Below are 56169 nucleotides of genomic sequence, written 5' to 3' on the forward strand. Positions count from 1 at the left end.
CCATCACCGGCACCGGAATACTTTGCAGCAGGGCGCCGAACTTGCCGATGAACGCCAGGCTGATGGCGAAGATCGCCGCCCAGGTCATGATTTTCGGGTTGTAGTTCTTGGTCAACATCACTGCGCCGGTCACTTCCGCGTAGGTCGTGTTGGGCGGGCCGCCGAACAGGCCGGCTGCGGTGGTGGCGATACCGTCACCGAGCAGGGTGCGATGCAGGCCTGGCTTCTTCAGGTAGTCGCGACCCGTCACGCTGCCGACAGCAATCACGCCGCCGATGTGTTCGATGGCCGGGGCCAAAGCTACCGGGACGATGAACAGGATTGCCTGCCAGTTGAACTCCGGTGCGGTGAAGGCCGGCAGGGCGAACCACGGTGCTGCGGCAATTTTCGCGGTGTCGACCACGCCGAAGTAGAAGGACAGGGCAAAACCCACCAGCACGCCGGAAATGATCGGCACCAGACGGAAAATGCCCTTGCCGAACACCGCCACGATCAATGTGGTCAGCAGCGCCGGCATCGAGATCATCATGGCGGTCTGGTAATGGATCAGTTCCGAACCGTCGCCGGCCTTGCCCATCGCCATGTTCGCGGCAATCGGCGCCATGGCCAGACCGATGGAGATGATCACAGGGCCGATCACCACCGGCGGCAGCAAACGGTCAATGAACCCGGTGCCTTTGATCTTCACGGCCAGGCCGAGGAAGGTGTAGACGAAACCGGCCGCCATCACGCCGCCCATGGTCGCGGCGAGGCCGAACTGGCCTTTGGCGAGAATGATCGGGGTGATGAAGGCGAAGCTCGACGCGAGGAATACCGGCACCTGACGCCCGGTGACGATCTGGAACAGGATCGTTCCCAGACCCGCGGTAAACAGTGCCACGTTCGGGTCCAGGCCCGTGATCAGTGGCATCAGCACCAGGGCGCCGAAAGCCACGAACAGCATCTGTGCGCCGGACAGCACGGTGCGCCAGAGCGGATCGTTGAACTCTTGCTGCATGCTTACGCGTCCTTCTGCTTGGTGCCGAAGATCTTGTCACCGGCATCGCCAAGCCCAGGAATGATGTAACCGTGCTCGTTGAGTTTCTGATCGATGGACGCGGTGTAGATGATCACGTCCGGGTGAGCTTTCTCGACAGCGGCGATGCCTTCCGGCGCGGCAACCAGCACCATCGCACGGATGTCCTTGCAACCGGCCTTCTTCAGCAGGTCGATGGTCGCAACCATGGAGCTGCCGGTGGCAAGCATCGGGTCGATGATCATGGCCAGGCGTTCGTCGATTTCCGGAACCAGTTTTTCCAGATAGGTGTGGGCCTGCAGGGTTTCTTCGTTACGGGCAACGCCGACGGCGCTGACCTTGGCGCCCGGGATCAGGCTGAGCACGCCTTCGAGCATGCCGATGCCGGCACGCAGGATCGGCACGACGGTAATCTTCTTGCCGGCGATTTTCTCGACCGACACGGTGCCGCACCAACCTTCGATATCGTAGGTTTCCAGCGGCAGGTCTTTGGTCGCTTCATAGGTCAACAGGGCACCGACTTCCTGCGCGAGTTCGCGGAAATTCTTGGTGCTGATGTCTGCACGGCGCATAAGGCCAAGTTTGTGACGGATCAGCGGATGGCGGATCTCTTGGATGGACATGGGGAAAGGCTCCGGCGGCGGGCAAAAAAACCGGCCTAGATTAATCTATCCGACGGTGATGTCCTATAGGACATACAGTACGTTAGTCCACAAATGCTTGATTCGGCCGTGCGGGATGCGTACCTTTGCTCGCTTTTCCGAAACAGACCCCCCTGGAGAGCGCCATGTCCGCTGATCTCGAGCATATCCGTCAAATCATGCGAGAGGCTGACTGCCTGTACACCGAAGCTGAAGTCGAGGCTGCCATTGCCCGTGTCGGTGCACAAATCAACGAACAACTGGCCGACAGCAACCCGGTGGTGTTCTGCGTGATGAACGGCGGCCTGATCTTCTCCGGCAAACTGCTGACCCATCTGCAGTTTCCGCTGGAAGCGTCCTACCTGCACGCCACCCGCTATCGCAACGAAACCAGCGGCGGCGACCTGTTCTGGAAAGCCAAGCCTGAAGTCTCGTTCATCGACCGCGACGTGCTGATCATCGACGACATCCTCGACGAAGGTCACACCCTGGGCGCGATCATCGACTTCTGCCGTCACGCCGGCGCGCGCAAAGTGCACACCGCGGTGCTGATCGACAAGGATCACGACCGCAAGGCCCGTCCTGACCTGAAAGCCGACTTCGTTGGTCTGCCGTGCATCGACCGTTACATCTTCGGTTACGGCATGGACTACAAAGGCTACTGGCGCAACGCTAACGGGATCTTCGCCGTCAAAGGCATGTGAGAACCCCTGAAAGATCGCAGCCCCGGGCTGCGATCTTTTGCTTTAAAGGCTGCTAAAGTGCTCGGCCCCGCCCCCGGAGCCTGTCATGAGCCTCTTGATCCGCAGCTGCGCCGCCCTGTTGCTGACCCTCAGCCTGCCCCTGGCCGCCGCCCCGATGCACAGTCAATTCCTGCCGCCGGACGACCTGACCCTGCGCGATGCCGAACCCGAGCAGCAGCAACTGTTGCAGGTCACCGATTATTCCGTGGTGGTGGGGGCCCAGCGCCAGTCCAATCAGCAGCCGATTCCGGTCACCTCTTCGTTGATGATCCGCCTAAAAGGCAAATCCCTGAACAAGGGGGCGACGATCAATCAGGTGCTGGTCAACTTCGATGGCGAAAGCAAAAGCCTGAAAAAACCGGTGTATGACGACAAGAGCAAGACCCTCACGCTCTACTACCCGCTGGCCCAGTACCGGGTGGTGATCGATCTGTTGCGCAACGATACGGTCTACGTGCAATTTCTCAGTTACGCCAACGGCCACATCTGGGCCGATTTGCACACCGGCAGTACGCGCTCGCGTTGAGCCTTGTGCCTGCGCAGGGGTAAACTGCCCGCCCCGTGAAATGTCTGCGAGCTGGAGTCGGCAATGCGTAAAGATAAGAAGCAAGTGATTGGTGACGAGATCGGCGATGAGCAGATCAAGCTGTTCCTCGATTTTGAGCCGGTCGACGCCACCTCGCCGTCGCTGCACAAACTGGTCAAGGCTTACCGTGGCCTGCGCATCGACGATTTCGAACGCTTCCTGACGTTCTTCGTCGAAGCCGGTTATGACGTCGATGGCAAGGACGAGCACGGCAAGACTTTCATCGACCAGATCCGCGATCAACGCAACGCTGCGGAATACATCGAGCTGATCGAGAAAGCGCGCGGCTGATATCCGCGGCGTTCCCAAGGCATAAAAAAACGCCCCGCACTCACTGAGTGCGGGGCGTTTTTTATGTCGCAATATCAAGCGAAGCTTGGGGTCTCGCTGCTTTCTTCCACCAGTTCAAGCGCAATGTTGTTCTGCGTGTTGATCTTGCGATACAGCGCCGCGTCGGTTTCCAGGACCTTTTCACGGGCCGGGAAGATTTCCGCCAGTTTGGCAGCCCATTCACCCTTGGCCTTGGCCGGGAAGCACTTCTCGATCAGTTCCAGCATGATCGAAACGGTCACCGAAGCACCCGGCGAAGCGCCGAGCAGGGCGGCGAGGGAGCCGTCCTTCGCGGCCACCAGTTCGGTACCGAACTGCAGGATGCCGCCTTTTTTCGGGTCTTTCTTGATGATCTGCACCCGTTGGCCGGCCACTTCCAGGCGCCAGTCTTCGGCTTTCGCCTCGGGGTAGAAACGGCGCAGGGATTCCAGGCGCTGTTCCATCGACTGCATCACTTCGCTGACCAGGTACTTGGTCAGGTCCATGTTGTTTTTCGCCACGGCCAGCATCGGCCCGATGTTGCCGGCGCGAACCGACAGCGGCAGGTCCATGAAGGAGCCATGCTTGAGGAACTTGGTGGTGAAGCCGGCGTATGGCCCGAACAGCAGGGATTTCTTGCCGTCGACCACGCGGGTGTCCAGGTGCGGCACGGACATCGGTGGCGAACCCACGGCGGCCTGGCTGTAAACCTTGGCCTGGTGATGCTTGACCACTTCCGGGTTGTCGCAGCGCAGCCACTGGCCGCTGATCGGGAAGCCGCCGAAGCCTTTGCTTTCTTCGATGCCCGAAGCCTGCAGCAGCGGCAGGGCCGCGCCACCGGCGCCGAGGAACACGAACTTGGCGTCGACTTCACGGCTGCTGCCGCTGTTGACGTCCTTGATGCTGACGGTCCAGCCATTGCCGTTACGCTTGAGGCCGGTCACGCGCTTGCAGTACTTGACCTGGGCATCGGGGGCGCTGGTCAGGTGCTTGAGCAACTGATTGGTCAGGGCGCCGAAGTTGACGTCGGTGCCGTTGATCACGCGGGTGGCGGCGAGTACCTGGTCTTTTGGACGACCCGGCATCATCAGCGGCATCCACTCGGTCATCTTCGCCTTGTCTTCGGTGTATTCCATGTCGGCGAAGGCGTGGTGCTTGCGCAGCGTATTGAAACGTTCCTTGAGGAACGACACGCCTTGCTCACCCTCGACGTAACTCAGGTGCGGCACCGGGCTGATAAAGGATTTGCACGAGCCGAACGTGCCTTTCCTGGTCAGGTACGACCAGAACTGCTTCGACACCTCGAACTGGGTGTTGATGTGCACGGCTTTCTTGATGTCGACGGTGCCGTCGGCAGCCTGCGGCGTGTAGTTCAGCTCGCACAGGCCGGCGTGGCCGGTACCGGCGTTGTTCCATGGGTTGGAACTCTCCGCGGCACCGGAATCCATCAGCTCGACGACTTCCAGCTTGATCGCCGGGTCGAGTTCCTTGAGCAGTACTGCGAGGGTGGCACTCATGATGCCGGCCCCAACCAGAACTACGTCGACTGCTTCGTTATGCGCCATTTAACGCGTCTCCAAAATCTGCAGCACCAAATTGTCGGCATGGCTGCCAGGCGTCCAGGGCAGGTCAGTTGAGCCCCGGGTATCCTTGGTCAGGTGTGCCATGTCCGAATCTTCGCAATTTTTCGCAACTTCGACGGATGCGTGCGGCCTGGCTTCAAGAGTCCCATGAACTCATTTCGGCACGGGGCTGGCAATTCGACTTATGGTCGAGACATCCGTTTGTGCAACCAAATCCGTAGCGGACAGGCTTCAGGCTCCGGTAGTCGAGGCGTTCCCGTTCCTGTGTCGTTGGGCTGTTTCAGACGCTAATGGTGCATGTTCAGACGCAAAACTATTCATTTGCTCGCCACACTCTTGTGAAGTTGTGAAAACCCGTTTTTTTCACGCTCTTTTGAAGACGTGAACCTCAAAAAGGGCTGTCCGGGGCTGGCACCGTGCCCGGAGGGGCAAACAACTCAGTGGCCGAGCGTCATGACAGCTCTGCAGATTCGCGAAAAGCGGGATTTGCCAGGGAAACAGCAAGCACGCCAGCTTCACTCGATCTGTGTGGGCGGCTCTCTGTGGGCGATTTGGATGCCAATGCAAGCGCATTGACGCTGTTGCGGGGCCCGATCAGGAGACGTCCTTATAATCGGGGGGAGATTGTATCGAAGAAATGCGCGGAGTTGGTCGAGTTTAATGACTTTTATTAGGCATCCGGTCAGATGCTCAACATCGCCTGAGCCCGTGCGCGTGGGCGCTGCTGTTCGACCCGGGCGCTGGCGGGCAGTGGCTGGTGCAGCCAGTTGAGACGGATTTCCTCGATTTCCACCCAGCCATCACCCATCGGTTGCAGGCTGCATTGCTTGAAGGCCTGGCAATGGCCGTTGCGGTCGAGCAGGGCGAAGCTGCGGTGCAGCGGGCGGGGGGCGAACAACGAGATCAGATAGCGCATGGCAGTGCTCCTTTTGGGGATCTGTGAGCAAGATTGGCAAAGGGCCGTGACGCGCACGTGTATGGGGGGTGACGAATGTGTGACAGGAACCGCTGGCAGCGGGTTTTGTCAGAGATTTCAGTGCTGGTGACCCACAGTGGCCCACCGCTATACTGCCGGCCTGTCTGTGCCTGATTCTGGAGAGAAGAGCATGTTGCAACGCCTGTTGTTCGGTTTGATCACTGTGACCAGTTTGACCCTGGTTGGCTGCGCCCACAGCCCGCAACAACTGAGCCCGGAACCGAAGCTGACCACTCAGCTGGCACCGGTCGGCCACGGCCAGCCTGTCGTGGTTCGCGTCGTCGACGGTCGTCCGTCGCCAACCCTCGGCACCCGTGGCGGCCTGTACCCGGAAACCAGCGCCATCACCGTGCAGCGCGAGCAGATCCTGCCGAAGCTGCAGGCCCAGGCTGAAGCCGCCGTGCGTCTGCTCGGGTTCACCCCGACCAACAACGCGCCCAATGCACCGCAACTGACCGTGACCCTGGCCGAACTGAAATACCAGTCGCCGAAGGAAGGCATGTACGTGACCGAAGCCACCATCGGCGCCACCTTCCGCTCCGACGTGCAGAACGCCAACCGTCGCTACAGCGGCCGTTACGGTGCCTCGCTGGACCAGCGTTTCGGTATGGCGCCGAACCAGGAAACCAACACCAAACTGGTCAGCGACGTGCTGAGCGATGCGCTGACCCGTCTGTTCAAGGATCCGACCGTGGGTCAGGTCCTCGCCGAGTAAGTGTTCGGTTGATGTGAAAAAGCCCGGGGCCAGTGATGGCTCCGGGCTTTTTCGTTCAGGCGGCTTGTGAATAGAGGTCGAGAACGCTGACGCCGGTCAGCAAATCAGTCTCGGGCAAGTCCGCGTGCTGATGGCCGCCGAGGGCGCAATACACCAGCCAGTGGCGGTCCTGAACATTGAAGGCCAGGCTGCCGACGAGGGCTTGCTGCTCGTCGGACGGAGAGATGAGGTACAGGCGATCCTGGTTTTCAGCGTGAAGCATGTCGCGTTCCGTGTCGGTTTCGAGGCGCGCAGGGTGACTGAAACAAATGACGATGCCGTGACACAGGACAGCCATCGGTCGATTGTGGGGTTATTTGTCGTAAAGATTGGGGTTGGCGGGGAGGGTTCCGGTAGAATCCGCGCCGCGGTCGTCGGTCTGGCGCTCGCCATACCGGTTTAGATTGAGGTCTGTGATGTCGCTGCACTTGATGACGCTGTTTACCGCCCATCCCGCCAAACTGATCAATCTGCTGGCCCTGCTGTTGGCCTTTCCCGGCAGTTGGCTGCTGCACGCGACCCGTCGCCGTGAACAAAGGGCGATGGCCAGTATCGCAGCCCAGCGCCAGAACCAACCCGATCGGGAGCCGGTGCTCGATTGGGCGACCCTGCGCATGAACCGCTTCTTCTACCGCTTCGGTTTTGCCTGCCTGGGCCTGGCGTTGCTGGTGTCCTGGATCAGTACCCGCTTCTGAACGAAAAACGGCGCCCGAAGGCGCCGTTCTTGTATCCAGCCGACACCGCTTACAGCGGCAGTCCAGCCTTGACCCGGTACTGATTGCGCACCGGCGTCGCATATTGCAGCACCAGATACGGACGATGCTCCTCGGGGCAGGCGTCCAGACGGCTCCGCCATTCTTCCTGGGCCTTGGCCAGTTCCTCGGCACCAAACACCTCGGCAGCCTTCGGCACGTTCAATTGCGGATCGGCATCGGCCCACTGCGCGTACGCCAGGTAATGCACCGGGAACAACCGGTAGCCACCGAGAATCTGCTTGTCCATCTCGACCGCCAATTGCTTGGTGTCTTCGAACAGCTCGGTGATCGGCGCGGCGAAGTTCACGTGCACCCGGCCCTTGTAGCCGGTGATGCCCTTGGCGATGCTCACGTCATCCTCGCCCGGCGCCTTGCTGTAGGTTCCGGTGGTGGCGCGGATGTACAGCTCGCGGGCCTTGGCCTGATCGCACGGGTCGTATTCGTAGCTGATCGACACCGGGGTCAGGTTCAGCGACTGAATGACTTCGCCGAACGGCTCGTCCTTGCGACTCATGTGGAACATCTTGAGGATCGCAGACTCGGTACGGTCGTCGCCGTCCTTCGCGCGGCCTTCAGCCTGGGCGATCCAGATCGAGGCGCAATCGTTGCGGATCGAGTGGTTGATGTACGCCGACAGCAGTTGATACGCGGCCATTTTCTCGCGGCGCCCGGTGATCGAACGGTGCACGATGAAGCTCTTGTTCAGACGCATCAGATCGCTGACAAACGGCTTTTGCAGCAGGTTGTCGCCAATCGCGATGCGCGGCGTCGGCAAGCCGGCGTGGTACACGGCGTAGTTGACGAAGGCCGGGTCCATCACGATGTCGCGGTGGTTGGCGATGAACAGATAAGCGCTGCCGGACTTGAATTGCTCGACACCGGTGTAGGTCACGCCGTCGGTGGCGCGCTCGATGGTGTGATCGACGTAGAACTCGACCTTGTCCTGCAAAGTGGCCACGGAGGTCACGTCGGCAAACTCACGACGCAGCCGATGGGCTATAAGTGGTTTGAGCATCCAGCCGAAGGCACCGGCAAAACGCGGGAAGCGGAAGTGGGTGAGGATATCTAGAAACGCCTTGTCGCCGAGCAGTCGCGCCAGTACCGCAGGTACTTCGCTGTCGTCGTAAGGTCGGATGGCATCGAATTCGCCCATCATGCTCTCTTGTTGGAAACGGCTAGGGTAAGTAAAGGTTTTGATCGAAAACCAACGGGGCACGGTCTGAAAAAGTAGCCAGACAAAAATAGCCCTGCAAATAGACCGGCGATTATACGCACAAGTCACCCGGGAGACCGCGATGCTGGAAAGCGCACTATATGAATGTCCGTATTGTGGTGAAGAGGTCGAGACGACGGTGGATCTCTCCGGTGGCGACCAGACCTATATTGAAGACTGTCAGGTGTGTTGTCGGCCGATCACCTTTGTGTTGCAGGTCCATGGAGAGGACTGGTTTCTGGAAGTCTTCAGCGAAAACGAGTGAGGCGCGGCCATGCAGCGAATCTACGAACCGGAAAACCTGATGGAAGGCGAGATGCTCAAGGGTATGCTCGCCAGCGAGGGCATCGAGGCGCATCTGGTCGGGCGCGATCTGCTGGGCGGCACGGGCGAGTTGCCGATCTTTGGCCTGTTGGGCCTGTCGGTCGATAACGACCAGGCCGAATACGCCCGTGAGCTGATCAGTGCGTACAATGCCGCGCTGCCGCTGCCCGGCGATGAACCGGACAGCTATCCCGGGACGCTGGTCTGTTAGGCTGGCGTTCGTTTTATTTGTGAGTCGTGCTGCCCCATGTGTGGACGTTATGCCCTGTTTCGCTGGAACCGCGATTTCGCGAGCCTGCCAGGTTTTCCTGCCGATCAGCAGGCGCAGTGGAACATTTCCCCCAACGATTCGGTGTTGATGCTGCGCGCCGAACCCGGCGGCCAGCGCACGCTGGCCCGTGCCCGTTGGGGGCTGACACCGCCGTGGCTGACCGACATGTCGCGCACGCCGGCTCATGCCCGGGCCGAAACCGTCGCCGAACAGCCGATGTTCCGTGAAGCCCTGCGCTTGCGTCGTTGTCTGCTGCCGGCCAACGGGTTTTACGAATGGCGCGGCAACGTGCGCAAGCGGCCGTACTGGCTGACACCGGGAGAGGGGGCTTCGTTGTTTTTTGCGGCGATCTGGGAGGCGTATCCGGTGCAGGAACAAGTCTGGCTGAGCACGGCGGTGATCACTCAGTCGGCGGCCAGTCAGCGCCGGCCGTTGATTCTCGATGAGGCGGGGCAGGCGGCATGGCTTGATCCTGAAACGCCGTTGCATGTCCTGCAAGGCCTGCTCGCCAGTGAACCTGCCGCCCTGCGCGAGCGGGTGCTGGCGAACCTGGTCAATGATCCGAAGCTCAACGGGCCGGAGTGCCTGACCCCGGCCTGATCGGTCAGACCTTCGATCGTTCCCACGCTCCGCGTGGGAATGCAGCCCGGGGCGCTCCGCGCCCCAGATCCAGAGCCGAACGCGGAGCGTCCGTTGAGGCATTCCCACGCGGACGGTTCGACGCCTCGACGTGGGAACGATCACTGTCGGCTAGACCTTGAACTGGTTGATCAACCGCCGCTGCTGCTCCGCCAGTTTGGTCAGATCGGCACTCGCCGAACTCGATTCATCCGCACCACCGGCCACCTCATTGGCCACCTGACCGATATTGATCACGTTGCGGTTGATATCGTCGGCCACCGCGCTCTGTTCCTCGGCAGCGCTGGCGATCTGGGTGTTCATGTCGTTGATCACCGATACCGCCTGAGTAATGGTCTCCAACGCTTCGGCCGCCTTGGCCGCGTGCTGCACGCTTTCGTCTGTACGGTTCTGGCTGTCTTCCATGACCCGCACCACATCGCGGGTGCCCTGTTGCAGTTGCTGGATCATGCTCTGGATTTCTTCGGTGGCTTTCTGGGTTTTCTGTGCCAGGTTGCGCACCTCGTCGGCCACCACCGCAAAACCGCGTCCTTGTTCACCAGCACGGGCCGCTTCGATCGCCGCGTTGAGGGCCAGCAGGTTGGTCTGCTCGGCGATCCCGCGAATGGCGATCAGGATCGCGTTGATGTTTTCGCTGTCCTTGGCCAGGGTCTGCACCACGTCCACGGCCTTGCCGATTTCCACGGCCAGCACGCCAATCGAATGGGAGGTGTCGCGCACGATCTGCATGCCCTGACTGGCTGCCTGATCGGCGTGGCTGGCCGCTTGCGCGGCCTGGGTCGCGTTGCGTGCCACGTCTTGCGCGGTGGCGGTCATTTCCTGCACGGCGGTGGCGACCTGATCGATCTCGGCCATCTGCTTCTGAATGCCGATATTGGTACGGATCGCGATGTCCGCCGTGTGCTCCGAGGAATCGCTGACGCTCTGCACCGACGACACCACCTGCGTGATCATCCCCTGCAATTTGGCGAGGAAGGTATTGAAACCTTTGGCGATTGAACCGAGTTCGTCTTTGCGATCACTGGTCAAACGACGGGTCAGATCACCTTCGCCCTGGGCGATGTCATCGAGCATGGTCACCATCTGTTTGAGCGGACGGGCGATGCCGTGGCCCACCAGCCAGATCACCAGCAGGCCGAGGCCGGCAATGATCAGACCGACCATGGCCATGCCGAAGGTGTCGGATTTGCGCTGGGCGTCGAGGTCGCCTTGGAGCTTTTGCAGATCGGCCATCACCGCGTCGAGCGGCAGTTGCAGCATCAGCGTCCAGCGTGCGTCGGTCTGGCCGATGCCGAATGGCAGGTACAACTCGATCCGGCCTTGCTCTTTATTGACGGTGTACGTCACTTCGCCGCGCTTGAGATTGGCCATGTTGGCAATCTGCTGGGCGTCGAGGATGTCGCTGACCTTCTCGCCGAATTTGCTCGTGTCCTTGGTGTAGGCGACGATCCGGCCGTTGCCGCCGATCAGGGCCATTTGCCCGGCGCCGCTGTACAGTTTCTGGTTGGCGCTCAGGAGCATTTCCTGGATGAAGTTCACCGACAGATCGGCGCCGACGATGCCCTGGAAGGCGCCGTTGAGCATGATCGGTTCGATAAAGGAGGCGAGCATGACGATCTTGTCGCCGACCTTGTACGGGGCCGGATCGATCACGCAGGATTTTTTGGTTTCTTTCGAGCACAGGTAGTACTCGCTGGCGCGCACGCCGGTGGACAGGACTTTCTGGTCGTCGACGTCCACCAGTTTGTCCAGGCCCAGGGTGCCGTCGTCATTGCGAAACCACCACGGCAGGAAGCGCCCGTTGCCAGGATCAATCCCGACAACCTGGGTGCCGACGTAGGCCGCGTCATTGTGATCCAGTGCGTTTTTTTCCCAGCCGATGTAAGTGCCGAGAATCTTCGGATTCTTCTCGACGTTTTCCTTGATCAGGCTGATCAGTTGCTCACGGCTGACGGACAGTCGCGGCTGGCCGTCGGCGCCCGGTGTGCCGAGCAGGGCGTTGACCCGCACCAGTCCGCCGGCAATCAGCAGCGGCGCTTCGAGTTCGCGCTGGATCTGGCTGACCTGAGTCTGCGCCAGCGAGGTCAGGCGCTGTTCGATGACTTGCTCGAACTGGGCCTGGGTCCGTTGCTGGACCATTTCCTGGGTGCGGGCACCGGAGAACAGCGCATACAGCACTAGCGCGGCGACCACGCTGAGTACGATGGCGCCGGCCAGGGCGGCCACGGAAAACTGGATCGACTTGAACTTCATGGGAGCTCCGCACGCGAGAGGACGTCTGCGCTGTTGTATCGGCAGCCACGATTGCGCCATGAGGTGCGGAGCAAGTGATTACAGCCGGATGTCGCAAATGGACCAGTGCACGACGCAGTTGCAGCGGGCTCGGCGGTGGATGTGAATTTTTCCTGCAGGGTTGGCGGGCGTGTTCTGAAAACAGGTGCATCACGTCCGTTGTATCTGGCGCCGATACAATTACCCGCCTAGGATACGCGACAGGTTTTCAGGGAGCTTTTGAATGAACAAGACATTGGTTGTAAGTGCACTGAGCGCAGCGCTGTTGCTGGCCGGTTGTCAGTCGGTCAACACCACCAGCGGCGGTGCCGTGGGCGTGGAACGCAAGCAGTACATGTTCAGCATGCTGTCCTCGCAAGAGGTCGACCAGATGTATGCCCAGTCCTATCAGAAGACCGTGGGCGAGGCGTCCAGCAAAGGCGTGCTGGACAAGACCAGCAACGATGCCAAGCGTGTTCAGGCGATTGCCAACCGCTTGATTGCCCAGGCACCGAACTTCCGTCCGGATGCGGCGCAGTGGAAATGGGAAGTGAATCTGATCAAGAGCGACGAGCTCAACGCCAACTGCGGGCCTGGCGGCAAGATCATTTTCTACACCGGGCTGATCGACAGCCTGAAACTCACTGACGATGAAATCGCCGCAGTCATGGGCCATGAAATCGCCCACGCCCTGCGCGAGCACGGTCGGGAAGCGATGTCCAAGGCCTATGGCATCGAAATGGCCAAGCAGGGCGCCGGTGCGTTGCTCGGCCTGGGTCAGGACAGCCTGGCGCTGGCCGACACCGTGGCCAACTACGGCATGACGCTGCCCAACAGCCGCGCCAACGAAAACGAAGCCGACCTGATCGGTCTGGAGCTGGCTGCACGTGCCGGTTACAACCCGAACGCCGCCATCACTTTGTGGGACAAGATGAGCAAGGCCTCTGAAGGCGCGCCGCCGGAGTTCATGAGCACTCACCCGTCTTCCAGCAGCCGCACGGCTGCGTTGCAGGCGGCGATTCCGAAGGTCATGCCGCTTTACGAGAAAGCGCCCAAGTCCTGAAACCATGATCGCTCCCGCACTCGGTGCGGGAGCGATCTGCCGGATCAAACCCAGCCGCTGCTCTGCATCGCCTTGTATACAGCGACAATCGCCAGGATCAGGAACGCTGAGGCCGCCAGTCGACGAATCAGGGTCAGCGGCAGTTTTTCCGCTGCAAAATTACCCGCCAGTACCACCGGCACGTTGGCGATCAGCATGCCCGCCGTGGTGCCGATGATCACCAGCCACAGCTCCGGGTATTGCGCCGCCAGCATCACGGTAGCGATCTGGGTCTTGTCACCGATTTCCGCGAGGAAGAACGCAATCAGCGTGGTCAGGAATGGCCCGAACTTGCGGGCGGTGCTGGCTTCATCGTCGTCCATCTTGTCCGGCACCAGCGTCCACAGGGCGGTGGCGGCGAAGCTCGCGGCGAGAATCCAGTGCAGGACCGAATCGGAGAAGAAGCTGCCGAACCAGGCGCCGACCGCACCGGCTGCCGCGTGGTTGGCCAGGGTCGCAGCTACGATACCGGCGATGATCGGCCAGGGTTTGCGGAAGCGAGCGGCGAGAATCAGCGCGAGCAGTTGCGTCTTGTCGCCGATTTCGGCCAAGGCAACGATTGCGGTGGGAACGAGTAACGAGTCCAGCATCAGGATTTCCTAAGGGGCGGGTCGACACGGCTATGACACGTACAGCCTTCCCGCCCCGGGTAAGGTGTGCGTGTCATAGGTCTTGTCAAACCCTGCGATCCGTCTGCTGCGGACGCTTGGGTCGCATACGCCATGATCTGAGGATCAAGTATGTTGACGTATGCCGGACGAGCATGGCGCTCGTGGGAGACTACTCCCCTAGGACGGAGCGGATTCTGCCTAGGCGGAATCCATTCGGCAAGTGCTAATTTTCAGCCGCGCTTGGCCCGGTAAATCCGGAATCCATTGCCTTCGGCCTTGATCGCACAGACCCCGAGATGCTCTTCGATCAGCGGTTGATATTTCAGGAAACTGTTGGCAACCAAGCGAAGTTCGCCGCCGTTTTTCAGATGTTTGGCCGCTTTTCGTAGCAAGTTTTCGGTAGCGAAATAATCGGTATGCACACCGACATGGAACGGCGGGTTGCTCAGAATCGCGTTCAAACCCATCGGCGCGGCGTCGATGCCGTCACCGGTCAGCACCTCGGCTTCCAGACCATTGGCCGCCAGGGTCAAACGGCTGCTGGCGGCAGCGAAGGCATCAACGTCGAGCAAGGTGACCTGATTGTGCGGGTAACGACGCTTGACCGCCGCACCCAGCACGCCGGCGCCGCAACCAAAGTCCAGCAGATGGCCGCTCGGCAGTTTGTCCAGATGTTCCAGCAGCAGGGCGCTGCCGCGATCCAGTCGGCCGTGGCTGAATACACCCGGCAGGCTGATGACTTTCAACGGGCCTTCGGCAAGCGGCAGTTCGTAGGTCTGCGCCAGGCTTTCCAGCGGTTTGGCTTCGGGAGCGTTGGCCACCGTCACTTGCCACAATTGGCAATGGCGCGCGCTGTCGAGCTTGCGCGGCTTGCCGAACGGGTTGAGCTGTTTGGAGGCGCCTTCGATACCGCTGCGTTTTTCCCCGACCAGATACACCTCGCGCCCGGCCAGACGCGAAGCCACGGCATTGAGGATGTAATCGGTCAGGTCCTTGGCCTTGGGCAGGAACACCACCGCCGTGTCGAACGAGCGCTCCGGCACGTTCACGCCAAAATGGCTGCGCCCTTCGAAGCGCGCATCGAGTGCAGCCTGGTCGCCGGCGTGCCAGCACCAGCCAAACGCCTCGGGCAGGCGCCCCAGCAGATCATCGGCAGGCAAACCGGCCAGCAACACCGAACCCTGGAATAACTCGGCCTGACGAAGCAGTACTTCACTGCGCGGATCCATAACTGCTCCTGTGAAAAAAAGTGCCGCAGTTTATCAACTGACGACCCGCAGCGCCTTACCGCTGTAGAACGCCTGGGTGTTTTCCACCAGTTGGCCGACGATTCGCTGCCGCGCCTCGCGGCTGCCCCAGGCGTTGTGCGGGGTGACGATCAGGCGCGGGATATCGGCAGCCAGCAGCGGATTGCCGTTGGTCGGCGGCTCGACGCTCAACACATCGGTGGCCGCGCCGCCCAGATGACCGCTGCGCAAGGCGTCGGCCAGGGCCTGTTCGTCGATCAGCCCGCCACGGGCGGTGTTGACCACGAACGCGCCAGGTTTCATCGAGGCGAGTTCGCGGGCACCGATGAAGTGCCGAGTGTGTTCGTTGAGCGGGCAGTGCAGGGTGAGAGCGTCGATCTGCGGCAGCAATTCTTCCAGCGGCAAGCGATCCGGACGAGCCGGGCGCCCCGGAATCTGTCCCAGCAGCACGCGCATGCCGAAGGCTTCGGCCAGACGCGCGACCGCGCCGCCGAGTTCGCCGTGTCCAAGCAGGCCGAGGGTTTTGCCTTCCAGCTCGACGATCGGGTAGTCCAGCAGGCAGAACTGTTTCGCCTGCTGCCAGCGACCTTCACCGACGGCTTTCTGATAATCGGCCAGGCGCGTGGCGAGGTTGAGCAGCAGCATGATCGTGTGCTGCGCCACCGACGGGGTGCCGTAACCCTGGCAGTTGCACACGGTAATGCCGTGGGCGCGGGCGGCGGCCAGATCGACGTTGTTGGTGCCGGTGGCGGTGATCAGGATCAGCTTCAGCTGTGGGTTGGCGGCCATGGCGGCGGCGTCGATCAGGATCTTGTTGCTGATCGCCACGGTTGCACCTTGCAGGCGCTCGCTCACTTGCGCAGGCAGCGTCTGGGCGAACAGTTGCAGGTCGCTGAAGCAGTCACGCAAAGGGCTCAGATCGAGATCGCCAAGATCCAGCGAAGGGTGATCGAGGAATACGGCGCGGTGGGCGTTCGTCATCAACTGTACCTGTCGTGCTTTGAAGGGAAGGCGTAATCTGCCGAGCCTACCAGATGAAACAACTCGTTACGCTTGGCCGAAAGGAGCCCCCATGTACTGGACCGAATTCTTGACCGTTGCCCTGATTCACCTGCTGGCCGTCGCCAGCCCCGGTCCTGATTTTGCCGTGGTGGTGCGTGAAAGCGTGACCCATGGTCGACGCGCCGGGACCTGGACCGCGTTGGGCGTGGGCACGGCGATTTTCCTGCACGTCGGTTATTCCTTGCTGGGGATCGGCCTGATCGTTTCCCAATCAATCGTGTTGTTCAACGCCCTGAAATGGGCGGCGGCCGCGTACCTGCTGTACATCGGCTTCAAGGCCCTGCGTGCGCAACCGGCGAAAACCGTGACCGATGATCTGCACAAAGAGGCCGGCGAGCGCACCGCACGTGGCGCGTTCACTTCGGGTTTCGTGACCAACGGCCTGAACCCGAAAGCCACGCTGTTCTTCCTGTCGTTGTTCACCGTGGTGATCAACCCGCACACACCGCTGACAGTACAGGCCGGTTACGGCATTTATCTGGCCGCCGCGACCGCCACCTGGTTCTGCCTGGTAGCGATGTTGTTCAGCCAGCAGCGCGTGCGCGCCGGTTTCGCCCGCATGGGCCACTGGTTCGACCGCACCATGGGCGCGGTGCTGATCGCCATCGGCGTGAAACTCGCGTTCACCGAGATGCATTGATCCTTCTGCGCTGTCATCTGTTTCGGCAAATGCTGGCGCAAAGCTAGCATTTGTACGGCTCTGCAAATCATTCCTTTGGCTGATTTGGCTGACGTATAACGGTTCTAGAGTACGAAACTCCAAAGCCAACACCGTGCAGTCAGAAAAGGGATTCTTATGTTGCAGACTCGCGTCATTCCGCCCGCCGAAGGGGCGTACCAGTATCCACTGCTGATCAAACGGCTGCTGATGTCCGGTGCCCGTTACGAGAAAACCCGCGAGATCATCTACCGTGACCAGCTGCGCTACAGCTACCCGACCCTGATCGAGCGGGTCGCGCGGCTGGCCAACGTACTGACGGCGGCCGGGGTCAAGGCCGGTGACACCGTGGCGGTGATGGACTGGGACAGCCATCGATACCTGGAGTGCATGTTTGCGATTCCGATGATCGGCGCGGTGATCCACACCATCAACGTGCGCCTGTCGCCGGAACAGATCCTCTACACCATGAACCACGCCGAGGACCGCTTCGTGCTGGTCAACAGCGAGTTCGTCGGGCTGTACCAGGCTATTGCGCCACACCTGACCACGGTGGAGAAAACCCTGCTGCTGACCGATCTGCCGGAAAAAACCGCCGATCTGCCGAATCTGGTCGGCGAGTACGAGCAACTGCTGGCGGCCGCGAGTCCGCAGTACGACTTTCAGGATTTCGACGAGAACTCGGTCGCCACCACGTTCTACACCACGGGCACCACCGGCAATCCGAAAGGCGTGTACTTCACCCATCGGCAACTGGTGCTGCACACCATGGGCGTGTCGACCATCATGGGCGCCATCGACAGCGTGCGGCTGCTGGGCACCAACGACGTGTACATGCCGATCACCCCGATGTTCCACGTGCATGCGTGGGGTCTGCCGTATGTGGCGACCATGCTCGGGCTCAAGCAGGTTTATCCGGGGCGTTACGACCCGGAATTCCTGGTCGAGTTGTGGCGCAAGGAAAAGGTCACGTTCTCCCATTGCGTGCCGACCATCCTGCAGATGGTGCTCAATGCCAAGGGCGCGCAGGGCACCGATTTCGGCGGCTGGAAAATCGTCATCGGCGGCAGTGCGCTGAACCGCACGCTGTATGAAACGGCCAAGAGCAAAGGCATTCAGCTGACGGCTGCTTACGGCATGTCGGAAACCGGGCCACTGGTTTCGTGCGCGCATCTGAATGATGAGTTGATGGCGGGCACCGAAGACGAGCGCACCACCTATCGGATCAAGGCCGGCGTGCCGGGGCCATTGGTCGAAGCGGCGATCGTCGATACCGAAGGCAATTTTCTCCCGGCCGACGGCGAGACCCAGGGCGAACTGGTACTGCGCGCACCGTGGCTGACAGAAGGCTATTTCAACGAACCGCAGAAGGGCGCCGAGCTGTGGGCCGGCGGCTGGCTGCACACAGGCGACGTGGCGACGCTCGACGCCATGGGTGTGATCGACATCCGCGACCGGATCAAGGACGTGATCAAGACCGGCGGCGAATGGATCTCCTCGCTGGACCTCGAAGACCTGATCAGTCGTCACGTCGCGGTACGTGAAGTAGCAGTGGTGGGGATCGCCGATCCGCAGTGGGGCGAGCGTCCGTTTGCCTTGCTGGTGGTTCGTGAAGGTCACGCCATCGGGGCGCGCGAGCTGAAGGAACACCTCAAGCCGTTCGTTGAACTGGGGCACTTGAGCAAGTGGGCGATACCAAGCCAGATCGCGCTTGTTACTGAAATTCCCAAGACCAGTGTCGGCAAGCTCGACAAGAAGCGCATCCGCCTCGACATCACCGAATGGCAGGCCAACAACAGCACCTTCCTCTCGACGCTCTGAGCGTCCGCTGGCGCGCCGAAAACGGCGCGCCAGACCCACCAAGCAAGCGCTTGGCTTGTGAAATTCGAATTTTCAGCCATCCTTGCCGTGCCGACATGTGTCGGACTGGCGAAAGGACTGTTCCAGAGTGGCCGGCAGCTGCAAATCACACTTTAGAGGGATCAAGCAGTACCACCTGCTGGCTATAGTCCGCTCAAGGATTTTTAAGAACGGGGCACACGCACAAACGGGGCGATGCAACATTGAAGCGATTTCGGGAAGCCTCTGGCACCCGGTCCTTCAGGCGTTTTTAAAAGTACTCACTGCCATAACAATAATGCACATGGAGTAGCGTCGATGACCTCAGTAAACCAGTTCTGGCGCCGGGCAAAGCTGCCTCTGGCCGTCAGTCTTGCTTCTTCGCTCGCCGGGCCCGCATTCGGCGTCAGTTTCAACGTCGGTGAAATCGAAGGCCAGTTCGACTCCTCCCTGTCGATCGGTGCCAGCTGGTCCACCCAGAGCCCGAACAAGAACCTCATCGGCGTCAACAACGGCGGTCACGGTCTGTCCCAGACTTCCGACGACGGCCATGCCAACTTCAAGAGCGGCGAAACCTTCTCGAAGATCTTCAAGGGCATCCATGACCTCGAACTGAAATACGGCGACACCGGCGTGTTCGTCCGAGGCAAATACTGGTACGACTTCGAACTGAAGGACGAGAGCCGCGAGTTCAAGGACATCAGCGACAGCAACCGCAAGGAAGGCGCCAAGTCCGCCGGCGGTCAGATCCTCGACGCCTTCGTCTACCACAACTACGCGATTGCCGATCAGCCGGGCTCCGTGCGTCTGGGCAAACAGGTGGTGAGCTGGGGTGAAAGTACCTTCATCGGCGGCGGCATCAACTCGATCAACCCGATCGACGTTTCCGCTTTCCGTCGTCCGGGCGCAGAGATCAAGGAAGGCCTGATCCCGGTCAACATGTTCTACGTGTCCCAGAGCCTGACCGACAACCTGTCGGCAGAAGCCTTCTATCAGCTGGAGTGGGACCAGACCGTCGTCGACAACTGCGGTACGTTCTTCTCCCAGCCGGACATCATTGCCGACGGTTGCACCGACAACCTGCGGGTGCTGAACAAGCGCTCGCAGATCCCGGCCATTGCCCTGGGGCCATTGGCGGCCAACGGCGTCAACGTCAATGAAGAAGGCGTGCTGGTGCCGCGCGGCGGCGATCGCGATGCGCGCGACAGCGGCCAGTGGGGCGCGTCCCTCAAGTACATGTTCGAACCGCTGGACACCGAATTCGGTGCCTATTTCATGAACTACCACAGCCGGGCGCCGATCTTCAGTGCCACCGGTGCGCCGCAGTCGGTGTACAACACCGTAGCCGCATTGCCAGGCCCGTTTCAGGCGCTCGGGCCACTGTTGGTCGCGGGCAACTCGAAGTACTTCGTCGAATACCCTGAAGACATCCGCCTCTACGGTCTGAGCTTCTCCACCACCTTGCCTACCGGTACGGCGTGGAGCGGTGAGATCAGCTATCGCCCGAATGCACCGGTGCAACTGAACTCCACCGACATCCTGTTCGCCGGCGTGCGTCCGCTGGGTGGCCCTTACGCCAACGCATCGCTGCTCAATGGCGTGCCGGGTCAGGATCTGCATGGCTACGAGCGCAAGGAAATCACTCAACTGCAAACCACCTTCACGCACTTCTTCGATCAGGTCATGGGCGCCAGCCGTCTGACCCTCGTGGGTGAAGTGGGCATGACTTACGTGGGCGGCCTCGAAAGCCGATCCGACAAGCGCTATGGCCGCGATCCGGTCTATGGCCCGGGCGAGCTGCCAGCCACCGGTACCACCAATACCTGCGTCAACATCCTCAACAACGGCACCATCAACGGCGCCGGACCAGGTTCGCCGCAGAACAACCGCAGCCGCAATTGCGACAACGACGGTTTCACCACGTCGATGTCCTGGGGCTACCGCGGCCGTGCGATCTGGGAATACAACGATGTCTTCGCCGGTGTGAACCTCAAGCCGAACGTGGCCTGGTCCCACGACGTCAGCGGCTACTCGCCAGGCCCTGGCGGCAACTTCGAGGAAGGTCGCAAGGCCGTCAGTCTGGGCGTCGATGCCGAGTATCAGAACACCTACACCGCGAGCCTGGCGTACACCAACTTCTTCGACGGCAAGTACACCACCGTGGATGACCGCGATTTCGTGGCGCTCAGCCTCGGCGTGAACTTCTAAGCACTGCATTTCAGGACGAACGAATTTATGAAAATAACAAAGAGTCTGTTCCACGCCGGTGTTCTGAGCCTGTCGCTGCTGGCGACCGGCGTCATGGCGGCGGTGCCTGCCGCCGAAGCGGACAAGCTGGGCAAGAGCCTGACCCCGATGGGCGCCGAAATGGCCGGTAACGCCGACGGTTCGATCCCGGCCTGGAAACCGATGCCGAAGAATGCCGGCACCGTCGACAGTAAAGGCTTCCTGTCCGATCCGTACGCCAGTGAGAAACCGCTGTTCACCATCACCAAGCAGAACGTCGATCAGTACAAGGCCAAGCTCGCGCCGGGCCAGTACGCGATGTTCCAGCGCTATCCCGACACCTTCAAGATGCCGGTCTATCCGTCCCATCGCGGTGCCACCGTGCCGGATGCCGTGTTCGCAGCCATCAAGAAGAACGCCACCACCACGACCCTGGTGTCGGGCGGCAACGGCCTGGAAAACTTCGATACCGCCGTGCCATTCCCGATTCCGAAAACCGGTGTGGAAGTCATCTGGAACCACATCACCCGCTATCGCGGCGGCAGCGTGACGCGTCTGGTGACCCAGGCCACGCCGCAACCGAACGGCTCGTTCAGTCTGGTGTACTTCCAGGATCAGTTCGTGTTCCGCGACAAGATGAAGGATTACGATCCGGCGAACCCGGGCAACATCCTGTTCTACTTCAAGCAGAAAGTGACCGCGCCGGCACGTCTGGCCGGTGGCGTGCTGCTGGTGCACGAAACCCTCGACCAGGTGAAGGAACCGCGTTCGGCGTGGGTCTACAACGCCGGTCAGCGTCGTGTGCGTCGCGCACCGCAAGTGTCGTATGACGGCCCGGGTACTGCGGCGGATGGCCTGCGTACTTCCGACAACCTGGACATGTTCAACGGCGCACCGGATCGCTACGACTGGAAACTGGTGGGCAAGCAGGAGATGTACATCGCCTCCGACAGCTACAAGCTCGACGATCCGAAACTCAAGTACACCGACATCATCAAGGCCGGGCACATCAACCAGGATCTGGCGCGTTATGAACTGCGTCGCGTCTGGCACGTGACCGCAACCCTGAAGGAAGGTCAGCGTCACATCTACGCCAAGCGTGACTTCTTCATCGACGAAGACACCTGGCAAGCCGCTGTCATCGACCACTACGACGGTCGTGGCCAACTGTGGCGCGTCGCCGAAGCGCACGCCGAGAACTACTACGACAAGCAAGTGCCGTGGTATGCCCTGGAAACCCTCTACGATCTGCAATCCGGCCGTTATCTGGCGCTGGGCATGAAGAACGAAGAGAAGTCGGCGTATGACTTCGGCTTCACCGCCACCACCAGCGACTTCACCCCGGCCGCCCTGCGTCAGGATGGTGTTCGCTAAGCTCCTGTAAATCGAGGCCGCATCCTCGTGAAAACGCCCCGACTGGTTCGGGGCGTTTTTTTTGCTATCAGTTTTTCCGTAGGCTTTTTGTAGCCATTTGTAGCAACGACCTTCATAACCGCTCCGTTTAAGGCTAGTCTGCGGACATCTGCTACGCCGCCAACAGCCATACGAACAAGAGCCGGCCATGACTGATCTGTCCCCACTTCCGGGTCCCGCAAGCGTTGCCGTCGCGGCACTGGACGGGCGTTTTTTTCGCCCGCCGCTACCCGATGGCTACGTGCTGCGACCCCGTTTGTGCGAGCGCCTGAGTGCGGGGCTCGGAGGGCGCCTGTTGCTGGTCAGCGCTCCGGCCGGTTTTGGCAAGAGTTCGCTGGCGGTGGAGTTCTGCCAGAGTTTGCCGGCGCACTGGCAAAGTCTGTGGCTGGGCCTGAGCGCCCGCGACAGTGACCCGGGACGCTTCCTCGAACGCTTGCTCGAGGGACTGCAGGACTACTTTCCCGAACTCGGCAGCCGTGCACTCGGTTTGTTGAAAATGCGCCAGCGTCATCAGCCGTTCGCCTTCGAAGAATGGCTCGACGGCTTGCTCGATGAGCTGGCACTGCACCTGCTACCGACCTCACCGCTGCTGCTGGTACTCGACGATTACCACCTCGCCCAAGGGCCGGTCCTCGATCGTTGCTTGCAATTTTTCCTCAACCATTTGCCCGATGGTCTGCTGGTCATGGTCACCAGCCGTCAGCGCCCGGACTGGCATCTGGCCCGTCTGCGCCTGTCCCGGCAGTTGCTGGAACTGCACGAGCAGGATCTGCGCCTGACCCACGACGAAGCCCTCACGTTACTCGATCGCCACAGCAGCTCCTTGCGCGGCGAAGCCCTGGAAAACCTGATCCAGCGCAGTGAGGGCTGGGTGGCGGGGTTGCGATTCTGGTTGCTGGCGATTTCTGAAGCAGGTACCGAATCGGCGTTGCCGCAGGCTTTGAACGGCGGGGAAGGGCTGATCCGTGAATACCTGCTGGAGGAAGTCATCGACTGCCTGCCCGCCGAGGTGCAGGCGTTTCTTTATGACACCGCACCGCAGGAGCGCTTTTGCAGCGAGCTTTGCGATGCTGTGCGCGAAGCCCACGACAGTGCCGAAATCCTGCGTTTCCTGCTGGCGCATCAGGTGTTTCTGGTGCCGCTGGACGAGCACGGTCATTGGTATCGCTATCACCATCTGTTTTCCGATCTGTTGCGCAGTCGGCCGATCACCCGGGCGATAGTCCCGGCCGCCACGCTGCACTTGCGCGCGTGCCGCTGGTTCAATGCCCAGGGCCTGCTGGATGAAGCGGTGGAGCAGGCCCTGCGCGCGGGGCATCTGGATGTCGCAGCCAATCTGGTACAGAACCTGTCCGAGGAACAACTGCTGGCCGAGCAGAACGTCGGCATGCTGCTGCGCTGGAAAATGGACTTGCCTGACAGCCTGCTGATCAGCACCCCGCGCCTGATCGTGTTGTACAGCTGGGCGTTGGGGCTGGCCTGTCAACTCGACGCGGCCGAAGAACTTGCCAGTCACCTGAGCCGGTTTCTGCCGGCGCCATCGGCAACCGCCCAGAAGTCGATGCTCGCCCAATGGCTGGCGCTCAAAGGCATCATCGCCCGTGGACGGGGCCATCGCGAGCAGACCATCGAGTATTGCAGCGAGGCACTGGAAAGCCTGCCGGCCAAGCGTTACGGTCAGCGCCTGATGTGTCTGTCGACCCTGTCCAACCTTGCGATTGCCGATGGTGATCTGTGGCGTGCACGGGGCTTGAACCGTGAGTCGCTTGAACTGGCGCAGCGCGTCGGCAATCCCTTGTTCGAGGCGCTGGCGCACTATGATCGTGCCCGCGTCCTGCAGGCGCGCGGCGAAATCCTGCGCGCGCTCGATGAAGTGCACCAAGGGCTGGAGCGCTTGCGCGGCTTGTCCGCACAGCGGTTGTACGCCGTGCGTGCGCGACTGACGCTGTACGAGGGTTTTCTGCTGGCCATGCGGCTGCAGCCGCAGGCGGCAAGGACGCGATTGCAGGCGGGTCTGACTGAAGCAAGGGCCTGTCGTGACATCAGCGTGCTGATCGGCCATTGCGTGATCGCCCGTCTGGACGGAAACAATGGAGATTTCGCCAAGGCCTTCGCCGAGCTGGCTGAGGCCGAACGTCTTATGCATATCTGGGACGTGCCGCCAATCTACTACCTGGCGATGATCACCCTGGTCAAATGCGAACTGTGGCTGGCCCAAGGGCGCATCGATCTGGCCGAAGCGTGGCTGGCGCGACTGGGCCAGACCTACACCGGTGAACGCGCGGCGGCACCGCCGGAATTTCATCCACAGCTGCCGCTGCACGTCGAACTGCAACAGGCGTTGCTGGACGTCATACAGGGGCAACCGATGCTCGCCGAAGGGCGATTGAACGTGCTGCTGGAGAACGGCCAGCAAACCGGACGGCAACTGCTCAGCGTGATGGCACTGACGCAAAAAGTGGCGTTGCTGCTGGCAGCCGGACGCGAGCCTGAAGCGCGCAAGGCGTTGAGTCAGGCACTGGAAGCTGCGTCCGGGGGCGTCCTGCAGCCTTTCGATGTGCTGGTCAAAGAGCATGCTGACTGGTTGCGCGGGCAACTGTCACTGACTGCACCGACAGCTGCCGGTCAGCAATTGCTGGAACATTTCCCCCAAGCGCCGGCTCGCCCTGCAGCGGAATCCACGACGACCGAATCGCTCAGCAGCCGTGAGCTCGCCGTCCTGAGGTTGATCGCGCAGGGCTGTTCGAACCAGGAAATCAGCGATCAGCTTTTCATCTCGCTGCACACCGTAAAAACCCATGCCAGTCACATCAACAGCAAGCTGGGTGTGGAACGGCGTACGCAGGCGGTGGCGCGGGCGAAAGAGCTGGGGGTGTTGAACTGAATCTGCTGTTTTGCGCTGTGTCGGCATCCTGCGAGCCAACAACGTAAAATGGCGGAAATCGGCCTCTGCGCGTTGTCTTCAATTTCTGTTCAGGATCCCCCATGACCGCTGCAAATCCCGCGCTCATCCGCGAAACCTTTCCCGTCGGCCCGCTCCAGTGCAACTGCACGATCATCGGTGACCCAGTTACCAAAAAAGCCATCGTCGTCGACCCGGGCGGCAACCCTGACCTGATCATGGCCCGGCTCGATGCTCTGGGCCTGAAAGTGGTCAGCATCATCCACACCCACGCGCACCTCGATCACTTCCTGGCGTCCGGGCAAATGAAAGAAAAGACCGGCGCGACCTTGCACCTGCACAAAGAGGATCAGTTCCTGTGGGACAACCTCGAGATGCAATGCCAGATGTTCGGCGTGCCCTACACCCCGGTGCCGTCACCGGATCGCTGGTTGAGCGACGACGAGGAGCTGGCCTGCGGCTGTGGCGTGGCGCTGCACACACCGGGGCATACGCCAGGTTCCATGAGCTTCTGGTTTTCCGAGGCTAAGCTGTTGATAGCCGGCGACACGTTGTTTCGTCGCGGAGTAGGGCGCACGGATTTGTGGGGCGGCGATCAGGCGACCATCGTGCGATCGATCAAGCAGCGGCTGTATACCCTGGATGAAGACGCGACCGTTGTGGCCGGGCATGGTCCGGATACGCGTCTGGGGGATGAAATGCGCGAGAACCCGTTTGTGCGTGCCTAAACATTTTGTCACGGGTGCCCAGTGGAATTTTTGTGCATTGTCATGATCCAACGCCCGCACGGGCCAGTTGCCAATGTCCGCTGCACCACAGAATGCAAAATGTAGGAGCACTCCATGTTCACCACGCGTCGTTTGATTATTGTCGCTACTGCCGTGGCCGTTTTGTCCGGCTGCGCCTCGCCCAACCCGTATGACAATCAGGGTCAGGCCGACGGTGGCTCCCAGGGCATGAGCAAAACCGCCAAATACGGTGGCCTCGGTGCTTTGGCCGGCGCGCTGGCCGGTGCCGCCATCGACCACAACAACCGCGGCAAGGGTGCGCTGATTGGCGCGGCCGTGGTCGGTGCCTCGGCCGCCGGTTACGGCTACTACGCCGACCAGCAGGAGAAAAAACTGCGCGCCAGCATGGCCAATACCGGGGTTGAAGTGCAGCGTCAGGGCGACCAGATCAAGCTGATCATGCCGGGCAACATCACGTTCGCCACCGATTCGGCGAACATCGCTTCCAGCTTCTATCAGCCGCTGAACAACCTGGCCAACTCGCTCAAAGAGTTCAACCAGAACCAGATCGAAATCGTCGGCTACACCGACAGCACCGGCAGCCGTCAGCACAACATGGACCTGTCCCAGCGTCGTGCGCAGAGCGTGGCCACCTACCTGACTTCGCAAGGCGTCAGCGGTGCCAACCTGAGCGCCCGCGGTGCCGGCCCGGATAATCCGATTGCCAGCAATGGTGACGTCAACGGCCGGGCGCAGAACCGCCGCGTCGAGGTCAACCTCAAGGCGATCCCGGGCCAGCAGTACGGTGGTCAGCAACAACCGGGCACGGTTCAGCAGTACCCGTAACCGTCAGGTACAAAAAAGCCCCCGGACAAGTGATTGTCCGGGGGCTTTTTGTTGGCGCGAAGGCTGATTACTTCTTCAGGCCGTAATGCTCATCAAGCATGCCCGGCGAGTTCGGGGTCTTCGGCGCGTAGTCACGCGGCGGTTCCTGATCCCGTGGTGGCGTCAGGCGTTCCCGTGGAGCCTGTGCTGCTTCGGAATGCAGCGAGGCCAGCAGACGCTGACGAGTCTGCTCGTCCAGGGCCAGGCGGTTGGCGCCCTCGGCGAGGTGATCCTGCACTTCCTGATAGCTCTGGGTCAGTTTCTTGACCAGATTGGCGGTGCTGTTGAAGTGGGTTACCACTTCGTTCTGATAACTGTCGAAACGTTCCTGAATATCATCCAGTTGACGCTGCGTGCGGCTTGGCGCGGCGTTCGGCGCAACGCGAGCGATCAGGAAACCAATGGCGACACCCACAACCAGGGCAAGAGTCGGTAACAACCAAACTAAGAGCGAGTGTTCCACGAGTCCTTCCTCTATAAACGGCTTTGCTTTACGTTAACGGCTCGAACCTGCGCTGTATACCGCGATTCACTCGCAATAGACTGGCACAGACAATTTGCTAGACGAGTCGACCCGATCCGAGGTCACGGAGTTCCTTCCTTGCTGATGCGTGAAACCCCTGTATTGATTGATGGCCCGGTGGGTCAACTTGAGAGCCTGTACCTCGACAACGAGCAGCCGCGCGGCATCGCGTTGATCTGCCATCCTAACCCGGTGCAGGGCGGCACCATGCTCAACAAGGTCGTCTCGACCCTGCAGCGCACCGCACGCGACGCCGGCCTGATCACCTTGCGCTTCAACTATCGCGGCGTCGGAGCCAGCGAAGGTTCCCATGACATGGGCACTGGTGAGGTCGACGACGCCCAGGCCGCTGCCGCCTGGTTGCTGGAAAAGCATCCGGATCTGCCGCTGACCCTGTTCGGTTTCTCCTTCGGCGGATTTGTTGCAGCAAGTCTCGGCGGCCGTCTCGAAGCCCAAGGCATTCAGCTCAAGCATCTGTTCATGGTCGCGCCGGCGGTGATGCGCCTGGGCGAGCAGGATCAACTGCCGCAGCAGGGCGAGTTGACCGTGATCCAGCCGGAAACCGACGAAGTGATCGATCCGCAGCTGGTCTACGACTGGTCTGACAAACTCCAGCGCCCCCATGAGCTGCTGAAAGTGGCAGAATGCGGACACTTTTTTCATGGCAAGCTGACCGATCTCAAGGATCTGATCCTGCCGCGTCTCTCGAATTGATTGCAGTCTGACAAGCGATTACCCATGACGAACCGTACCCGCATCCTCACCGGCATCACCACCACCGGCACCCCGCACCTGGGCAACTACGCCGGCGCCATCCGCCCGGCGATTCTCGCCAGCCGCGACAGTAATGCCGATTCGTTCTACTTCCTGGCCGACTATCACGCCCTGATCAAGTGCGATGACCCGCTGCGCATCCAGCGCTCGCGTCTGGAAATCGCCGCGACCTGGCTGGCCGGTGGCCTGGATGTGGATCGCGTGACGTTCTACCGTCAGTCCGACATCCCGGAAATCCCCGAGCTGACCTGGCTGCTGACCTGCGTCGCCGCCAAGGGCCTGCTCAACCGCGCCCATGCTTACAAGGCTTCGGTGGACAAGAATGTCGAGACCGGCGAAGACCCGGATGCCGGCATCACGATGGGTTTGTACAGCTATCCGGTACTGATGGCAGCGGACATTCTGATGTTCAACGCGCACAAGGTGCCGGTCGGTCGCGATCAGATCCAGCACGTGGAAATGGCCCGTGACATCGGCCAGCGCTTCAACCACCTGTTCGGCCGGGGCAAGGAGTTCTTCACCATGCCCGAAGCGCTGATCGAGGAAAGCGTGGCCACGTTGCCGGGCCTGGACGGTCGCAAGATGTCCAAGAGCTACGACAACACCATCCCGCTGTTCTCCAGCGCCAAGGAAATGAAGGACGCGATCTCGCGCATCGTTACCGACTCCCGCGCGCCTGGCGAAGCAAAAGATCCAGACAACTCGCACCTGTTCACCCTGTTCCAGGCTTTCTCCACGCCGGCGCAGGCCGACGAATTCCGCAGCGAGCTGCTGGGTGGCCTGGGTTGGGGCGAGGCGAAGAACCGTCTGTTCCAGCTGCTCGACAACGAGCTGGGCGAATCCCGCGAGCGTTATCACCAGTTGATCGAACGTCCGGCAGATCTGGAAGACATCCTGCAACACGGCGCCAAAAAGGCCCGTGCGGTGGCGACGCCGTTCCTCAACGAGCTGCGCGAAGCGGTCGGCCTGCGCTCCTTCGTCAATCAGGTTCAGGTGGCCGCGACCACCAAGAAGAAAGCCGCGAAAGCCGCACGTTTCGTCAGCTTCCGTGAAGACGACGGCAGCTTCCGTTTCCGTCTGCTGGCGGCCGACGGCGAGCAACTGCTGTTGTCGCGCAACTTCGCCGACGGTAAAACCGCCGGTCAGGTGACCAAGCAGCTGCAATCGGGTCAGGCGCTGGATGTACGCAGCGAAGACCTGAGCTTCAGTGTCTGGCTGGAAGGCGAGTGCGTCGGCGACAGCCCGGCGTTCGCCGACGTGGCTGCGCGGGATGCGGCTGTCGAGGCGTTGCGGATCGCTCTGACACCGGTTCAGGAATAATCAACGGGCCGGCCCGACCAAGGGCCGATTGCCATTCCCACGGGCCATCGCTACAGTGACGGCCCGTTTTTGTTGCCTTGCTAACGAATTATGACGCCCCTAGAACGATATCAAGCTGATCTGAAACGCCCGGACTTCTTCCATGATGCGGCGCAGGAAACTGCCGTGCGTCATCTGCAACGCCTGTACGACGATCTGATCGCGGCCGAGCAGAACAAGCCGGGTTTGCTGGGCAAGCTGTTTGGCAAAAAGGATCAGACGCCGGTCAAGGGTCTGTATTTCTGGGGCGGCGTGGGTCGCGGCAAGACTTACCTGGTGGACACCTTCTTCGAAGCGCTGCCATTCAAGGAAAAGACCCGTACCCACTTCCACCGCTTCATGAAGCGCGTGCACGAAGAGATGAAGACCCTCGGCGGCGAGAAAAACCCGCTGACCATCATCGCCAAGCGCTTCGCGACCGAATCACGGGTCATCTGCTTCGATGAATTCTTCGTCTCCGACATCACCGACGCCATGATCCTCGGCACGCTGATGGAAGAACTGTTCAAGAACGGCGTGACCCTGGTCGCCACTTCGAACATCGTGCCGGACGGCCTGTACAAGGACGGCCTGCAACGCGCGCGCTTCCTGCCGGCCATCGCGCTGATCAAGCAGAACACCGAAATCGTCAACGTCGACAGCGGCGTCGACTACCGTCTGCGCCATCTCGAACAAGCGGAACTGTTCCACTTCCCGCTCGACGAAGCTGCTCACGAAAGCCTGCGCAAGAGCTTCAAGGCACTGACCCCGGAATGCACGGCGGCGGTGGAGAACGATGTGTTGATCATCGAGAACCGCGAAATCCGTGCCCTGCGCACTTGCGACGACGTGGCCTGGTTCGACTTCCGCGAACTGTGCGACGGCCCGCGCAGCCAGAACGACTACATCGAGCTGGGCAAGATCTTCCACGCCGTGCTGCTCAGTGGCGTGGAGCAGATGAGCGTCACCACCGACGACATCGCCCGACGCTTCATCAACATGGTCGACGAGTTCTACGACCGTAACGTCAAACTGATCATTTCTGCCGAAGTCGAGTTGAAAGACCTGTACACCGGCGGACGTCTGACGTTCGAATTCCAGCGCACCCTCAGCCGTCTGCTGGAGATGCAATCCCACGAATTCCTGTCCCGGGCACACAAACCTTAAGCGGATTCGGCAAACAAAAAGGGCCTGCAGATGCAGGCCCTTTTTTGTGTCTGGTCGAGTCGTCAGGCAGCTTGCTGGAACTGCTGCCGGTACTGGTTCGGCGACAGTTCGGTGTGCTGGCGGAACAGTCGTGCGAAGAAGCTCGCATCGTCGTAGCCGACTTCGTAGCTGATGGTCTTGATGCTCTTGCGGCTGCCGGACAGCAGGCCTTTGGCGGTCTCGATGCGCAGCCGTTGCAGGTAGTGCAGTGGCTTGTCACCGGTGGCGGTCTGGAAGCGGCGCATGAAGTTGCGGATGCTCATGCCGTGCTCGCGGGCCACGTCTTCGAAGCGGAACTTGTCGGCGAAATGCTCTTCGAGCCAGTGCTGGATCTGCAGGATGATCACGTCCTGGTGCAGTTTCTGTCCGCCGAAACCAATGCGGCCCGGTGCATAACTGCGCTGCACTTCATAGAGAATGTCGCGAGCTACTGCCTGGGCCACATTGGCGCCGCAGAAGCGCTCGATCAGGTAGATGTAGAGATCGCAGGCCGAGGTGGTGCCGCCGGCGCAATACAGGTTATCGGCGTCGGTCAGGTGCTTGTCCTGATTGAGATAGACCTGCGGAAAACGCTCGGCGAAGGCGTTGAAGAAACGCCAGTAGGTGGTCGCTTCCTTGCCGTTGAGCAACCCGGCTTCGGCCAGCCAGAACACACCGGTGGCCTCGCCGCAGAGCACGGCGCCCCGGGCATGCTGTTCGCGCAGCCACGGCAGGATCTGGGGATAACGCTGGCACAGGGTATCGAAATCGTCCCAGAAGGCCGGAAGGATGATGACGTCGGCGTTTTCCAGGCCGCCGTCCACCGGCATGATCACGTCACTGAAGCTGTTCACTGGTTTGCCGTCGGGGCTGACCAGGCGGGTTTCGAACGCCGGAGTCAGGCCGTGGCCCAGTTGTTTGCCGTAACGCAGGCTGGCCAGGTGGAAGAAATCCTTGGCCTGCATGAGGGTGGAAGCGAAAACCCGGTCGATCGCCAGGATGCTGACGCGCCGCAAGGGCGTGGAGACTTGCTTGGACATAATTCAACTTTTGTTTTTATAAGGGAAAGTGGTCACCAGACGGCTGGATCGTCTTATTTTTTGTCGGATGTGTCCAGTGTCCTGTATCGGAAGCGAGGCTTAGTCTCTGAAGGTCTGATCCCTCAAACAATAAAGAAAAGGTGACGCATGATTCCCAGAACCTTGTTCAGCTCCGAGCACGAATTGTTCCGCGACAGCGTACGAACATTCCTCGAAAAAGAGGCCGTGCCGTTCCATGGGCAATGGGAAAAACAAGGCTACATCGACCGCAAACTGTGGAACAAGGCGGGGGAGGCGGGGATGCTCTGTTCGCACCTGCCGGAGGAATACGGCGGGTTGGGCGCAGATTTTCTTTACAGCGCGGTTGTCATCGAGGAAGTGGGGCGGCTGGGTCTGACCGGCATTGGCTTCTCACTGCATTCGGACATCGTTGCGCCGTACATCCTGCATTACGGCAGCGAGGCGCTGAAGCAGAAGTACCTGCCGAAACTGGTGTCCGGCGAGATGGTCACCGCGATCGCCATGACCGAGCCGGGCGCCGGCTCCGACCTGCAAGGGGTCAAGACCACGGCGGTGCTGGATGGTGACGAGTATGTGATCAACGGTTCGAAAACCTTTATCACCAATGGCTTCCTGGCGGATCTGGTGATCGTCGTCGCCAAGACCGATCCCAAGGCCGGCGCCAAGGGCACCAGCCTGTTTCTGGTGGAGGCGAACACCCCGGGCTTCGACAAGGGCAAGCGCCTGGAGAAGGTCGGAATGAAGGCTCAGGACACGTCGGAATTGTTCTTCCAGGACGTGCGCGTGCCGAAGGAAAACCTGCTGGGTCAGGCCGGTGCGGGGTTTGCCTATCTGATGCAGGAGCTGCCGCAGGAGCGTCTGACTGTGGCGATTGGCGGTCTGGCTTCAGCCGAGGCGGCGCTGCAATGGACGCTGGATTACACCCGCGAGCGCAAGGCGTTCGGCAAGTCGATTGCCGACTTCCAGAATACCCGCTTCAAACTGGCGGAAATGGCCACCGAGATTCAGATCGGCCGGGTGTTCGTCGACCGCTGTCTCGAATTACATCTGCAAGGCAAACTTGACGTGCCGACGGCGGCGATGGCGAAGTATTGGGGCACCGATCTGCAATGCAAGGTGCTCGACGAGTGCGTGCAACTGCATGGCGGTTACGGTTTCATGTGGGAATACCCGGTGGCCCGGGCCTGGGCGGATGCGCGGGTGCAGCGGATCTATGCCGGCACCAATGAAATCATGAAGGAGATCATTGCGCGGTCGCTGTAATGCAGTGTGATCGCTCCCACGCTGAGCGTGGGAGCGATCTTCGTCTTGGATCAAGGCGCCGGATTCGGATGCTCCTTGTGAATCGCTTCGATTCCTTCCAGCACTTCCTTCGACAGTTTCAGCTCGTAGCTGGCGATGTTGCTGTCCAGTTGCTCCAGCGTCGTCGCCCCGATGATGTTGCTGGTGACGAACGGTTGCTGGTTCACGAACGCCAGGGCCATTTGCGCCGGATCCAGACCGTGTTCCCGAGCCAGAGCCACATAACGGCTGCACGCCGCTTCCGATTGCGGGTTGAAATAGCGGCTGAAGCGGCTGTAGAGGCTCAGGCGGCCTTTCGGCGGACGCGCCCCACCTTCGTACTTGCCCGACAGGAAACCGAACGCCAGCGGCGAATAGGCGAGCAGGCCGCACTGTTCGCGGATGGCGATTTCCGCCAGGCCGATCTCGAAGCTGCGGTTGAGCAGGTTGTACGGGTTCTGGATCGACACTGCGCGCGGCCAGCCCCGGGCTTCGGCCAGGGCGAGAAAACGCATGGTGCCCCACGGCGTTTCATTGGACAGGCCGATGTGGCGGATCTTGCCGGCCTTCACCTGCTCATCGAGTGCTTCGAGGGTGTCTTCCAGCGGCGTCAGGTTGGCTTCGGTCTGGTGCTTGTAGCCCAGTTGTCCGAAAAAGTTGGTGCTGCGCTCCGGCCAGTGCAATTGATACAGATCGATGTAGTCGGTTTGCAGGCGCTGGAGGCTGGCGTTCACGGCTTCGGTGATGTGCTGGCGGTTGTGGCGCAGATTCTTGTCGCGGATGTAGTCGATGGTGTTGCCGGGGCCGGCGATCTTGCTGGCGAGGATCCAGTCGGCGCGGTCGCCGCGGCTCTTGAAGTAATTGCCGATGTAGCGCTCGGTGGTGGCGTAGGTTTCGGCTTTCGGTGGCACCGGGTACATCTCGGCGGTGTCGAGGAAATTGATCCCGGCCTCTTTTGCCCGTTCGATCTGGGCGAAGGCTTCAGCTTCAGTGTTCTGCTCGCCCCAGGTCATGGTTCCGAGGCAGATTGCACTCACGTTCAGGTCGGTACGGCCTAGTTGGCGATAGTCCATCGGGTGCTCCTTGGGCAAAACAAGCATAAAAGCAGGTTGAAATTTTTTTCGCAATCTGCATAATTGCCGACCTCTTTCTGCAGTGGAAGTGATGCCCCGCCGCCGAAGAATCTTGCCGTTGAACGGACGCGCCGACCCGAGCCCCCGAAAGCGTCTGTATCCGGCTGCCTTTGACTTGTCAAAGTACGCACTATTCAGTAAGATCCGCCGTCTTATTTACAGGCGGCCCCTGAGGCTATAAAGAATGAAAACTTTTACTGCTAAACCGGAAACAGTAAAGCGCGACTGGTTTGTCGTCGACGCTGCTGGTCAGACCCTGGGTCGTCTGGCCACCGAAATCGCGAGCCGTCTGCGTGGCAAGCACAAGCCTGAGTACACTCCTCACGTTGACACCGGCGACTACATCGTCGTAATCAACGCTGAGCAGATCCGTGTTACCGGCGCTAAAACCACTGACAAAATGTACTACTCCCACTCCGGTTTCCCGGGCGGCATCAAGTCGATCAACTTTGAAAAGCTGATCGCCAAGGCCCCTGAGCGCGTGATCGAGACCGCGGTTAAAGGCATGCTGCCTAAAAACCCACTGGGTCGCGACATGTACCGTAAGCTGAAAGTCTATGCGGGCGCTGCACACCCTCATACTGCTCAGCAGCCCCAAGAACTGAAGATTTAACGGAATAGTTCATTATGTCGGCGACTCAAAATTACGGCACTGGCCGTCGCAAGACCGCAACCGCACGCGTTTTCCTGCGTCCGGGTACTGGTAACATCTCCATCAACAACCGCTCCCTGGACACGTTCTTCGGTCGCGAAACTGCCCGCATGGTAGTTCGTCAGCCGCTGGAACTGACTGAGACTGTCGAGAAGTTCGACATCTACGTCACCGTCATCGGTGGTGGTGTAAGTGGTCAGGCTGGCGCAATCCGCCACGGCATCACTCGCGCTCTGATGGACTACGACGAAACCCTGCGTGGCGCTCTGCGCAAAGCTGGCTTCGTTACTCGCGACGCTCGTGAAGTTGAACGTAAGAAAGTTGGTCTGCGTAAAGCGCGTAAGCGTCCGCAGTACTCGAAGCGTTAATTTCGCTTCCACGTTCAAAAAGAACGCCCGATTCCTCACGGAACCGGGCGTTTTTTTATGCGTGCGATTTCTTGAATAATTGCGCTGTGACAACTTGCCACATTCGTAGACCCCCTATACTACAAGGCTTGAGGGCCAGCCCTCCGGGTAATTACCTTGTCAGAATTGGGGGTTTTCATTACCATTCGGCAAAATTTTTATAAGTACATAGTTTCAATTTAGTAGACGCCTGATTTAACAGGCCACAAAGCTGATGGGAGAGGACTGAATGAGCAATGACGGCGTGAATGCAGGCCGGCGTCGCTTCTTGGTAGCAGCCACATCCGTGGTGGGTGCTGCAGGAGCGGTGGGGGCTGCGGTCCCGTTCGTGGGGTCATGGTTTCCCAGTGCCAAGGCGAAGGCTGCCGGAGCACCGGTGAAAGTGAATGTCAGCAAAATCGAGCCAGGACAGCAGATGATTGCTGAATGGCGCGGCCAGCCGGTGTTCATTGTCCGCCGTACCGAGGAAATCCTGGGGAATCTCAAAAAGATCGAAGGCCAACTCTCCGATCCGACCTCCAAAAACTCCACGCAACCCACTTATGTCGACCCTGAAGTGCGTTCGATCAAGCCGGAAATCCTGCTGCTGATCGGGATCTGCACTCACCTGGGTTGCTCACCGACCTTCCGTCCCGAAGTGGCACCCGCGGATCTGGGCAAAGACTGGGTAGGCGGTTATTTCTGCCCTTGCCACGGTTCCCACTACGATCTGGCTGGCCGCGTCTACAAGTCGCAACCTGCGCCTTTGAACCTGCCAGTACCCCCGCATTCCTATGAGACCGATGACCTGATTGTCATTGGCGTCGATACGGAGAAAGCGTGATGAGCAAGTTCATGGATTGGGTTGATGCACGCTTCCCTGCCACCAAAATGTGGGAAGACCATCTCAGCAAGTATTACGCTCCAAAAAACTTCAACTTCTTCTATTTCTTCGGCTCGCTGGCGCTGCTCGTTCTGGTCAACCAGATCGTCACCGGCGTCTGGCTGACGATGAGCTACACCCCGTCGGCGGAAGAAGCGTTCGCTTCCGTCGAATACATCATGCGCGACGTCGAGTACGGTTCGATCCTGCGCCTGCTGCACTCCACCGGCGCTTCGGCGTTCTTCATCGTGGTCTATCTGCACATGTTCCGTGGCCTGCTCTACGGTTCGTACCAGAAACCGCGTGAGCTGGTGTGGGTCTTCGGTATGTTGATCTACCTGGCGCTGATGGCCGAAGCCTTCATGGGTTACCTGCTGCCCTGGGGCCAGATGTCCTACTGGGGTGCCCAGGTGATCATTTCGCTGTTCGGTGCGATCCCGGTCATCGGCAACGACCTGACCCAGTGGATCCGTGGTGACTACCTGATTTCCGGGATCACCCTGAACCGCTTCTTCGCCCTGCACGTGGTTGCGCTGCCGATCGTAATTCTCGGTCTGGTGGTGCTGCACATCCTGGCGCTGCACGAGGTCGGTTCGAACAACCCGGACGGCGTGGACATCAAGAAGCACAAAGACGAAAACGGTATCCCGCTGGACGGCATTGCCTTCCATCCTTATTACACCGTGAAAGATATCGTCGGTGTCGTGGTGTTCCTGTTTATCTTCTGCTTCATTGTGTTCTTCTTCCCGGAAATGGGCGGTTACTTCCTCGAAAAGCCTAACTTCGAGCAGGCCAACCCGTTCAAGACGCCAGAGCACATTGCACCGGTCTGGTACTTCACACCGTTCTACGCAATCTTGCGGGCGGTCCCTGACAAGCTCATGGGCGTTATCGCCATGGGTGCCGCGATTGCGGTGCTGTTCGTCCTGCCATGGCTGGACCGCAGCCCGGTCAAGTCGATGCGCTACAAAGGCTGGATGAGCAAGATCTGGCTGGTGGTGTTCTGCATTTCGTTCGTGATCCTCGGCGTTCTGGGCGTTCTGGCCCCGACGCCAGGCCGTACGCTGCTGTCGCAGGTCTGCACCTTCCTGTACTTCGCCTACTTCATTCTGATGCCGTTCTACACCAGGCTCGAGAAGACCAAACCGGTTCCGGAAAGGGTGACTGGCTGATGAAAAAGTTATTTTTTGCTCTGATTTTTGCTGCTCTGCCAGTGCTGTCTTTCGCGGCCGAACACGGTGGTCCGGAACTGGAAAAGGTCGACATCGACGTTTCCGACAAGGCTGCCCTGCAGGATGGTGCGCGTACGTTCGCCAACTATTGCATGGGTTGTCACAGTGCCAAGTTCCAGCGTTACGAGCGTGTGGCCGATGATCTCGGTGTTCCGCACGAGCTGATGCTGGAAAAACTGGTGTTCACCGGTGCCAAGATCGGCGATCACATGAACATCGGCATGCAACCGGCCGACGCCAAGACCTGGTTCGGCGCCGCGCCGCCGGACCTTACGCTGGTGGCTCGTGTTCGCGGCACCGACTGGCTCTACGGTTATCTCAAGTCGTTCTACGAAGATCCTGCACGCCCATGGGGCGTGAACAACAAGGTCTTCCCGAACGTCGGCATGCCTAACGTGCTGGTCGGCCTGCAAGGTCGCCAGGTCGTGGGTTGCAAACAGGTACAGATCGTCGAGGACGGCAAGAAGCAATATGACCCGCTGACCGGTACGCCTCTGACTCATGAAGCGTGCGATCAGCTGACCATCGTGCCGAAAACCGGAACCCTCAACGAAGAGCAGTTCGATGAGAAGGTCAAGAATCTGGTAACCTTCCTGGCTTACTCGGCTAACCCGGTTAAGCTGCAACATCAGCGCATCGGTACTTACGTCTTGCTGTACCTGGCGTTCTTCTTTGTGTTCGCCTATCTGCTCAAGCGTGAATACTGGAAAGACGTGCACTGATACGCTTCAAAGCAATTGCTGTTAATCGCGCGCGCCCAAGGGCGCCTCTGAAAACGCAACGTCTGGTTCGCCAGCCGTTGCGGGAGGCGCCCTCTGGGCGCGCGCGTTTTTCCGGCTCCGACTATTTCAACAAGCGAGGAGGATCGCCATGGGCGTGACCAATCGGTTGGCCTGTTACTCCGACCCCGCCGACCACTATTCCCACCGAGTGCGCATCGTGCTTGCAGAGAAGGGTGTCAGCGCCGAAATCATTTTTGTGGAGGCTGGTCGTCAGCCGCCTAAACTGATTGAAGTGAACCCTTACGGCAGTCTGCCCACGCTGGTCGATCGTGACCTGGCGTTGTGGGAGTCGACCGTGGTGATGGAGTATCTGGATGAGCGTTACCCGCATCCACCGTTGATGCCTGTGTACCCGGTGGCGCGTGCCAACAGCCGTCTGCTGATTCATCGTATTCAGCGCGATTGGTGTGGTCTGGTGGATCTGATTCTGGATTCGCGCACCAAGGAAGCGGCCCGTGCCGTAGCGCGCAAGGAATTGCGTGAAAGCCTGACCGGCGTGTCGCCGCTGTTTGCCGACAAGCCGTTTTTCCTCAGTGAGGAACAAAGTCTGGTGGATTGCTGCCTATTGCCAATACTCTGGCGTTTGCCGATTCTGGGTATAGAACTGCCGCGGCCGGCCAAGCCGCTGCTTGATTATATGGAGCGTCAATTTGCGCGTGAGGCATTCCAGGCGAGTCTGTCTGGTGTCGAACGCGACATGCGCTGAGGCTTAAGGAGCCGCTATGAACTCCAGTCGACCTTATCTGGTCCGCGCGCTCTACGAGTGGATTGTAGATAACGATTGCACCCCGCACATGCTGGTCAATTCCGAGTACCCGGCGGTGCAGGTGCCACAGGGATTTGCCAGCGACGGGCAGATTGTCCTGAACATTTCGCCAAGTGCCGTGCGGCATTTGCACATGGACAACGACGTTGTGACCTTCGAAGGTCGCTTCGGCGGCGTCCCGCACAGTCTGTACGTGCCGATTGCTGCAATCCTGGGCATCTACGCCCGGGAAAACGGTCAGGGCATGGTGTTCGATCTCGAGTCACCGATGGATGACGAGGACGAGATCGAGCAGGACGACGACGTTCCGCCACCGGACAGCGAGCCGCCGCGCCCAAGCGGCCGGCCAAGCCTGAAAGTGGTGAAGTAATAAAAAAGGCGATCCGGTTGGATCGCCTTTTTTTTGCCTGCGAGTTGCGAATCAGTCGATGTATTCGAACAACTTCACAATCTTCTGTACGCCGGAAACGCCCTGCACCAGGTTGGTAGCCTGGGCGGCTTCCTGTTTGGTCAGCAGGCCCAGCAGGTAGACGATGCCGTTCTCGGTCACGACCTTGATCCGCGAGCCGGGAATGCTGGCGTCGGTGAGCATCTGGGTCTTGATCTTGGTGGTCAGCCAGGCATCGTTCTGGCGGGCCAGCAGGGAGGAGGGCTGCAGCACTTGCAGTTCGTTATGGACCTTTTTCACGCGCTGAACGTTGGCGGCGGCCTGTTCGGCCTTTTCCTTGAGGTCTGCGCGCGGGGTCTGGCCAGCCAGCAAAACGACGCCGTTGAAGCTGGTGACGACGATGTGCGAGTCGTTGTCCAGGGCCGGATCGGCCTTGGCCACGTTAACGCCGACTTTGGTTTCGATCAGCGAGTCATCGATCTTGCTGCCGAAAGTGCGGGTGCCGCGGTCGTCTTCGATCGGCGCTTCACGGCTGGCATTCACCACAGAGGTGCAGCCGCTGATGCCGAGGCACAGGGTCAAGGCCAGAAGGCCAAGGCGATTAGGGGTCATTCTTCACTCCCGAACAGTTGGCTGTCGATCAGATCACAAAGGCAATGGATCGCCAGCAAGTGGACTTCCTGAATACGTGCGGTGACGTTGGCCGGTACGCGAATCTCTACGTCTTCGGGCAGCAGCAGCGAAGCCATGCCGCCGCCATCGCGTCCGGTCAATGCTACGACAATCATTTCGCGATCATGTGCGGCCTGGATCGCCTGAATAATGTTCGCCGAGTTGCCGCTAGTCGAAATTGCCAGCAGCACGTCACCCGGCTGGCCGAGTGCGCGGATCTGCTTGGAGAACACTTCGTTATAGCTGTAGTCGTTGGCGATCGAGGTGATGGTCGAGCTGTCGGTGGTCAGCGCGATCGCCGGCAGGCTAGGGCGCTCACGCTCGAAACGGTTTAGCAGTTCCGAGGAGAAGTGCTGGGCATCGCCGGCCGAGCCGCCGTTGCCGCATGAGAGCATTTTCCCCTCGTTGAGCAGGGCGTTGACCATCACCTGGCTGGCTTGCTCGATGTGCGGTGCAAGTACGTCCATCGCCTGTTGCTTGGTGTCGATGCTGGCCTGGAAAAGCTGGCGAATTCGGGATTGCATGTCCATCTGTGTGACCTTAATTAGCGCGGCTGTCCGGCACGTGAATGTGCAGCCCGCAAAGCAAAGAGCAAAAATGTTGAGTGAAAGTGTCCGGGTCGGAGCAGGCGGTCAACTGTCGAACGCATTCTGCAACCAGTTCAGCTGACCCTGGTGGCTGTCGATGGCCACCACGTCGAAGCGGCAGGGGGAATTGGCCCAACGCGACTCGCGCTGAAGAAAATACTGTGCGGCGAAAATCAGTTTCTGCCGTTTGCGCTCATCGATGCTGTCGAGTGCGCCACCCCATTGAGTGTTCTTTCGGTAACGGACTTCGACGAATACTACTGTATCGCCATCAAGCATGACCAGATCAAGCTCACCGCGTTTGCATAACCAGTTCTGCGCCAGCAGGCGCAGACCCTGGTGTTGCAGATGCTCGAGCGCCTGGCGCTCGGCATCCTTGCCGCTTTGCAGGTGTGACCTGTCGGGCATCAGCGTGGAGTGTCCGGCAGGCGCTGGATCTGACCGCTGACGAACTGCGCCCATGGCAACTGACGTACGACCCGTTGGGACTGGGTCATGCCCAGGCTGCCCGACTGACCTTCGATACGGCTGTCCGGCAGTGCCTTGAGCTGATCCAGTCGTGGCGCCAGGCGATAGGCGTCAACGCCCATTGCGTACAGGCGACCCAGGCTGCCGGCAGCTTGTGGCCATTGCGCGGTAACCTGCTGGCGCAGCGGATCGCTGGTTTCCAGCAGCCACGGGGTTTCGCAGAAGCGCACGCCGTTCATGTCGTTGTACTGGTTCACGTCGCCGCTGGCGCTGAACACGTGGGAGGTCGCGTAAACCGGTACATCACCGGCGTACTGGAAGTTCAGGGTCGGCTTGATCTGCTGCGCCTGCTGCGGGGTGGCGGCAAGGAAGATGAATTCGATGTCCTGGCGACGCGAAGGCTGGGCGGCAACGTTGGTGCCGGCAGCATTCTGCAGGCTCTTGGCGCGGGCTTCGCTCTGACGCAGCTGGAACATGTCGGCGATCTGCTGGGCCAGTTGCACCGGCTGGTCGACGCGTTCGGTGGCGACGATGCTGCCGCCGTTGGCTTGCCAGTCCTGGCTGAAGGCGCGCAGGACGCGGTCGCCCCATTCGCCTTTCGGCACCATGATGGCGGCGCGGTGCAGGCCATCGGCACGGGCGCGGCGGGAGACTTCGCGGGCTTCGTCTTCAGCGGCCAGACCGAACTGGAACAGCTGCGCCGGGCCTTGATCGCCTTCGCTGTAGTTCAGGGCGAGGGTGGTGATCGGCAATTGCGGGCGAGTGCTCAGCTGTTTGACCAGCGGCTTCTCCAGCGGGCCGACGACCAGTTGCACGCCATCGGCCTGGGCTTTGCGGTAGAACTCGTCGAGGTTGGTCAGTTTCGAGCTGTCATAGAACTCGATGGCCGGTGGTTTCTGGCCGGCTTGCTGAGCCTGATAGTGCGCGGCCATGAAACCGTCACGCAGGGCCTTGCCGACCGAGGCCAGTTGACCGTCCTGTGGCAACAGCAGGGCGATCTTGCTCAGGGGCTGGCTGGCCAGCTCCTTGAGTTTGGTCAGGGGCAGCGGCAGGTTGATCGCGGCCGGGTGCTTTGGATGCTGGTTGCGCCAGTTGTCGATGGCGGCTTGCTGCTGTTCCAGGGTGCCGGCGGTTTTCACGGCCAGGGCCAGGCTCATCCAGCCGCCGAGGTCATCGGTGGTGTTCGCTTGCAGTTGATCGGCCGGCAGCGACGCAATCAGGGACCAGATCGCTTCATGGTTCTTGCTGGCGGCTTCGCCTTCCAGCATCGGCGCGATGAAGATGCGTTCGCGGGCGGCGGCCAAGGTCTGGCCGTCGGCTTCAAGGGCACGGGCGTGAACGGTGCCGGCGCGAACTTGCAGCGGTACGGACATTTCGCTCAGGCGTTGCAGGCTTGGATGGCTCAAGGCAGTCAGCGCGGCTTTCGGCTGGTTGCGGGTCATGGCCAGTTCAGCAGACAGGGTGCTGGCGAATGCCTGCTGGCCCGGCTGGAGTTGTTCCATCGGCACTTGCTGCAGGATTTGCGCGGACTGTCCGGCATTGCCCTGGCGGTACGCCATATCTGCCGCACTCAGGCGCAGCAGCGCAGCCTTGTCCGGCGATTTGGCCTGGGCAGCCTGTTCGAGCAGTTGCTCGATGGTGGCATCCGGGGTCCGTGGAAGTTCGCCAAGGCTGGAGGAAGGGGAGCTGGCGCAAGCCGCCAACAAGGCAGCGAGGCAGAGGGCAGTGAACAGCCGCAGGCAAGCGATCATGTAAGTGTTCCTGATACTCGATCAAATTAGCGTCGAATTGTACCCAAGCACTGGCCGGGGCGCGATGTTACTGGCGTGAAACCGTCAATTTAGCTGATACAAAGAGTGCGCAGCCTCACAATGGTGCGACAAACCGTGTCCGACCCGGACGCATCGTCCGGCGCACGACGCGCTACAATGGCGGCTTTTACCGATCATGAGGTGTGCGCTTTGACTGCTCCAGGTCCTTTGAATTCCGCTGCGGGCTCGCTTTATGTGGTGGCGACGCCCATCGGCAACCTGGATGACATCAGCGCCCGGGCGTTGAAGATCCTGCGCGAGGTGGCGCTGATCGCCGCCGAAGATACGCGCCACTCGCAGCGGCTGATGCAGCACTTCGGCATCTCGACACCGCTGGCAGCCTGTCATGAACACAACGAGCGGGACGAAGGCAGTCGCTTCATTACCCGTCTTCTGGCAGGAGACAACGTCGCGCTGATTTCCGATGCCGGTACGCCGCTGATTTCCGATCCCGGTTATCACTTGGTACGGCAGGCCCGTGCCGCCGGGATCAATGTGGTGCCGGTGCCAGGCGCGTGCGCTTTGATCGCGGCGTTGTCGGCTGCCGGTCTGCCGTCCGACCGTTTTATCTTCGAAGGCTTTTTGCCGGCCAAGGCCGTGGGGCGCAAAGCGCGCCTGGAAGCGATCAAGGAAGAACCGCGCACGCTGATTTTCTACGAGGCACCGCATCGCATTCTTGAATGCCTGCAGGATATGGAGGCGGTGTTCGGCGCTGATCGTCCTGCATTGCTCGCTCGTGAGATCACCAAGACTTTTGAAACCCTCAAGGGATTGCCGTTGAGCGAGTTGCGGGCGTTCGTCGAGGCGGACAGTAATCAGCAGCGCGGCGAATGCGTTGTGGTAGTGGCGGGCTGGACCGCGCCGGAATCCGAAGACGCCGTCAGCAGCGAGGCGATGCGCATCCTCAATCTGTTGCTGGAAGAGATGCCGCTCAAGCGTGCGGCGGCCTTGGCGGCGCAAATCACCGGTGAGCGCAAAAACGTGCTGTACCAGGTGGCGCTGGATCAGCAAAAAGACGCGTAACCCGTCGCGCAGACCGGTTTGCGGGCTATTAGCGCTTGTTCTTCGGCGGCTCTGCCGTTAACCTGCGCGGCGGAGAGTCGATCGGACAGTCGCTGCCCTCTATGAAAATTAGGGGGGGGAGGAAAGTCCGGGCTCCATAGGGCGAAGTGCCAGGTAATGCCTGGGAGGCGTGAGCCTACGGAAAGTGCCACAGAAAATAACCGCCTAAGCGCTTCGGCGCCGGTAAGGGTGAAAAGGTGCGGTAAGAGCGCACCGCACGTCTGGCAACAGTTCGTGGCTAGGTAAACCCCACTTGGAGCAAGACCAAATAGGGTCCCAAGGCGTGGCCCGCGCTGGGACCGGGTAGGTTGCTAAAGATGTCCAGTGATGGCCATCGTAGACGAATGACTGTTCAAGACAGAACCCGGCTTACAGATCGACTCTCCACCTTTTTCTTTTCCCTGCTTGAATTAAAGGCGACAGGGCTGTTTATTATCAGCAGGCCTGCGCTGGAAACCCGGCAGCGGCAAACGCAGTAATAGCCATTTCCCACCTTGCTTCAATCAACAGCAGAAGCGCTTTTGTAATACCGAAAAAATCTTACTCTTAACAAATTACTTTAACTTTCGAGCGCAGCTTTCAGTGCTGCTTCAAGTTATTGGATAAAAGCATCCGCCAGATTCTCGTTGCTCCTCCTTTTATGCTCCTAAATCTCCGTTCTGTAAGGGTTTTCCTTTAATCCGCGCCTTGACGGTGTGGTGGGCGCATTCCTATAGTGTGCGCAAGTGGCGGAAAGTGGCATGAAGTGGGTTTTTTGAGCTCAAAACGATAAAAATTGGAGAAACGCAGACGTGTTTCGCGGAGCTAACGCTATCAGTCTCGATGCAAAGGGCCGTCTCGCCATGCCGAGCCGGTACCGTGACGAGCTCGATTCGCGCAGTTCCGGCCAGTTGATCGTGACCATTGACGCCGTTGATCCGTGTTTGTGTGTCTACCCGCTCGATGAGTGGGAAATTATTGAAACCAAGTTGCGCGCGCTTCCTTCGCTTCGTGAAGAGAACCGTCGTCTGCAACGTTTATTGATTGGTAATGCCGTTGACCTTGAGCTCGACGGCAGTGGTCGTTTCCTGGTGCCGCCGCGCCTGCGCGAATACGCGAAGCTCGACAAGCGCGCGATGCTGGTGGGCCAACTGAACAAGTTCCAACTGTGGGACGAAGATGCCTGGAACGCGGTTTCTGCCGCTGACCTGGCTGCCATACAACAACCGGGCGCCATGCCTGACGAACTGCGTGATCTGATCCTGTGACTATTGATAGCGGCTTTAACCACATCACCGTACTGCTTGACGAAGCCGTCGAGGCTCTCGCCGTACGTCCTGATGGCTGCTATCTGGACGGCACGTTCGGTCGCGGCGGGCACAGCCGGTTGATCCTGAGCAAGCTCGGGCCGGATGGTCGGCTCATCGGATTCGACAAGGATCCTCAAGCGATTGCCACCGGGCAAACGCTAGCGGCCGAAGACGGCCGCTTTGTCGTTGTGCAGCGCAGCTTTGCCGAGCTCGGTTCGGTGGTTGCCGAACAGGGTCTGGCCGGCAAAGTCAGCGGCATTCTGCTGGATCTGGGTGTGTCCTCTCCGCAGCTCGATGATGCCGAGCGCGGCTTCAGCTTCCTCAACGACGGCCCACTGGACATGCGCATGGATCCGTCCCGTGGCATCAGCGCAGCCGAGTTCGTCAACACCGCGCCGGTGGAAGAAATCGCCCGTGTGTTCAAGGAATACGGCGAAGAACGTTTCTCTGGTCGCATGGCCCGTGCCGTGGCCGAGCGCCGTGACATCACGCCGTTCGAGCGCACCGCCGATCTGGCCGAAGTCCTGAAAGTCGCCAACCCGGCATGGGAAAAGGGCAAGAACCCGGCAACCCGCGCTTTTCAGGGCCTGCGCATTCACGTCAACAACGAACTGGGCGATCTGGAAGCGGGTCTTGAAGCCGCGCTCGAATGCCTGGAAGTGGGCGGCCGTCTGGTCGTGATCAGCTTCCACTCGCTGGAAGACCGTATCGTCAAACTGTTCATGCGCAAGCTGGTGAAAGGCGAAGCCGACAACCTGCCGCGCAACCTGCCGGTTCGCCACGTTGCGTTCGAACCGAAAATTAAAGTCCATGGCAAAGCGCAGACGGCCTCCGACGCCGAACTCAAAGCCAACCCACGTTCCCGTAGCGCCGTCATGCGCGTCGCGGAGAAGCTGCGGTGAGCAAGCTTTTCGCCAAGCCACTGCCCGGCGGCAGCTTCTTCATGCTGCTGCTGTTCATCGGCGTGCTCGTGTCGGCCATCGGCGTGTCTTACAGCGCTCACTGGAACCGGCAATTGCTCAACACCCTGTACAACGAACTGAGCGTGCGCGACAAGGCGCAGGCCGAATGGGGGCGCCTGATCCTGGAGCAAAGCACCTGGACCGCCCACAGCCGGATCGAAGTACTGGCCACCGAACAACTGAAGATGCACATTCCCGGCGCGGCTGACGTGAAGATGGTGGCGCCATGATGAAACTCGAGGGGGCTCTTTTCCCATGGCGTTTCCGTCTGATGGTGGCACTGCTCGGCGTGATGGTTGCGGCCATCTGCTGGCGCATCATCGACCTGCAAGTGGTTGACCGAGACTTTCTCAAAGGTCAGGGCGACGCGCGCAGTCTTCGGCACATTCCGATTCCGGCTCACCGTGGTCTGATCACCGACCGTAACGGCGAGCCGCTGGCCGTCAGTACGCCGGTGACCACCCTGTGGGCCAACGCCAAGGAAATGCAGACAGCGAAAGAAAAATGGCCGGCACTGGCCGCCGCGCTGGGGCAGGATCCGAAAGCCCTGGCCGAACGTCTCGAAGCCCAGGCCAACAAGGAATTCATTTATCTGGTGCGCGGGTTGACCCCCGAGCAGGGCCAGGCCGTGCTCGACCTGAAAGTGCCGGGCGTCTACGGCATCGAAGAGTTCCGCCGGTTCTACCCGGCCGGTGAAGTCACCGCACATATGGTTGGGTTCACCGACATCGATGACCACGGTCGTGAAGGTGTCGAACTGGCCTACGATGAATGGCTGGCCGGCGTGCCCGGCAAGCGGCAAGTCATCAAGGATCGGCGCGGACGGCTGATCAAGGATGTCCAGGTCACCAAGAACGCCAAGGCCGGCAAGCCCTTGGCGTTGTCGATTGACCTGCGCCTGCAATATCTGGCCAACCGCGAGCTGCGCAACGCGATCATCGAGAACGGCGCGAAGGCCGGCAGTCTGGTGATCATGGACGTGAAGACCGGCGAGATTCTCGCCATGGTCAACCAGCCGACCTACAACCCGAACAACCGTCGCAACCTGCAACCGGCGATGATGCGTAACCGCGCGATGATCGATGTGTTCGAACCCGGTTCGACCATGAAAGCGATCTCGATGAGCGCCGCGATCGAAACCGGCCGCTGGAAACCGAGCGACACCGTCGAGGTGTATCCGGGCTCCCTGCAGATCGGCAAATACACGATCAAGGACGTATCGAAGACCGAAGGTCCGGTACTCGACCTGACCGGCATTCTGATCAATTCCAGTAACGTCGGCATGAGTAAGGTCGCGTTCGATATCGGCGGCGAAACCATTTTCCGCCTCGCACAGAAAGTCGGCCTCGGCCAGGACACCGGCCTCGGCTTCCCGGGCGAACGTGTCGGCAACCTGCCGAACTACCGCGAGTGGCGCAAGGCCGAGACCGCGACGCTGTCCTATGGCTACGGTATCTCGGTGACCGCGATCCAGCTGGTGCACGCGTTCTCGGCGCTGGCCAATAACGGGCGTCTGGCACCACTGACCCTGATCAAAACCGACAAGGCGCCGCAGACCACCCAGGTGCTGCCGGAAGCTGTCGCCAAAACCATGCAAGGCATGCTGCAACAAGTGATCGAAGCCCCGCGCGGCGTGTTCCGTGCGCAGGTGCCGGCGTATCACGTGGGCGGCAAGTCCGGTACCGCGCGTAAAACATCGGTTGGCACCAAGGGCTATGCCGAAAACTCTTACCGCTCGCTGTTCGCCGGTTTCGGCCCGATGAGCGATCCACGCTATGCAATCGTCGTGGTGATCGATGAACCGACCAAGGCCGGCTACTTCGGTGGTCTGGTCTCGGCGCCGGTGTTCAGCCGTGTGATGTCGGGCACCCTGCGCCTGATGAACGTCACCCCGGACAACCTGCCGACCACACAACAGGCCAACGCCACCCCGGTCGTTCCGCTGAAAGCCAATGGAGGGCGCGGCTGATGTCTCTGAGTCTGAACAAGATTTTCCCCCACGCCGGCCATGATCTGTTGATTCGTGAACTGGCGCTCGACAGTCGCAACGTACGCGCGGGTGACCTGTTCCTCGCGGTGCCGGGCGGCAAGTTCGACGGGCGTGCGCACATCGCCGACGCCTTGCAGCGCGGTGCTGCTGCGGTGGCCTATGAAGTGGAAGGCGCCACCGTGCTGCCGATCACCGAAGTTCCGCTGATTCCGGTCAAGGGCCTGGCGGCGCAACTGTCTGACATCGCCGGGCGTTTTTACGGTGAGCCAAGTCATCACCTGAACCTGATCGGCGTGACCGGCACCAACGGCAAGACCAGCGTGACCCAGTTGGTGGCGCAGGCGCTGGACCTGCTCGGCCAGCATTGCGGCATCGTCGGCACCCTCGGCTCCGGTTTCCACGGTTCGCTGCAAAGCGGCCTGCACACCACGCCGAATCCGATTGCCATGCAAGCGACCTTGGGCGACCTGAAAAAGGCCGGCGCCAAAGCCGTGGCCATGGAAGTCTCGTCCCACGGTCTGGATCAAGGCCGGGTTACCGCGCTGGCATTCGACGTGGCAGTGATGACCAACCTGTCCCGTGATCATCTCGATTACCACGGCACCATGGAAGCGTACGCCGAGGCCAAGGCCCGGCTGTTCGCCTGGAATGACCTGAAGTGCCGCGTGGTCAATCTCGACGACGATTTCGGCCGGCAACTGGCCGCTGAAAAGCGCGAGTCACGTTTGATCACTTACAGCCTGCTCGACAGCAGCGCCTATCTCTATGTGCGTGAAGCGCAGTTCGACGACGAAGGCGTGCGTGCCACATTGGTCACGCCGCAAGGCGAACGCCATCTGCGCAGCACGCTGCTCGGCCGTTTCAACCTGAGCAACGTACTGGCCGCCGTCGGTGCATTGCTCGGTCTCGATTACGCCCTCGACGAAATTCTCAAGGTGCTGCCAAAGCTCGAAGGCCCGGCCGGTCGCATGCAGCGTCTCGGCGGCGGCACTCAGCCACTGGTGGTGGTCGATTACGCCCACACCCCGGACGCGCTGGAAAAAGTTCTGACTGCGCTTCGCCCGCACGTCAAAGGCCAGCTGCTGTGCCTGTTCGGCTGCGGCGGTGATCGCGATCGCGGCAAGCGTCCGCTGATGGCCGAAGTGGTCGAGCGTCTGGCCGACCGTGTGCTGGTGACCGATGACAATCCGCGCACCGAAGACCCGGCGGTGATTTTCGATGACATCCGCGCCGGTTTCACGGCTGTGGACAAGGTGACGTTCGTGGCCGGTCGTGGCCAGGCCATCGCGCAACTGATTGCCGGCGCTTCGGCGGATGACGTGATCGTTCTGGCCGGCAAAGGTCACGAGGACTATCAGGAAATCAACGGCGAGCGCCATGCATTCTCTGATCTGGTCGAGGCGGATCACGCCCTGACCGCGTGGGAGGTGGCCCATGCTTAAGGCCCTGAAACTCAGCGAGCTGACCAGCGCGCTCGACGCCCGCCTGATCAGCGCCGACGCCAGTTTTGACGGCGTGAGCATCGACAGCCGCGCGATCAAGGCTGGCCAACTGTTTATCGCCCTGACCGGCCCGCGTTTCGACGGTCATGACTATCTGAATGAAGTCGCCGCCAAAGGCGCCGTTGCTGCATTGGTCGAGCGCGAAGTCGCCGACAGCACGCTGCCGCAATTGCTGGTCAAGGACACTCGCCAGGCGCTCGGCCAGCTGGGTGCCTTGAACCGTGCCGCGTTCACCAAACCGGTCGCTGCGGTTACCGGCTCCAGTGGCAAGACCACGGTCAAGGAAATGCTCGCAAGCATCCTGCGCACACGCGGTCCGGTGCTGGCGACCCGTGGCAACCTGAATAACGATCTGGGTGCGCCGCTGACCCTGCTCGAACTCGCCCCGGAACACAGCGCGGCGGTGATCGAACTGGGCGCCTCGCGTCTGGGTGAAATCGCCTACACCGTAGGGCTGACCAAGCCGCACGTAGCGATCCTCAACAACGCCGGGACCGCCCACGTCGGTGAGTTCGGCGGTCCGGAAAAAATTGTCGAAGCCAAGGGCGAGATCATCGACGGGCTGGCGGCCGATGGCGTCGCCGTGCTGAACCTCGATGACAAGGCGTTTGGTATCTGGAAAACCCGCGCCGGCGCGCGCAAGGTGCTGACGTTTGCCCTGAGCAACACTCATGCGGATTTTTACGCCAGCGATCTGGCCACCGATGCCCGTGGTTGTCCGGCGTTCAACCTTCACACCCCTGAAGGTGTGGAACGGGTTCAACTGAACCTGCTCGGCACCCACAACGTCGCCAACGCCATGGCCGCCGCCGCTGCCGCTCACGCCCTGGGCGTGTCGCTGTTCGGCATTGCCACCGGGCTTGGCGCGGTACAACCGGTCAAGGGTCGCACCGTCGCGCAACTGGCGAAAAACGGCATGCGCGTGATCGATGACACTTACAACGCGAACCCCACCTCGATGTGCGCGGCCGTTGATATACTCGCCGGCTTTTCCGGTCGCACCGTTCTGGTGCTCGGGGATATCGGCGAGTTGGGCGACTGGGCGGAGCAGGGGCACCGCGACGTGGGCGAATACGCCCGGGGCAAGGTTTCCGCGCTTTACGCCGTCGGGCCGAACATGGTCCACGCCGTGAACGCATTCGGTGAAGAGGCGCAGCACTTCGGCACACAAGCCGAACTGATCCAGGCCCTCGGCGCCGAGCAGGACACAAACACCACCATTTTGATCAAGGGTTCGCGCAGCGCAGCGATGGAAAACATCGTTGCGGCCCTGTGCGGGTCCAGTCTGGAGAAACATTAATGCTGCTGCTGCTAGCGGAGTATCTGCAACAGTTCTACAAAGGCTTCGCGGTCTTCCAGTACCTGACCCTGCGCGGGATCCTCGGTGTGCTGACCGCGCTGGTCTTGTCGCTGTGCTACGGCCCGTGGATGATCCGCACCCTGCAGAACCGTCAGATCGGCCAGTCCGTTCGTAACGACGGCCCGCAATCGCACCTGTCCAAATCCGGTACGCCGACCATGGGTGGCGCGCTGATTCTGTCTTCGATCGGCGTCAGCACCTTGCTGTGGGCTGACCTGAGCAACCGCTACGTGTGGGTTGTGCTGCTGGTGACCCTGCTGTTCGGCGCCATCGGCTGGGTCGACGACTACCGCAAGGTGATCGAGAAGAACTCCCGTGGTCTGCCGAGTCGCTGGAAATATTTCTGGCAGTCGGTGTTCGGCCTCGGTGCGGCGATCTTCCTTTATATGACTGCCAGCACTCCGGTGGAAACCACCCTGATCCTGCCGATGCTCAAGGACTACAGCATTCCGCTGGGCGCGGGTTTCATCGTGCTGACGTACTTCGTGATCGTCGGTTCGAGCAACGCAGTCAACCTCACCGACGGCCTCGACGGCCTGGCGATCATGCCGACAGTGATGGTGGGCGGTGGCCTGGGCATCTTCTGCTACCTGTCGGGTAACGTGAAATTCGCTGAATACCTGCTGATTCCTTACGTACCGGGCGCAGGCGAGTTGATCGTGTTCTGCGGCGCATTGATCGGTGCCGGCCTGGGTTTCCTGTGGTTCAACACCTACCCGGCACAAGTCTTCATGGGCGACGTCGGCGCACTGGCGCTGGGCGCGGCCCTGGGCACCATCGCGGTGATCGTCCGTCAGGAAATCGTCCTGTTCATCATGGGCGGCGTGTTCGTGATGGAAACCCTGTCAGTCGTCATTCAGGTTGCCTCCTTTAAGCTGACCGGTCGCCGTGTGTTCCGCATGGCGCCGATTCACCACCACTTTGAACTCAAGGGCTGGCCCGAGCCGCGCGTGATCGTCCGTTTCTGGATCATCACCGTGATTCTCGTGCTGATCGGCCTTGCCACCCTGAAGCTGAGGTAGAACGAGTGTCTCTGATCGCTTCTGACCACTTCCGCATCGTTGTCGGCCTCGGCAAGAGCGGCATGTCCCTGGTTCGCTTCCTGGCGAACCGGGGCGTGGCGTTTGCCGTGGCCGACACGCGGGAAAATCCACCGGAACTGGCCACGCTCCAGCGTGACTATCCGCACGTGGAAGTGCGTTGTGGCGAGCTGGACGTCGAATTCCTGTGCCGTGCCGACGAGCTCTACGTGAGCCCCGGCCTGGCGCTGGCGACCCCGGCCCTGCAAGCCGCCGCGGCCCGTGGCGTGAAGCTGTCCGGCGACATCGAGCTGTTCGCGCGCAACGCGAAGGCGCCGATCGTGGCCATCAGCGGTTCCAACGCGAAAAGCACCGTCACCACGCTGGTCGGCGAGATGGCGGCTGCGGCCGGCAAGCGCGTGGCCGTGGGCGGCAACCTCGGTACGCCGGCGCTGGATCTGCTCAGCGATGACGTCGAGCTGTACGTGATGGAGCTGTCGAGCTTCCAGCTGGAAACCACCGACCAGCTCAACGCCGAAGTGGCGACCGTGCTCAACATCAGCGAAGACCACATGGATCGCTACAGCGGTCTGCCGGCCTACCACCTGGCCAAGCACCGGATCTTCCGGGGTGCGAAGCAGTTCGTGGTCAACCGCCAGGACGCCTTGACCCGTCCGCTGATGGGCGAGGGCCAGCCGTGCTGGACCTTCGGCCTGACCAAACCCGATTTCAAGGCGTTCGGCCTGCGCGAAGAGAATGGCGAGAAATACCTGGCCTTCGAATTCCAGAACCTGATGCCGGTGCGCGAGTTGAAGATTCGCGGCGCCCACAACCAGTCCAACGCCCTGGCGGCGCTGGCGCTCGGCCACGCGGTCGGGCTGCCGTTCGACGCCATGCTGGCGGCGCTGCGCACCTTCGCCGGTCTCGAACACCGTTGCCAGTGGGTACGTGATCTGGACGGCGTCGGTTACTACAACGATTCCAAGGCCACCAACGTCGGCGCTGCGCTGGCCGCCATCGAAGGTCTGGGTGCGGACATCGACGGCAAGGTCGTGCTGATCGCCGGTGGCGATGGCAAGGGTGCCGACTTCAAGGACCTGCGCGATCCGGTGGCGGCCCACTGCCGCGCCGTGATCCTGATGGGGCGCGACTCCGACAAGATCGGCGAAGCGATCGGCGATGCCGTACCGCTGATTCGTGCGAACACGCTGGTCGACGCGGTCGCCCAATGCCGCGCCGCCGCCCAGCCGGGTGACGTGGTGCTGCTGTCGCCGGCCTGCGCCAGTTTCGACATGTTCAAGAACTACGAAGACCGTGGTCACCAGTTCGTCCGCGCTGTGGAGGATCTGGCATGAGCTTGAGAAACATCATCAAGCCATACCCGTCGCCGCTCATTACCGGACGCGGAATCGACCTCGACTTCCCGATGCTCGCCGGTTGCCTGGCGTTGCTCGGTCTGGGCCTGATCATGATCGCCTCGGCATCGACAGAAGTCGGCGCGGCGCAGTCGGGCAGTGCTCTCTATTACATGACCCGTCACCTGATCTACGTGGTGCTGGGCCTCGGTGCCTGCATCGTCACGATGATGATTCCGATCGCCACCTGGCAGCGCCTCGGCTGGATGATGCTGATCGGTGCGTTCGGTCTGCTGGTGATGGTGATCATCCCGGGGATCGGCCGTGAGGTGAACGGTTCGATGCGCTGGATCGGTTTCAGCTTCTTCAACGTACAGCCGTCCGAGATCGCCAAGGTGTTCGTGGTGATCTACCTCGCCGGTTACCTGGTGCGTCGCCAGAAAGAGGTGCGCGAGAGCTGGATGGGCTTCTTCAAGCCATTCATCGTGCTGCTGCCGATGGCGGGCTTGCTGCTGATGGAGCCGGACTTCGGTGCCACCGTCGTGATGATGGGCGCTGCGGCGGCGATGCTGTTCCTCGGCGGGGTCGGGCTGTTCCGGTTCTCGCTCATGGTGGTGCTGGCCGTTGGTGCGGTGGTGTTGCTGATTCAGATGCAGCCGTACCGGATGGCGCGTCTGACCAACTTCGCCGACCCGTGGGCCGACCAGTTCGGCGCCGGTTATCAGTTGTCGCAAGCCTTGATCGCATTCGGTCGCGGTGAATGGCTGGGCGTTGGCCTGGGCAACAGCGTGCAGAAGCAGTTCTACCTGCCGGAAGCGCACACCGACTTCGTGTTCTCGGTCCTGGCCGAAGAGCTGGGCGCTGTGGGCTCGCTGTGCACCGTGGCGCTGTTCGTGTTCGTGTGTATTCGCGGCATGTACATCGGTCTGTGGGCCGAGAAAGCCAAACAGTTTTTTGCCGCTTATGTTGCCTACGGTCTGTCGTTCCTGTGGATCGGCCAGTTCCTGATCAACATCGGCGTGAACGTCGGCCTGCTGCCGACCAAGGGCCTGACCTTGCCGTTCCTCAGTTATGGCGGCAGTTCCCTGGTGATCTGCTGCGCCTGCCTTGGCCTGTTGCTGAGGATCGAGTGGGAGAGTCGGACCCACCTGGGCAGTGAAGAGATGGAATTCCATGAGAGCGACTTCGCCGAGGAGCCGAACCATGGGCGCTAACGTATTGATCATGGCCGGCGGCACCGGTGGCCACGTGTTCCCGGCGCTGGCCTGTGCCCGCGAATTCCAGGCGCGCGGCTACACCGTGCACTGGCTCGGCACGCCGCGCGGGATCGAGAACGATCTGGTACCGGCTGCAGGTATTGAACTGCACCGCATCAACGCCACTGGCCTGCGTGGCAAGGGCAAGCTGTCGCTGCTCAAGGCGCCGTTCATGCTGCTGAAATCGGTGTGGCAGGCGCGGGCGATCATTCGCCGCTTGCGTCCGGTGTGCGTGGTCGGATTCGGCGGCTACGTGACCGGCCCCGGTGGTCTTGCCGCCAAACTGGCCGGCGTGCCGGTGATCGTTCATGAGCAGAACGCCGTGGCCGGCACCGCCAATCGGTTGCTGGTGCCGTTCGCCGCCCGGGTGTGTGAAGCCTTCCCCGACACCTTTACCCTGTCGGACAGCCGCCGTACCACCGGTAACCCGGTGCGCAGCGAGCTGTTCCTCGAAACACCGCGCCCGGCCCTGGCCGGACGCAAGGCGCGTTTGCTGATCCTGGGCGGAAGCCTGGGCGCAGAACCGTTGAACAAGTTGCTGCCTGAAGCCCTGGCACAAGTCGCTGCCGACTTGCGTCCGGAAGTGTTCCATCAGGCTGGCAGAAACCACGATGAAGTGACTGCAGAGCGCTACCGCGCCGCCGGCGTGGACGCGCAGGTGCAGCCGTTCATCAAAGACATGGCCCAGGCCTATGGCTGGGCTGACCTGGTGGTGTGCCGCGCCGGCGCATTGACCATCAGCGAACTGGCTGCCGCCGGTCTGCCCTCGATGCTGGTGCCCTTGCCCCACGCGATCGACGATCACCAGACCCGCAACGCCGATTATTTGGCCCGCGAAGGCGCTGCCTTCCTGATGCCGCAAAGAACGACTGGCGCCGCGGACCTTGCCGCGCGCCTGACAGAGGTCTTGATGCAACCGCAACGACTCGAACAAATGGCCCAAGCGGCCCGCCGTCTGGCGAAACCCGAAGCCACCCGCAGCGTGGTCGATACCTGTCTGGAGGTGGCCCATGGTTGAGAATCAGAAAGCCATGCCGCAACCGGAAATGCGCCGCATCCGTCGCATCCACTTCGTCGGGATCGGCGGCGTGGGCATGTGCGGTATTGCCGAAGTTCTGCTGAACCTGGGCTATGAAGTGTCCGGTTCGGATCTGAAAGCTTCGCCGGTGACCGAGCGCCTGGAATCCTTCGGTGCGCAGATCTTCATCGGCCACCGTGCCGAGAACGCCGCTGCCGCCGATGTGCTGGTGGTGTCGAGCGCCGTCAACACCTCCAACCCGGAAGTCGCGACTGCGCTGGAACGCCGCATCCCGGTGGTGCCGCGTGCCGAAATGCTCGCCGAACTGATGCGCTACCGCCACGGCATCGCCGTCGCCGGTACTCATGGCAAGACCACCACTACCAGCCTGATCGCTTCGGTGTTCGCCGCCGGTGGCCTGGATCCGACCTTCGTCATCGGTGGCCGTCTGAACGCCGCGGGCACCAATGCCCAGCTCGGCACCAGCCGCTACCTGATCGCCGAGGCCGATGAAAGCGACGCGAGCTTCCTGCACCTGCAACCGCTGGTGGCCGTAGTCACCAACATCGACGCCGACCACATGGCGACCTACGACGGTGACTTCAACAAACTGAAGAAAACCTTCGTCGAGTTCCTGCACAACCTGCCGTTCTACGGGCTGGCGGTGATGTGCCTGGACGA

56 protein-coding genes, 1 other RNA gene, 1 pseudogene and 1 riboswitch (2 of these 59 only partly in view) are annotated in these 56169 nt (G+C 60.8%); of the genes and pseudogenes, 40 read left to right on the plus strand and 18 right to left on the minus strand.

Annotated elements, in window-relative coordinates; all coding sequences use genetic code 11:
* Both ACM6JM_RS03920 and upp read right to left on the minus strand, forming a co-directional pair.
* Positions 1-997, minus strand: partial view of a uracil-xanthine permease family protein gene (locus ACM6JM_RS03920; RefSeq protein WP_039766305.1) — the 5' portion only. Its footprint begins 278 nt before the window's first position; 997 of the gene's 1275 nt are visible here — the first part of the coding sequence; the start codon lies at positions 995-997; the stop codon falls past the left edge of the window.
* Positions 998-999: 2 nt separating this feature from the next.
* Positions 1000-1638 (minus strand): uracil phosphoribosyltransferase, encoded by a 639-nt coding sequence (gene upp, locus ACM6JM_RS03925; RefSeq protein WP_007951682.1) that lies wholly within the window; start codon positions 1636-1638, stop codon positions 1000-1002.
* A 164-nt stretch (positions 1639-1802) separates the two neighbouring features.
* Here upp and ACM6JM_RS03930 point away from each other — a divergent pair, with 164 nt between their 5' ends.
* The 3 genes from ACM6JM_RS03930 to ACM6JM_RS03940 all read left to right on the plus strand — a co-directional run bounded on the left by ACM6JM_RS03930 (position 1803) and on the right by ACM6JM_RS03940 (position 3276).
* On the plus strand, positions 1803-2360 hold the full coding sequence (locus ACM6JM_RS03930; RefSeq protein WP_007951681.1) for a hypoxanthine-guanine phosphoribosyltransferase: 558 nt from the start codon (positions 1803-1805) through the stop codon (positions 2358-2360).
* 85 nt (positions 2361-2445) lie between these two features.
* Positions 2446-2925 carry a hypothetical protein gene (locus tag ACM6JM_RS03935; RefSeq protein ID WP_103387022.1) on the plus strand — a complete coding sequence of 160 codons (480 nt, stop codon included), beginning with the start codon at positions 2446-2448 and terminating at the stop codon, positions 2923-2925.
* A 63-nt stretch (positions 2926-2988) separates the two neighbouring features.
* The gene (locus ACM6JM_RS03940) at positions 2989-3276 is read left to right on the plus strand and encodes a PA4642 family protein (protein WP_065261225.1); all 288 of its coding nucleotides are present in this window, start codon (positions 2989-2991) and stop codon (positions 3274-3276) included.
* A 74-nt stretch (positions 3277-3350) separates the two neighbouring features.
* On the opposite strand, the gene mqo is transcribed toward ACM6JM_RS03940, so the two are convergent.
* Complete coding sequence (gene mqo, locus ACM6JM_RS03945; RefSeq protein ID WP_414881367.1) at positions 3351-4859, minus strand: malate dehydrogenase (quinone); 1509 nt, start codon at positions 4857-4859, stop codon at positions 3351-3353.
* A gap of 700 nt (positions 4860-5559) precedes the next feature.
* On the minus strand, positions 5560-5793 hold the full coding sequence (locus tag ACM6JM_RS03950) for a hypothetical protein (RefSeq protein ID WP_039766297.1): 234 nt from the start codon (positions 5791-5793) through the stop codon (positions 5560-5562).
* 190 nt (positions 5794-5983) lie between these two features.
* Between ACM6JM_RS03950 and ACM6JM_RS03955 the strand changes: the two genes are divergently transcribed.
* Positions 5984-6568: a YajG family lipoprotein gene (locus ACM6JM_RS03955; protein ID WP_007951676.1), complete on the plus strand. Its 585-nt coding sequence runs from the start codon at positions 5984-5986 to the stop codon at positions 6566-6568.
* Between the two features lie 55 nt (positions 6569-6623).
* Here the strand turns inward: ACM6JM_RS03955 and ACM6JM_RS03960 are convergent, their stop codons facing one another.
* The gene (locus ACM6JM_RS03960) at positions 6624-6830 is read right to left on the minus strand and encodes a hypothetical protein (RefSeq protein ID WP_064599352.1); all 207 of its coding nucleotides are present in this window, start codon (positions 6828-6830) and stop codon (positions 6624-6626) included.
* Between the two features lie 193 nt (positions 6831-7023).
* On the opposite strand from ACM6JM_RS03960, the gene ACM6JM_RS03965 reads away from it, so the two are divergent.
* On the plus strand, positions 7024-7302 hold the full coding sequence (locus ACM6JM_RS03965) for a hypothetical protein (RefSeq protein ID WP_039766296.1): 279 nt from the start codon (positions 7024-7026) through the stop codon (positions 7300-7302).
* A gap of 49 nt (positions 7303-7351) precedes the next feature.
* Here the strand turns inward: ACM6JM_RS03965 and ACM6JM_RS03970 are convergent, their stop codons facing one another.
* Positions 7352-8515, minus strand: a complete 1164-nt coding sequence (locus ACM6JM_RS03970) for a 1-acyl-sn-glycerol-3-phosphate acyltransferase (RefSeq protein WP_170844873.1) — start codon at positions 8513-8515, stop codon at positions 7352-7354.
* 142 nt (positions 8516-8657) lie between these two features.
* Between ACM6JM_RS03970 and ACM6JM_RS03975 the strand changes: the two genes are divergently transcribed.
* From ACM6JM_RS03975 to ACM6JM_RS03985, 3 genes are read left to right on the plus strand one after another with little or no spacing between them, the layout of a single operon-like run.
* Positions 8658-8840, plus strand: a complete 183-nt coding sequence (locus ACM6JM_RS03975; protein WP_020799766.1) for a CPXCG motif-containing cysteine-rich protein — start codon at positions 8658-8660, stop codon at positions 8838-8840.
* A 9-nt stretch (positions 8841-8849) separates the two neighbouring features.
* A complete protein-coding gene (locus tag ACM6JM_RS03980; protein WP_011335895.1) occupies positions 8850-9110 on the plus strand; it encodes a putative signal transducing protein in 261 nt (86 codons plus the stop codon).
* Positions 9111-9146: 36 nt separating this feature from the next.
* On the plus strand, positions 9147-9770 hold the full coding sequence (locus ACM6JM_RS03985; RefSeq protein WP_085668177.1) for an SOS response-associated peptidase: 624 nt from the start codon (positions 9147-9149) through the stop codon (positions 9768-9770).
* Between the two features lie 150 nt (positions 9771-9920).
* Here the strand turns inward: ACM6JM_RS03985 and ACM6JM_RS03990 are convergent, their stop codons facing one another.
* Positions 9921-10763 (minus strand): methyl-accepting chemotaxis protein, encoded by an 843-nt coding sequence (locus tag ACM6JM_RS03990; protein WP_371916411.1) that lies wholly within the window; start codon positions 10761-10763, stop codon positions 9921-9923.
* Between the two features lie 15 nt (positions 10764-10778).
* A pseudogene (locus ACM6JM_RS03995) lies at positions 10779-12122 on the minus strand (HAMP domain-containing protein); the annotation flags it as partial.
* Positions 12123-12324: 202 nt separating this feature from the next.
* Here ACM6JM_RS03995 and ACM6JM_RS04000 point away from each other — a divergent pair.
* Entirely contained in the window at positions 12325-13143 is an 819-nt protein-coding gene (locus ACM6JM_RS04000) for a M48 family metallopeptidase (RefSeq protein WP_039766290.1), read from the plus strand.
* A gap of 44 nt (positions 13144-13187) precedes the next feature.
* On the opposite strand, the gene ACM6JM_RS04005 is transcribed toward ACM6JM_RS04000, so the two are convergent.
* From ACM6JM_RS04005 to ACM6JM_RS04015, 3 genes are all read right to left on the minus strand, one after another.
* The gene (locus tag ACM6JM_RS04005; RefSeq protein ID WP_007956837.1) at positions 13188-13772 is read right to left on the minus strand and encodes a TMEM165/GDT1 family protein; all 585 of its coding nucleotides are present in this window, start codon (positions 13770-13772) and stop codon (positions 13188-13190) included.
* A gap of 88 nt (positions 13773-13860) precedes the next feature.
* Positions 13861-13983, minus strand: a riboswitch (yybP-ykoY riboswitch).
* A 40-nt stretch (positions 13984-14023) separates the two neighbouring features.
* Positions 14024-15022: a class I SAM-dependent methyltransferase gene (locus ACM6JM_RS04010; protein ID WP_064599344.1), complete on the minus strand. Its 999-nt coding sequence runs from the start codon at positions 15020-15022 to the stop codon at positions 14024-14026.
* Positions 15023-15055: 33 nt separating this feature from the next.
* Positions 15056-16021, minus strand: a complete 966-nt coding sequence (locus tag ACM6JM_RS04015) for a 2-hydroxyacid dehydrogenase (protein WP_102716909.1) — start codon at positions 16019-16021, stop codon at positions 15056-15058.
* Between the two features lie 91 nt (positions 16022-16112).
* Here ACM6JM_RS04015 and ACM6JM_RS04020 point away from each other — a divergent pair, with 91 nt between their 5' ends.
* The 7 genes from ACM6JM_RS04020 (at position 16113) to ACM6JM_RS04050 (ending at position 26714) form a co-directional block, all read left to right on the plus strand.
* The gene (locus tag ACM6JM_RS04020; RefSeq protein WP_074690992.1) at positions 16113-16742 is read left to right on the plus strand and encodes a LysE family translocator; all 630 of its coding nucleotides are present in this window, start codon (positions 16113-16115) and stop codon (positions 16740-16742) included.
* A gap of 156 nt (positions 16743-16898) precedes the next feature.
* The gene (locus ACM6JM_RS04025; protein WP_085668174.1) at positions 16899-18581 is read left to right on the plus strand and encodes a fatty acid--CoA ligase; all 1683 of its coding nucleotides are present in this window, start codon (positions 16899-16901) and stop codon (positions 18579-18581) included.
* A 336-nt stretch (positions 18582-18917) separates the two neighbouring features.
* Positions 18918-20807 (plus strand): DUF1302 domain-containing protein, encoded by a 1890-nt coding sequence (locus ACM6JM_RS04030; RefSeq protein WP_039766283.1) that lies wholly within the window; start codon positions 18918-18920, stop codon positions 20805-20807.
* 27 nt (positions 20808-20834) lie between these two features.
* Positions 20835-22199 carry a DUF1329 domain-containing protein gene (locus ACM6JM_RS04035; protein ID WP_039766281.1) on the plus strand — a complete coding sequence of 455 codons (1365 nt, stop codon included), beginning with the start codon at positions 20835-20837 and terminating at the stop codon, positions 22197-22199.
* A 187-nt stretch (positions 22200-22386) separates the two neighbouring features.
* Positions 22387-25122, plus strand: coding sequence for a LuxR C-terminal-related transcriptional regulator (locus ACM6JM_RS04040; RefSeq protein ID WP_039766279.1), 2736 nt, complete (start codon positions 22387-22389; stop codon positions 25120-25122).
* Between the two features lie 101 nt (positions 25123-25223).
* Positions 25224-25868, plus strand: coding sequence for an MBL fold metallo-hydrolase (locus ACM6JM_RS04045; protein WP_074690994.1), 645 nt, complete (start codon positions 25224-25226; stop codon positions 25866-25868).
* Between the two features lie 114 nt (positions 25869-25982).
* Complete coding sequence (locus ACM6JM_RS04050; protein ID WP_007956806.1) at positions 25983-26714, plus strand: OmpA family lipoprotein; 732 nt, start codon at positions 25983-25985, stop codon at positions 26712-26714.
* A gap of 67 nt (positions 26715-26781) precedes the next feature.
* Here ACM6JM_RS04050 and ACM6JM_RS04055 read toward each other — a convergent pair whose 3' ends face one another.
* On the minus strand, positions 26782-27216 hold the full coding sequence (locus ACM6JM_RS04055; protein WP_039766275.1) for a YhcB family protein: 435 nt from the start codon (positions 27214-27216) through the stop codon (positions 26782-26784).
* A gap of 144 nt (positions 27217-27360) precedes the next feature.
* Between ACM6JM_RS04055 and ACM6JM_RS04060 the strand changes: the two genes are divergently transcribed.
* The 3 genes from ACM6JM_RS04060 to zapE all read left to right on the plus strand — a co-directional run bounded on the left by ACM6JM_RS04060 (position 27361) and on the right by zapE (position 30555).
* Positions 27361-27990: an alpha/beta hydrolase gene (locus tag ACM6JM_RS04060; protein WP_103387040.1), complete on the plus strand. Its 630-nt coding sequence runs from the start codon at positions 27361-27363 to the stop codon at positions 27988-27990.
* 24 nt (positions 27991-28014) lie between these two features.
* Complete coding sequence (locus ACM6JM_RS04065) at positions 28015-29370, plus strand: tryptophan--tRNA ligase (RefSeq protein ID WP_414881368.1); 1356 nt, start codon at positions 28015-28017, stop codon at positions 29368-29370.
* 90 nt (positions 29371-29460) lie between these two features.
* Positions 29461-30555, plus strand: coding sequence for a cell division protein ZapE (zapE, locus tag ACM6JM_RS04070; RefSeq protein WP_039766273.1), 1095 nt, complete (start codon positions 29461-29463; stop codon positions 30553-30555).
* Between the two features lie 62 nt (positions 30556-30617).
* Here zapE and ACM6JM_RS04075 read toward each other — a convergent pair whose 3' ends face one another.
* Positions 30618-31514 (minus strand): GlxA family transcriptional regulator, encoded by an 897-nt coding sequence (locus tag ACM6JM_RS04075; RefSeq protein ID WP_170844884.1) that lies wholly within the window; start codon positions 31512-31514, stop codon positions 30618-30620.
* Between the two features lie 246 nt (positions 31515-31760).
* On the opposite strand from ACM6JM_RS04075, the gene ACM6JM_RS04080 reads away from it, so the two are divergent.
* Complete coding sequence (locus ACM6JM_RS04080; protein WP_007956797.1) at positions 31761-32897, plus strand: acyl-CoA dehydrogenase family protein; 1137 nt, start codon at positions 31761-31763, stop codon at positions 32895-32897.
* 50 nt (positions 32898-32947) lie between these two features.
* On the opposite strand, the gene ACM6JM_RS04085 is transcribed toward ACM6JM_RS04080, so the two are convergent.
* Positions 32948-33988 carry an NADP(H)-dependent aldo-keto reductase gene (locus tag ACM6JM_RS04085; protein ID WP_414881369.1) on the minus strand — a complete coding sequence of 347 codons (1041 nt, stop codon included), beginning with the start codon at positions 33986-33988 and terminating at the stop codon, positions 32948-32950.
* A gap of 244 nt (positions 33989-34232) precedes the next feature.
* Here ACM6JM_RS04085 and rplM point away from each other — a divergent pair, with 244 nt between their 5' ends.
* The 7 genes from rplM (at position 34233) to ACM6JM_RS04120 (ending at position 39119) form a co-directional block, all read left to right on the plus strand.
* On the plus strand, positions 34233-34661 hold the full coding sequence (rplM, locus tag ACM6JM_RS04090; protein ID WP_003228062.1) for a 50S ribosomal protein L13: 429 nt from the start codon (positions 34233-34235) through the stop codon (positions 34659-34661).
* 14 nt (positions 34662-34675) lie between these two features.
* Positions 34676-35068, plus strand: coding sequence for a 30S ribosomal protein S9 (rpsI, locus tag ACM6JM_RS04095; RefSeq protein ID WP_039766266.1), 393 nt, complete (start codon positions 34676-34678; stop codon positions 35066-35068).
* A 268-nt stretch (positions 35069-35336) separates the two neighbouring features.
* Positions 35337-35930 (plus strand): ubiquinol-cytochrome c reductase iron-sulfur subunit, encoded by a 594-nt coding sequence (gene petA / locus ACM6JM_RS04100; protein WP_007917031.1) that lies wholly within the window; start codon positions 35337-35339, stop codon positions 35928-35930.
* A complete protein-coding gene (locus tag ACM6JM_RS04105; RefSeq protein WP_039766264.1) occupies positions 35930-37141 on the plus strand; it encodes a cytochrome b in 1212 nt (403 codons plus the stop codon). The genes petA and ACM6JM_RS04105 overlap by 1 nt, the downstream gene beginning before the upstream one ends.
* Positions 37141-37923, plus strand: a complete 783-nt coding sequence (locus ACM6JM_RS04110) for a cytochrome c1 (protein ID WP_007956790.1) — start codon at positions 37141-37143, stop codon at positions 37921-37923. Before ACM6JM_RS04105 ends, ACM6JM_RS04110 begins: the two co-directional genes overlap by 1 nt.
* A 148-nt stretch (positions 37924-38071) precedes the next feature.
* Positions 38072-38689 (plus strand): glutathione S-transferase N-terminal domain-containing protein, encoded by a 618-nt coding sequence (locus ACM6JM_RS04115; RefSeq protein ID WP_011335872.1) that lies wholly within the window; start codon positions 38072-38074, stop codon positions 38687-38689.
* Between the two features lie 16 nt (positions 38690-38705).
* Entirely contained in the window at positions 38706-39119 is a 414-nt protein-coding gene (locus ACM6JM_RS04120; RefSeq protein ID WP_007956787.1) for a ClpXP protease specificity-enhancing factor, read from the plus strand.
* Positions 39120-39170: 51 nt separating this feature from the next.
* Here ACM6JM_RS04120 and ACM6JM_RS04125 read toward each other — a convergent pair whose 3' ends face one another.
* From ACM6JM_RS04125 to ACM6JM_RS04140, 4 genes are all read right to left on the minus strand, one after another.
* A complete protein-coding gene (locus ACM6JM_RS04125) occupies positions 39171-39749 on the minus strand; it encodes a BON domain-containing protein (RefSeq protein WP_011335871.1) in 579 nt (192 codons plus the stop codon).
* Positions 39746-40339 (minus strand): phosphoheptose isomerase, encoded by a 594-nt coding sequence (locus ACM6JM_RS04130; protein ID WP_007928463.1) that lies wholly within the window; start codon positions 40337-40339, stop codon positions 39746-39748. The genes ACM6JM_RS04125 and ACM6JM_RS04130 overlap by 4 nt, the downstream gene beginning before the upstream one ends.
* 102 nt (positions 40340-40441) lie before the next feature.
* Positions 40442-40804, minus strand: coding sequence for a YraN family protein (locus tag ACM6JM_RS04135; RefSeq protein WP_039766259.1), 363 nt, complete (start codon positions 40802-40804; stop codon positions 40442-40444).
* A complete protein-coding gene (locus ACM6JM_RS04140; protein ID WP_103387030.1) occupies positions 40804-42615 on the minus strand; it encodes a penicillin-binding protein activator in 1812 nt (603 codons plus the stop codon). Before ACM6JM_RS04140 ends, ACM6JM_RS04135 begins: the two co-directional genes overlap by 1 nt.
* A gap of 177 nt (positions 42616-42792) precedes the next feature.
* Here ACM6JM_RS04140 and rsmI point away from each other — a divergent pair, with 177 nt between their 5' ends.
* The 13 genes from rsmI to murC all read left to right on the plus strand — a co-directional run.
* Entirely contained in the window at positions 42793-43698 is a 906-nt protein-coding gene (gene rsmI / locus ACM6JM_RS04145; RefSeq protein ID WP_074690999.1) for a 16S rRNA (cytidine(1402)-2'-O)-methyltransferase, read from the plus strand.
* Positions 43699-43771: 73 nt separating this feature from the next.
* Positions 43772-44125, plus strand: an RNA gene (gene rnpB, locus ACM6JM_RS04150) — RNase P RNA component class A.
* Positions 44126-44528: 403 nt separating this feature from the next.
* Complete coding sequence (gene mraZ, locus ACM6JM_RS04155) at positions 44529-44984, plus strand: division/cell wall cluster transcriptional repressor MraZ (protein WP_007917012.1); 456 nt, start codon at positions 44529-44531, stop codon at positions 44982-44984.
* Complete coding sequence (rsmH, locus tag ACM6JM_RS04160; protein WP_039766256.1) at positions 44981-45928, plus strand: 16S rRNA (cytosine(1402)-N(4))-methyltransferase RsmH; 948 nt, start codon at positions 44981-44983, stop codon at positions 45926-45928. Before mraZ ends, rsmH begins: the two co-directional genes overlap by 4 nt.
* Positions 45925-46218: a cell division protein FtsL gene (ftsL, locus tag ACM6JM_RS04165; protein WP_007956777.1), complete on the plus strand. Its 294-nt coding sequence runs from the start codon at positions 45925-45927 to the stop codon at positions 46216-46218. The genes rsmH and ftsL overlap by 4 nt, the downstream gene beginning before the upstream one ends.
* Positions 46218-47957, plus strand: a complete 1740-nt coding sequence (locus tag ACM6JM_RS04170) for a peptidoglycan D,D-transpeptidase FtsI family protein (protein WP_170844883.1) — start codon at positions 46218-46220, stop codon at positions 47955-47957. Before ftsL ends, ACM6JM_RS04170 begins: the two co-directional genes overlap by 1 nt.
* Complete coding sequence (locus ACM6JM_RS04175) at positions 47957-49420, plus strand: UDP-N-acetylmuramoyl-L-alanyl-D-glutamate--2,6-diaminopimelate ligase (RefSeq protein ID WP_085610962.1); 1464 nt, start codon at positions 47957-47959, stop codon at positions 49418-49420. Before ACM6JM_RS04170 ends, ACM6JM_RS04175 begins: the two co-directional genes overlap by 1 nt.
* Positions 49413-50780 (plus strand): UDP-N-acetylmuramoyl-tripeptide--D-alanyl-D-alanine ligase, encoded by a 1368-nt coding sequence (locus ACM6JM_RS04180; RefSeq protein WP_210710091.1) that lies wholly within the window; start codon positions 49413-49415, stop codon positions 50778-50780. Before ACM6JM_RS04175 ends, ACM6JM_RS04180 begins: the two co-directional genes overlap by 8 nt.
* Complete coding sequence (gene mraY / locus ACM6JM_RS04185; protein ID WP_007956769.1) at positions 50780-51862, plus strand: phospho-N-acetylmuramoyl-pentapeptide-transferase; 1083 nt, start codon at positions 50780-50782, stop codon at positions 51860-51862. The genes ACM6JM_RS04180 and mraY overlap by 1 nt, the downstream gene beginning before the upstream one ends.
* 5 nt (positions 51863-51867) lie before the next feature.
* Positions 51868-53214, plus strand: coding sequence for a UDP-N-acetylmuramoyl-L-alanine--D-glutamate ligase (murD, locus tag ACM6JM_RS04190; protein WP_414881370.1), 1347 nt, complete (start codon positions 51868-51870; stop codon positions 53212-53214).
* Positions 53211-54428, plus strand: a complete 1218-nt coding sequence (gene ftsW, locus ACM6JM_RS04195) for a putative lipid II flippase FtsW (RefSeq protein WP_039766247.1) — start codon at positions 53211-53213, stop codon at positions 54426-54428. The genes murD and ftsW overlap by 4 nt, the downstream gene beginning before the upstream one ends.
* Complete coding sequence (gene murG / locus ACM6JM_RS04200) at positions 54418-55488, plus strand: undecaprenyldiphospho-muramoylpentapeptide beta-N-acetylglucosaminyltransferase (RefSeq protein WP_039766246.1); 1071 nt, start codon at positions 54418-54420, stop codon at positions 55486-55488. Before ftsW ends, murG begins: the two co-directional genes overlap by 11 nt.
* Positions 55481-56169, plus strand: the beginning of a protein-coding gene (gene murC, locus ACM6JM_RS04205; protein WP_011335862.1) for a UDP-N-acetylmuramate--L-alanine ligase. 772 nt of this gene lie beyond the right edge of the window; only the first 689 of its 1461 coding nucleotides appear in the window; its start codon is at positions 55481-55483; its stop codon lies off the right edge, out of view. Before murG ends, murC begins: the two co-directional genes overlap by 8 nt.

Origin of the sequence: Pseudomonas sp. IT-P2, assembly GCF_949767575.1 — a bacterium.
In the GTDB taxonomy this organism is placed as follows: domain Bacteria; phylum Pseudomonadota; class Gammaproteobacteria; order Pseudomonadales; family Pseudomonadaceae; genus Aquipseudomonas; species Aquipseudomonas pharyngis.

Coding starts and splice junctions, on each gene's coding strand:
- ACM6JM_RS03985 (WP_085668177.1), top strand. CDS start 9,147: ATGTGTGGACGTTATGCCCTGTTTCGCTGGAACCGCGATTTCGCGAGC.
- rplM (WP_003228062.1), top strand. CDS start 34,233: ATGAAAACTTTTACTGCTAAACCGGAAACAGTAAAGCGCGACTGGTTT.
- ACM6JM_RS04135 (WP_039766259.1), bottom strand. CDS start 40,804: ATGCCCGACAGGTCACACCTGCAAAGCGGCAAGGATGCCGAGCGCCAG.
- ACM6JM_RS03970 (WP_170844873.1), bottom strand. CDS start 8,515: ATGGGCGAATTCGATGCCATCCGACCTTACGACGACAGCGAAGTACCT.
- ACM6JM_RS03950 (WP_039766297.1), bottom strand. CDS start 5,793: ATGCGCTATCTGATCTCGTTGTTCGCCCCCCGCCCGCTGCACCGCAGC.
- ACM6JM_RS04085 (WP_414881369.1), bottom strand. CDS start 33,988: ATGGACTATCGCCAACTAGGCCGTACCGACCTGAACGTGAGTGCAATC.
- ACM6JM_RS04110 (WP_007956790.1), top strand. CDS start 37,141: ATGAAAAAGTTATTTTTTGCTCTGATTTTTGCTGCTCTGCCAGTGCTG.
- ACM6JM_RS04065 (WP_414881368.1), top strand. CDS start 28,015: ATGACGAACCGTACCCGCATCCTCACCGGCATCACCACCACCGGCACC.
- rpsI (WP_039766266.1), top strand. CDS start 34,676: ATGTCGGCGACTCAAAATTACGGCACTGGCCGTCGCAAGACCGCAACC.
- ACM6JM_RS04035 (WP_039766281.1), top strand. CDS start 20,835: ATGAAAATAACAAAGAGTCTGTTCCACGCCGGTGTTCTGAGCCTGTCG.
- ACM6JM_RS03965 (WP_039766296.1), top strand. CDS start 7,024: ATGTCGCTGCACTTGATGACGCTGTTTACCGCCCATCCCGCCAAACTG.
- ACM6JM_RS04045 (WP_074690994.1), top strand. CDS start 25,224: ATGACCGCTGCAAATCCCGCGCTCATCCGCGAAACCTTTCCCGTCGGC.
- ACM6JM_RS03955 (WP_007951676.1), top strand. CDS start 5,984: ATGTTGCAACGCCTGTTGTTCGGTTTGATCACTGTGACCAGTTTGACC.
- ACM6JM_RS04115 (WP_011335872.1), top strand. CDS start 38,072: ATGGGCGTGACCAATCGGTTGGCCTGTTACTCCGACCCCGCCGACCAC.
- ACM6JM_RS04005 (WP_007956837.1), bottom strand. CDS start 13,772: ATGCTGGACTCGTTACTCGTTCCCACCGCAATCGTTGCCTTGGCCGAA.
- murG (WP_039766246.1), top strand. CDS start 54,418: ATGGGCGCTAACGTATTGATCATGGCCGGCGGCACCGGTGGCCACGTG.
- ACM6JM_RS04120 (WP_007956787.1), top strand. CDS start 38,706: ATGAACTCCAGTCGACCTTATCTGGTCCGCGCGCTCTACGAGTGGATT.
- ACM6JM_RS04020 (WP_074690992.1), top strand. CDS start 16,113: ATGTACTGGACCGAATTCTTGACCGTTGCCCTGATTCACCTGCTGGCC.
- ACM6JM_RS04050 (WP_007956806.1), top strand. CDS start 25,983: ATGTTCACCACGCGTCGTTTGATTATTGTCGCTACTGCCGTGGCCGTT.
- ACM6JM_RS04125 (WP_011335871.1), bottom strand. CDS start 39,749: ATGACCCCTAATCGCCTTGGCCTTCTGGCCTTGACCCTGTGCCTCGGC.
- ACM6JM_RS04010 (WP_064599344.1), bottom strand. CDS start 15,022: ATGGATCCGCGCAGTGAAGTACTGCTTCGTCAGGCCGAGTTATTCCAG.
- mraY (WP_007956769.1), top strand. CDS start 50,780: ATGCTGCTGCTGCTAGCGGAGTATCTGCAACAGTTCTACAAAGGCTTC.
- ACM6JM_RS04030 (WP_039766283.1), top strand. CDS start 18,918: ATGACCTCAGTAAACCAGTTCTGGCGCCGGGCAAAGCTGCCTCTGGCC.
- ACM6JM_RS04060 (WP_103387040.1), top strand. CDS start 27,361: ATGCGTGAAACCCCTGTATTGATTGATGGCCCGGTGGGTCAACTTGAG.
- ACM6JM_RS04040 (WP_039766279.1), top strand. CDS start 22,387: ATGACTGATCTGTCCCCACTTCCGGGTCCCGCAAGCGTTGCCGTCGCG.
- zapE (WP_039766273.1), top strand. CDS start 29,461: ATGACGCCCCTAGAACGATATCAAGCTGATCTGAAACGCCCGGACTTC.
- petA (WP_007917031.1), top strand. CDS start 35,337: ATGAGCAATGACGGCGTGAATGCAGGCCGGCGTCGCTTCTTGGTAGCA.
- upp (WP_007951682.1), bottom strand. CDS start 1,638: ATGTCCATCCAAGAGATCCGCCATCCGCTGATCCGTCACAAACTTGGC.
- ACM6JM_RS03960 (WP_064599352.1), bottom strand. CDS start 6,830: ATGCTTCACGCTGAAAACCAGGATCGCCTGTACCTCATCTCTCCGTCC.
- ACM6JM_RS04025 (WP_085668174.1), top strand. CDS start 16,899: ATGTTGCAGACTCGCGTCATTCCGCCCGCCGAAGGGGCGTACCAGTAT.
- ACM6JM_RS04105 (WP_039766264.1), top strand. CDS start 35,930: ATGAGCAAGTTCATGGATTGGGTTGATGCACGCTTCCCTGCCACCAAA.
- mqo (WP_414881367.1), bottom strand. CDS start 4,859: ATGGCGCATAACGAAGCAGTCGACGTAGTTCTGGTTGGGGCCGGCATC.
- rsmI (WP_074690999.1), top strand. CDS start 42,793: ATGGCGGCTTTTACCGATCATGAGGTGTGCGCTTTGACTGCTCCAGGT.
- ACM6JM_RS04175 (WP_085610962.1), top strand. CDS start 47,957: ATGTCTCTGAGTCTGAACAAGATTTTCCCCCACGCCGGCCATGATCTG.
- ACM6JM_RS03980 (WP_011335895.1), top strand. CDS start 8,850: ATGCAGCGAATCTACGAACCGGAAAACCTGATGGAAGGCGAGATGCTC.
- ACM6JM_RS04080 (WP_007956797.1), top strand. CDS start 31,761: ATGATTCCCAGAACCTTGTTCAGCTCCGAGCACGAATTGTTCCGCGAC.
- ACM6JM_RS04130 (WP_007928463.1), bottom strand. CDS start 40,339: ATGGACATGCAATCCCGAATTCGCCAGCTTTTCCAGGCCAGCATCGAC.
- ACM6JM_RS04170 (WP_170844883.1), top strand. CDS start 46,218: ATGAAACTCGAGGGGGCTCTTTTCCCATGGCGTTTCCGTCTGATGGTG.
- ACM6JM_RS03930 (WP_007951681.1), top strand. CDS start 1,803: ATGTCCGCTGATCTCGAGCATATCCGTCAAATCATGCGAGAGGCTGAC.
- ACM6JM_RS03975 (WP_020799766.1), top strand. CDS start 8,658: ATGCTGGAAAGCGCACTATATGAATGTCCGTATTGTGGTGAAGAGGTC.
- ACM6JM_RS03940 (WP_065261225.1), top strand. CDS start 2,989: ATGCGTAAAGATAAGAAGCAAGTGATTGGTGACGAGATCGGCGATGAG.
- ACM6JM_RS04180 (WP_210710091.1), top strand. CDS start 49,413: ATGCTTAAGGCCCTGAAACTCAGCGAGCTGACCAGCGCGCTCGACGCC.
- ACM6JM_RS04015 (WP_102716909.1), bottom strand. CDS start 16,021: ATGACGAACGCCCACCGCGCCGTATTCCTCGATCACCCTTCGCTGGAT.
- ACM6JM_RS04140 (WP_103387030.1), bottom strand. CDS start 42,615: ATGATCGCTTGCCTGCGGCTGTTCACTGCCCTCTGCCTCGCTGCCTTG.
- ACM6JM_RS03990 (WP_371916411.1), bottom strand. CDS start 10,763: ATGATCACGCAGGTGGTGTCGTCGGTGCAGAGCGTCAGCGATTCCTCG.
- ACM6JM_RS03935 (WP_103387022.1), top strand. CDS start 2,446: ATGAGCCTCTTGATCCGCAGCTGCGCCGCCCTGTTGCTGACCCTCAGC.
- ACM6JM_RS04000 (WP_039766290.1), top strand. CDS start 12,325: ATGAACAAGACATTGGTTGTAAGTGCACTGAGCGCAGCGCTGTTGCTG.
- ftsW (WP_039766247.1), top strand. CDS start 53,211: ATGAGCTTGAGAAACATCATCAAGCCATACCCGTCGCCGCTCATTACC.